68 protein-coding genes and 1 pseudogene are annotated in these 57,316 nt (G+C 32.0%); 36 read left to right on the top strand and 33 right to left on the bottom strand.

The genetic code is table 11. From position 1 onward, the window contains the following. Positions 1-403: 403 nt before the first annotated feature. On the top strand, positions 404-1,606 hold the full coding sequence (locus K5790_RS08560; RefSeq protein WP_297594183.1) for an AAA family ATPase: 1,203 nt from the start codon (positions 404-406) through the stop codon (positions 1,604-1,606). On the opposite strand, the gene K5790_RS08555 is transcribed toward K5790_RS08560, so the two are convergent. Further along, positions 1,583-3,028 (bottom strand): DNA-directed DNA polymerase II small subunit, encoded by a 1,446-nt coding sequence (locus K5790_RS08555; protein ID WP_297594182.1) that lies wholly within the window; start codon positions 3,026-3,028, stop codon positions 1,583-1,585. The genes K5790_RS08560 and K5790_RS08555 overlap by 24 nt on opposite strands. Positions 3,029-3,106: 78 nt before the next feature. Here K5790_RS08555 and K5790_RS08550 point away from each other — a divergent pair, with 78 nt between their 5' ends. Together K5790_RS08550 and K5790_RS08545 are read left to right on the top strand one after the other, a co-directional pair. Beyond that, positions 3,107-3,643 (top strand): stage II sporulation protein M, encoded by a 537-nt coding sequence (locus K5790_RS08550; protein ID WP_297594180.1) that lies wholly within the window; start codon positions 3,107-3,109, stop codon positions 3,641-3,643. An 83-nt stretch (positions 3,644-3,726) separates the two neighbouring features. After that, the gene (locus K5790_RS08545) at positions 3,727-4,653 is read left to right on the top strand and encodes a hypothetical protein (RefSeq protein ID WP_297594178.1); all 927 of its coding nucleotides are present in this window, start codon (positions 3,727-3,729) and stop codon (positions 4,651-4,653) included. On the opposite strand, the gene cbiE is transcribed toward K5790_RS08545, so the two are convergent. Next, positions 4,650-5,366 (bottom strand): precorrin-6y C5,15-methyltransferase (decarboxylating) subunit CbiE, encoded by a 717-nt coding sequence (gene cbiE / locus K5790_RS08540; protein WP_297594176.1) that lies wholly within the window; start codon positions 5,364-5,366, stop codon positions 4,650-4,652. The two genes, K5790_RS08545 and cbiE, sit on opposite strands and share 4 nt — an antisense overlap. A gap of 2 nt (positions 5,367-5,368) precedes the next feature. Then, entirely contained in the window at positions 5,369-5,860 is a 492-nt protein-coding gene (locus tag K5790_RS08535) for a hypothetical protein (protein WP_297594174.1), read from the bottom strand. A 93-nt stretch (positions 5,861-5,953) separates the two neighbouring features. On the opposite strand from K5790_RS08535, the gene K5790_RS08530 reads away from it, so the two are divergent. Beyond that, positions 5,954-7,441: a peptidylprolyl isomerase gene (locus tag K5790_RS08530; RefSeq protein WP_297594537.1), complete on the top strand. Its 1,488-nt coding sequence runs from the start codon at positions 5,954-5,956 to the stop codon at positions 7,439-7,441. 17 nt (positions 7,442-7,458) lie between these two features. On the opposite strand, the gene K5790_RS08525 is transcribed toward K5790_RS08530, so the two are convergent. Continuing rightward, the gene (locus K5790_RS08525; protein ID WP_297594172.1) at positions 7,459-8,817 is read right to left on the bottom strand and encodes an NAD(P)/FAD-dependent oxidoreductase; all 1,359 of its coding nucleotides are present in this window, start codon (positions 8,815-8,817) and stop codon (positions 7,459-7,461) included. 69 nt (positions 8,818-8,886) lie between these two features. Next, entirely contained in the window at positions 8,887-9,537 is a 651-nt protein-coding gene (locus tag K5790_RS08520) for an ACT domain-containing protein (RefSeq protein ID WP_297594171.1), read from the bottom strand. A 119-nt stretch (positions 9,538-9,656) separates the two neighbouring features. On the opposite strand from K5790_RS08520, the gene hsp20 reads away from it, so the two are divergent. From hsp20 to K5790_RS08500, 4 genes are all read left to right on the top strand, one after another. Beyond that, positions 9,657-10,157: an archaeal heat shock protein Hsp20 gene (gene hsp20 / locus K5790_RS08515; protein ID WP_297594170.1), complete on the top strand. Its 501-nt coding sequence runs from the start codon at positions 9,657-9,659 to the stop codon at positions 10,155-10,157. 27 nt (positions 10,158-10,184) lie between these two features. After that, positions 10,185-12,320 (top strand): CDC48 family AAA ATPase, encoded by a 2,136-nt coding sequence (locus K5790_RS08510; RefSeq protein ID WP_297594169.1) that lies wholly within the window; start codon positions 10,185-10,187, stop codon positions 12,318-12,320. A gap of 35 nt (positions 12,321-12,355) precedes the next feature. Then, a complete protein-coding gene (locus tag K5790_RS08505; protein ID WP_297594168.1) occupies positions 12,356-12,574 on the top strand; it encodes a hypothetical protein in 219 nt (72 codons plus the stop codon). Between the two features lie 73 nt (positions 12,575-12,647). Continuing rightward, positions 12,648-13,085, top strand: a complete 438-nt coding sequence (locus tag K5790_RS08500; RefSeq protein WP_297594166.1) for a hypothetical protein — start codon at positions 12,648-12,650, stop codon at positions 13,083-13,085. A 17-nt stretch (positions 13,086-13,102) separates the two neighbouring features. Here the strand turns inward: K5790_RS08500 and K5790_RS08495 are convergent, their stop codons facing one another. Together K5790_RS08495 and K5790_RS08490 are read right to left on the bottom strand one after the other, a co-directional pair. After that, the gene (locus K5790_RS08495) at positions 13,103-14,023 is read right to left on the bottom strand and encodes a transcription initiation factor TFIIIB (RefSeq protein ID WP_297594164.1); all 921 of its coding nucleotides are present in this window, start codon (positions 14,021-14,023) and stop codon (positions 13,103-13,105) included. A 177-nt stretch (positions 14,024-14,200) separates the two neighbouring features. Further along, the gene (locus K5790_RS08490; protein WP_297594163.1) at positions 14,201-14,392 is read right to left on the bottom strand and encodes a DUF1059 domain-containing protein; all 192 of its coding nucleotides are present in this window, start codon (positions 14,390-14,392) and stop codon (positions 14,201-14,203) included. A gap of 127 nt (positions 14,393-14,519) precedes the next feature. Between K5790_RS08490 and K5790_RS08485 the strand changes: the two genes are divergently transcribed. Both K5790_RS08485 and K5790_RS08480 read left to right on the top strand, forming a co-directional pair. After that, the gene (locus K5790_RS08485) at positions 14,520-14,900 is read left to right on the top strand and encodes a CrcB family protein (protein ID WP_297594161.1); all 381 of its coding nucleotides are present in this window, start codon (positions 14,520-14,522) and stop codon (positions 14,898-14,900) included. Between the two features lie 6 nt (positions 14,901-14,906). Then, on the top strand, positions 14,907-15,137 hold the full coding sequence (locus tag K5790_RS08480; protein ID WP_297594159.1) for a hypothetical protein: 231 nt from the start codon (positions 14,907-14,909) through the stop codon (positions 15,135-15,137). Positions 15,138-15,139: 2 nt separating this feature from the next. Here the strand turns inward: K5790_RS08480 and K5790_RS08475 are convergent, their stop codons facing one another. Further along, positions 15,140-15,412: a hypothetical protein gene (locus K5790_RS08475; protein ID WP_297594157.1), complete on the bottom strand. Its 273-nt coding sequence runs from the start codon at positions 15,410-15,412 to the stop codon at positions 15,140-15,142. A gap of 115 nt (positions 15,413-15,527) precedes the next feature. Here K5790_RS08475 and K5790_RS08470 point away from each other — a divergent pair, with 115 nt between their 5' ends. Continuing rightward, positions 15,528-16,004: an Hsp20/alpha crystallin family protein gene (locus tag K5790_RS08470; protein ID WP_297594155.1), complete on the top strand. Its 477-nt coding sequence runs from the start codon at positions 15,528-15,530 to the stop codon at positions 16,002-16,004. Here the strand turns inward: K5790_RS08470 and K5790_RS08465 are convergent. Next, entirely contained in the window at positions 15,994-16,221 is a 228-nt protein-coding gene (locus K5790_RS08465) for a hypothetical protein (protein WP_297594153.1), read from the bottom strand. The genes K5790_RS08470 and K5790_RS08465 overlap by 11 nt on opposite strands. A 106-nt stretch (positions 16,222-16,327) precedes the next feature. On the opposite strand from K5790_RS08465, the gene K5790_RS08460 reads away from it, so the two are divergent. Continuing rightward, positions 16,328-16,627: a hypothetical protein gene (locus K5790_RS08460; RefSeq protein WP_297594151.1), complete on the top strand. Its 300-nt coding sequence runs from the start codon at positions 16,328-16,330 to the stop codon at positions 16,625-16,627. Here the strand turns inward: K5790_RS08460 and K5790_RS08455 are convergent. Continuing rightward, the gene (locus K5790_RS08455; RefSeq protein WP_297594149.1) at positions 16,624-17,571 is read right to left on the bottom strand and encodes a hypothetical protein; all 948 of its coding nucleotides are present in this window, start codon (positions 17,569-17,571) and stop codon (positions 16,624-16,626) included. The two genes, K5790_RS08460 and K5790_RS08455, sit on opposite strands and share 4 nt — an antisense overlap. Before the next feature lie 127 nt (positions 17,572-17,698). Between K5790_RS08455 and K5790_RS08450 the strand changes: the two genes are divergently transcribed. Then, on the top strand, positions 17,699-18,604 hold the full coding sequence (locus tag K5790_RS08450) for a TFIIB-type zinc ribbon-containing protein (protein ID WP_297594147.1): 906 nt from the start codon (positions 17,699-17,701) through the stop codon (positions 18,602-18,604). Positions 18,605-18,699: 95 nt separating this feature from the next. On the opposite strand, the gene K5790_RS08445 is transcribed toward K5790_RS08450, so the two are convergent. Beyond that, entirely contained in the window at positions 18,700-18,843 is a 144-nt protein-coding gene (locus K5790_RS08445; protein WP_297594145.1) for a hypothetical protein, read from the bottom strand. A gap of 58 nt (positions 18,844-18,901) precedes the next feature. Further along, positions 18,902-20,281, bottom strand: coding sequence for a cation:proton antiporter (locus K5790_RS08440; RefSeq protein WP_297594144.1), 1,380 nt, complete (start codon positions 20,279-20,281; stop codon positions 18,902-18,904). 118 nt (positions 20,282-20,399) lie between these two features. Between K5790_RS08440 and K5790_RS08435 the strand changes: the two genes are divergently transcribed. After that, positions 20,400-20,942 carry a hemerythrin domain-containing protein gene (locus tag K5790_RS08435; protein WP_297594143.1) on the top strand — a complete coding sequence of 181 codons (543 nt, stop codon included), beginning with the start codon at positions 20,400-20,402 and terminating at the stop codon, positions 20,940-20,942. A gap of 36 nt (positions 20,943-20,978) precedes the next feature. Beyond that, positions 20,979-21,494, top strand: coding sequence for an adenylyl-sulfate kinase (cysC, locus tag K5790_RS08430; protein WP_297594142.1), 516 nt, complete (start codon positions 20,979-20,981; stop codon positions 21,492-21,494). On the opposite strand, the gene K5790_RS08425 is transcribed toward cysC, so the two are convergent. The 4 genes from K5790_RS08425 to K5790_RS08410 form a co-directional block, all read right to left on the bottom strand. Further along, on the bottom strand, positions 21,489-22,301 hold the full coding sequence (locus K5790_RS08425; protein ID WP_297594141.1) for a 3'(2'),5'-bisphosphate nucleotidase CysQ: 813 nt from the start codon (positions 22,299-22,301) through the stop codon (positions 21,489-21,491). The genes cysC and K5790_RS08425 overlap by 6 nt on opposite strands. A 10-nt stretch (positions 22,302-22,311) precedes the next feature. Next, positions 22,312-22,518 (bottom strand): hypothetical protein, encoded by a 207-nt coding sequence (locus tag K5790_RS08420; protein WP_297594139.1) that lies wholly within the window; start codon positions 22,516-22,518, stop codon positions 22,312-22,314. A gap of 40 nt (positions 22,519-22,558) precedes the next feature. Continuing rightward, on the bottom strand, positions 22,559-23,302 hold the full coding sequence (locus tag K5790_RS08415) for an SDR family NAD(P)-dependent oxidoreductase (protein ID WP_297594137.1): 744 nt from the start codon (positions 23,300-23,302) through the stop codon (positions 22,559-22,561). Between the two features lie 264 nt (positions 23,303-23,566). Further along, the gene (locus tag K5790_RS08410) at positions 23,567-23,998 is read right to left on the bottom strand and encodes a hypothetical protein (RefSeq protein ID WP_297594135.1); all 432 of its coding nucleotides are present in this window, start codon (positions 23,996-23,998) and stop codon (positions 23,567-23,569) included. A 245-nt stretch (positions 23,999-24,243) separates the two neighbouring features. Here K5790_RS08410 and K5790_RS08405 point away from each other — a divergent pair, with 245 nt between their 5' ends. After that, entirely contained in the window at positions 24,244-24,897 is a 654-nt protein-coding gene (locus K5790_RS08405) for a Snf7 family protein (RefSeq protein WP_297594134.1), read from the top strand. 6 nt (positions 24,898-24,903) lie between these two features. Here the strand turns inward: K5790_RS08405 and K5790_RS08400 are convergent, their stop codons facing one another. Then, positions 24,904-25,368, bottom strand: a complete 465-nt coding sequence (locus K5790_RS08400; protein ID WP_297594132.1) for a transcriptional regulator — start codon at positions 25,366-25,368, stop codon at positions 24,904-24,906. A 730-nt stretch (positions 25,369-26,098) separates the two neighbouring features. On the opposite strand from K5790_RS08400, the gene K5790_RS08395 reads away from it, so the two are divergent. The 7 genes from K5790_RS08395 (at position 26,099) to K5790_RS08365 (ending at position 30,385) form a co-directional block, all read left to right on the top strand. After that, positions 26,099-26,386, top strand: a complete 288-nt coding sequence (locus tag K5790_RS08395; RefSeq protein WP_297594131.1) for a winged helix-turn-helix domain-containing protein — start codon at positions 26,099-26,101, stop codon at positions 26,384-26,386. A 4-nt stretch (positions 26,387-26,390) separates the two neighbouring features. Next, positions 26,391-27,434, top strand: coding sequence for a MarR family transcriptional regulator (locus K5790_RS08390; RefSeq protein ID WP_297594129.1), 1,044 nt, complete (start codon positions 26,391-26,393; stop codon positions 27,432-27,434). After that, a complete protein-coding gene (locus K5790_RS08385) occupies positions 27,431-28,465 on the top strand; it encodes a hypothetical protein (RefSeq protein ID WP_297594127.1) in 1,035 nt (344 codons plus the stop codon). Before K5790_RS08390 ends, K5790_RS08385 begins: the two co-directional genes overlap by 4 nt. A gap of 44 nt (positions 28,466-28,509) precedes the next feature. Further along, the gene (locus K5790_RS08380; protein WP_297594126.1) at positions 28,510-28,704 is read left to right on the top strand and encodes a hypothetical protein; all 195 of its coding nucleotides are present in this window, start codon (positions 28,510-28,512) and stop codon (positions 28,702-28,704) included. Positions 28,705-28,749: 45 nt separating this feature from the next. Next, positions 28,750-29,463: a 7-carboxy-7-deazaguanine synthase QueE gene (locus tag K5790_RS08375; RefSeq protein WP_297594124.1), complete on the top strand. Its 714-nt coding sequence runs from the start codon at positions 28,750-28,752 to the stop codon at positions 29,461-29,463. Positions 29,464-29,526: 63 nt separating this feature from the next. Further along, complete coding sequence (gene folE / locus K5790_RS08370; RefSeq protein WP_297594122.1) at positions 29,527-30,084, top strand: GTP cyclohydrolase I FolE; 558 nt, start codon at positions 29,527-29,529, stop codon at positions 30,082-30,084. Between the two features lie 43 nt (positions 30,085-30,127). After that, positions 30,128-30,385, top strand: a complete 258-nt coding sequence (locus K5790_RS08365; RefSeq protein ID WP_297594120.1) for a hypothetical protein — start codon at positions 30,128-30,130, stop codon at positions 30,383-30,385. Here the strand turns inward: K5790_RS08365 and K5790_RS08360 are convergent. From K5790_RS08360 to K5790_RS08350, 3 genes are read right to left on the bottom strand one after another with little or no spacing between them, the layout of a single operon-like run. After that, positions 30,382-31,056, bottom strand: coding sequence for a 7-cyano-7-deazaguanine synthase (locus K5790_RS08360; RefSeq protein WP_297594118.1), 675 nt, complete (start codon positions 31,054-31,056; stop codon positions 30,382-30,384). The genes K5790_RS08365 and K5790_RS08360 overlap by 4 nt on opposite strands. Before the next feature lie 14 nt (positions 31,057-31,070). Then, the gene (locus tag K5790_RS08355; RefSeq protein ID WP_297594116.1) at positions 31,071-31,994 is read right to left on the bottom strand and encodes a homoserine kinase; all 924 of its coding nucleotides are present in this window, start codon (positions 31,992-31,994) and stop codon (positions 31,071-31,073) included. Next, a complete protein-coding gene (locus K5790_RS08350) occupies positions 31,995-32,753 on the bottom strand; it encodes an ATP/GTP-binding protein (RefSeq protein WP_297594114.1) in 759 nt (252 codons plus the stop codon). Positions 32,754-32,889: 136 nt separating this feature from the next. Between K5790_RS08350 and K5790_RS08345 the strand changes: the two genes are divergently transcribed. From K5790_RS08345 to K5790_RS08335, 3 genes are all read left to right on the top strand, one after another. Further along, positions 32,890-33,030 carry a hypothetical protein gene (locus K5790_RS08345; protein ID WP_297594113.1) on the top strand — a complete coding sequence of 47 codons (141 nt, stop codon included), beginning with the start codon at positions 32,890-32,892 and terminating at the stop codon, positions 33,028-33,030. A gap of 114 nt (positions 33,031-33,144) precedes the next feature. Further along, positions 33,145-34,158 (top strand): lysylphosphatidylglycerol synthase transmembrane domain-containing protein, encoded by a 1,014-nt coding sequence (locus K5790_RS08340; RefSeq protein ID WP_297594112.1) that lies wholly within the window; start codon positions 33,145-33,147, stop codon positions 34,156-34,158. Positions 34,159-34,195: 37 nt separating this feature from the next. Beyond that, a complete protein-coding gene (locus K5790_RS08335; protein WP_297594111.1) occupies positions 34,196-34,990 on the top strand; it encodes an SDR family oxidoreductase in 795 nt (264 codons plus the stop codon). 7 nt (positions 34,991-34,997) lie between these two features. Here K5790_RS08335 and K5790_RS08330 read toward each other — a convergent pair whose 3' ends face one another. From K5790_RS08330 to K5790_RS08315, 4 genes are all read right to left on the bottom strand, one after another. Continuing rightward, entirely contained in the window at positions 34,998-35,396 is a 399-nt protein-coding gene (locus K5790_RS08330; protein WP_297594110.1) for a hypothetical protein, read from the bottom strand. Positions 35,397-35,407: 11 nt separating this feature from the next. Further along, complete coding sequence (locus K5790_RS08325) at positions 35,408-35,716, bottom strand: hypothetical protein (RefSeq protein WP_297594109.1); 309 nt, start codon at positions 35,714-35,716, stop codon at positions 35,408-35,410. Between the two features lie 153 nt (positions 35,717-35,869). After that, positions 35,870-37,105 (bottom strand): glycosyltransferase, encoded by a 1,236-nt coding sequence (locus K5790_RS08320; protein ID WP_297594108.1) that lies wholly within the window; start codon positions 37,103-37,105, stop codon positions 35,870-35,872. Positions 37,106-37,135: 30 nt separating this feature from the next. Further along, entirely contained in the window at positions 37,136-38,251 is a 1,116-nt protein-coding gene (locus tag K5790_RS08315) for a thiamine biosynthesis protein (RefSeq protein WP_297594107.1), read from the bottom strand. An 83-nt stretch (positions 38,252-38,334) separates the two neighbouring features. On the opposite strand from K5790_RS08315, the gene K5790_RS08310 reads away from it, so the two are divergent. The 4 genes from K5790_RS08310 (at position 38,335) to K5790_RS08295 (ending at position 44,149) form a co-directional block, all read left to right on the top strand. Then, positions 38,335-39,048, top strand: coding sequence for a phosphoadenylyl-sulfate reductase (locus K5790_RS08310; protein ID WP_297594535.1), 714 nt, complete (start codon positions 38,335-38,337; stop codon positions 39,046-39,048). A gap of 13 nt (positions 39,049-39,061) precedes the next feature. Beyond that, on the top strand, positions 39,062-40,201 hold the full coding sequence (gene sat / locus K5790_RS08305) for a sulfate adenylyltransferase (RefSeq protein WP_297594105.1): 1,140 nt from the start codon (positions 39,062-39,064) through the stop codon (positions 40,199-40,201). Positions 40,202-40,231: 30 nt separating this feature from the next. Further along, entirely contained in the window at positions 40,232-40,903 is a 672-nt protein-coding gene (locus K5790_RS08300) for a hypothetical protein (protein ID WP_297594104.1), read from the top strand. A 144-nt stretch (positions 40,904-41,047) separates the two neighbouring features. Then, a complete protein-coding gene (locus K5790_RS08295; RefSeq protein WP_297594102.1) occupies positions 41,048-44,149 on the top strand; it encodes an Ig-like domain-containing protein in 3,102 nt (1,033 codons plus the stop codon). A gap of 9 nt (positions 44,150-44,158) precedes the next feature. Here K5790_RS08295 and K5790_RS08290 read toward each other — a convergent pair whose 3' ends face one another. Together K5790_RS08290 and K5790_RS08285 are read right to left on the bottom strand one after the other, a co-directional pair. After that, entirely contained in the window at positions 44,159-44,554 is a 396-nt protein-coding gene (locus tag K5790_RS08290) for a DUF126 domain-containing protein (RefSeq protein ID WP_297594101.1), read from the bottom strand. After that, positions 44,551-45,705, bottom strand: coding sequence for an aconitase X catalytic domain-containing protein (locus tag K5790_RS08285; RefSeq protein ID WP_297594099.1), 1,155 nt, complete (start codon positions 45,703-45,705; stop codon positions 44,551-44,553). The genes K5790_RS08290 and K5790_RS08285 overlap by 4 nt, the downstream gene beginning before the upstream one ends. 48 nt (positions 45,706-45,753) lie before the next feature. Here K5790_RS08285 and nth point away from each other — a divergent pair, with 48 nt between their 5' ends. Next, complete coding sequence (gene nth, locus K5790_RS08280; RefSeq protein ID WP_297594533.1) at positions 45,754-46,404, top strand: endonuclease III; 651 nt, start codon at positions 45,754-45,756, stop codon at positions 46,402-46,404. A 52-nt stretch (positions 46,405-46,456) separates the two neighbouring features. Here nth and K5790_RS08275 read toward each other — a convergent pair whose 3' ends face one another. Next, positions 46,457-47,152 (bottom strand): hypothetical protein, encoded by a 696-nt coding sequence (locus K5790_RS08275; protein WP_297594097.1) that lies wholly within the window; start codon positions 47,150-47,152, stop codon positions 46,457-46,459. Positions 47,153-47,227: 75 nt separating this feature from the next. Further along, entirely contained in the window at positions 47,228-47,449 is a 222-nt protein-coding gene (locus K5790_RS08270; RefSeq protein WP_297594096.1) for a hypothetical protein, read from the bottom strand. 121 nt (positions 47,450-47,570) lie between these two features. On the opposite strand from K5790_RS08270, the gene K5790_RS08265 reads away from it, so the two are divergent. Together K5790_RS08265 and K5790_RS08260 are read left to right on the top strand one after the other, a co-directional pair. Then, positions 47,571-48,314, top strand: coding sequence for a hypothetical protein (locus K5790_RS08265; protein ID WP_297594095.1), 744 nt, complete (start codon positions 47,571-47,573; stop codon positions 48,312-48,314). A gap of 130 nt (positions 48,315-48,444) precedes the next feature. Continuing rightward, positions 48,445-49,599 (top strand): glycosyltransferase family 2 protein, encoded by a 1,155-nt coding sequence (locus K5790_RS08260; protein ID WP_297594094.1) that lies wholly within the window; start codon positions 48,445-48,447, stop codon positions 49,597-49,599. A gap of 47 nt (positions 49,600-49,646) precedes the next feature. On the opposite strand, the gene K5790_RS08255 is transcribed toward K5790_RS08260, so the two are convergent. Beyond that, positions 49,647-50,297: a Snf7 family protein gene (locus K5790_RS08255; RefSeq protein ID WP_297594093.1), complete on the bottom strand. Its 651-nt coding sequence runs from the start codon at positions 50,295-50,297 to the stop codon at positions 49,647-49,649. 104 nt (positions 50,298-50,401) lie between these two features. On the opposite strand from K5790_RS08255, the gene K5790_RS08250 reads away from it, so the two are divergent. Beyond that, positions 50,402-51,166, top strand: coding sequence for a glutamate racemase (locus K5790_RS08250; RefSeq protein ID WP_297594091.1), 765 nt, complete (start codon positions 50,402-50,404; stop codon positions 51,164-51,166). Here K5790_RS08250 and cobM read toward each other — a convergent pair. From cobM to K5790_RS08230, 4 genes are read right to left on the bottom strand one after another with little or no spacing between them, the layout of a single operon-like run. After that, entirely contained in the window at positions 51,159-51,923 is a 765-nt protein-coding gene (gene cobM / locus K5790_RS08245) for a precorrin-4 C(11)-methyltransferase (RefSeq protein ID WP_297594090.1), read from the bottom strand. The genes K5790_RS08250 and cobM overlap by 8 nt on opposite strands. Further along, positions 51,916-52,638: a precorrin-2 C(20)-methyltransferase gene (gene cobI, locus K5790_RS08240; protein ID WP_297594088.1), complete on the bottom strand. Its 723-nt coding sequence runs from the start codon at positions 52,636-52,638 to the stop codon at positions 51,916-51,918. The genes cobM and cobI overlap by 8 nt, the downstream gene beginning before the upstream one ends. A 36-nt stretch (positions 52,639-52,674) precedes the next feature. After that, the gene (gene cbiT, locus K5790_RS08235) at positions 52,675-53,265 is read right to left on the bottom strand and encodes a precorrin-6Y C5,15-methyltransferase (decarboxylating) subunit CbiT (RefSeq protein ID WP_297594086.1); all 591 of its coding nucleotides are present in this window, start codon (positions 53,263-53,265) and stop codon (positions 52,675-52,677) included. A gap of 24 nt (positions 53,266-53,289) precedes the next feature. Beyond that, positions 53,290-53,769: a hypothetical protein gene (locus tag K5790_RS08230; RefSeq protein ID WP_297594084.1), complete on the bottom strand. Its 480-nt coding sequence runs from the start codon at positions 53,767-53,769 to the stop codon at positions 53,290-53,292. Between the two features lie 103 nt (positions 53,770-53,872). On the opposite strand from K5790_RS08230, the gene rqcH reads away from it, so the two are divergent. Continuing rightward, a complete protein-coding gene (rqcH, locus tag K5790_RS08225) occupies positions 53,873-55,801 on the top strand; it encodes a ribosome rescue protein RqcH (RefSeq protein ID WP_297594083.1) in 1,929 nt (642 codons plus the stop codon). Between the two features lie 385 nt (positions 55,802-56,186). After that, positions 56,187-57,316, top strand: a pseudogene (locus K5790_RS08220) (hypothetical protein); the annotation flags it as partial.

Below are 57,316 nucleotides of genomic sequence, written 5' to 3'. Positions count from 1 at the left end.
CCACGCCTGGGCCAATTTTTGTTATTAACAAAAGGTGGTAAAAACTCACATAATATTAAGAATATTTCATGCCTGGAGTGGAAATAAGGGGGTTGGGATTAAGATATTAACAATGTTAACGTCTTTCTTAACGCCTGGAATGGAAATAAAGGGGTCAAAAAGGGTTTTTTTAGGGATTTCTTAACTAATACTTAACAAAACTGTTAACTAAACATCTTTTCAGGCTAAACCCACACACCAATATTTCCACTCTATCTTTTTTAATTTATTTTTTTTAAAAGGAAATCTAAAACTAACTAAAAATAATTAATTACAAACTAAACTAGAGTAACTATTCTATTCTATACTCTCTTTATTTAGATATGAATATGATTAGTTTGAGAGGAAACAAGGGTGTGTGAGTATGTCTGATCCAATTGATAGATTACTTGATGCTGCTGAATCTGGAAAATCAATTATTAAAAACAGGGACATTCTTCATTTTACCTATATTCCAAACACTATCCAACACAGAAACACAGAACAAGAACAGGTTACACAATCCCTACTACCCATTCTAAAACAATCAAGACCATCAAATCTTCTTGTTTATGGTAAGCCAGGAACTGGAAAAACTTTAGTTGTCAAAAAAGTATTATCAAAAATCCAAGAACGTGTAAAAAAATCAAATTTCCCAATAAAATTAGTATATTCAAATTCTAAAGAGGAAACAACCCTCTATGGGTTATTGGTAAGTCTTGGAAGGCAACTAGATTTGGATGAAAAAGAACTTCCATCAACTGGACTCGCTATTAGTGAGGTGTTCAAAAGGCTCCTAAACAAAATCGATGAGAAAAGACTTAACGCAATCTTTGTCATAGATGAGATTGATTATCTGGCACAACTAGTCTCAAAAACAGGCAAAGATATTCTATATCAACTCACAAGGGCCAATGAACGATTAAAGACAGGCTCACTTACTCTTGTTGGAATTTCAAACGACCTTACGTTTAAAGAAAAATTAGATCCTAGGGTAATTAGCAGCCTTGGGGAAGAAGAGGTAGTATTTACAAACTATAATGTTGAACAAATCAAAAAAATTCTTGAAGAAAGGATTTCAGAAGCCTTTATTGAAAATTCAGTAGAGGATCCAGCACTGAATCTCTGTGCTGCTCTTGCTGGAGGAGAACATGGAGATGCCAGAAGAGCAATTGACCTAATTCGAGTCGCAGGAGAAATTGCTGAACGCGAACCATCAGAAAAAGTAACAATTGACCATGTCAGAGAAGCCTCACTAAAAATTGAAGAAAATAAAGAAGAAACATCACTCAAATCATATCCCCTTCATGAAAAACTCGTAATTTTGGCAATAATGAAGGCCAACGGTTCTTCTACTGGTGAAATCTACTCATTATACAAAAGTCTCTGTAAAACAGTTGGCCGTGATGAACTAACCCAGAGGAGAATTACACAAATGCTTAGTGAAATAGAACTTTCTGGAATAATTAATGGAAGATTAGTCCACCAAGGTATTCATGGTAGGACAAAAAAATACAAACTTACTATATCATCTGAAACTATTAAAAAAACATTCAAAGACGATCTAACTTTGCAGGATATTGTCTAGATTAGAATTATAATTTTCATGAAATACTTGAAAGGTTTTCAAATTTACTAAAATTGCAATACCTGGATTTGGGGTCATTCCAACACTTGCCTGAAAAGGAGTTTGTTTTTGCCAAGAACCAGAATTCACCAATAATACCCCCTTATACATATCCAATTCAGCCCGGTGCACATGACCTACATGGAAGATATCAGGAACGTCTTCAATTACTAAAAGATCTTCCATTTCAGGAGCTATTGGAGTTTGACTACCATAAATTGGACTTAGATGTCGTGCTTTTAGTAGATGTTTCATCACATTAGTTGGTTTATCGTAACTAAGACCAGGTGTAGTTTTTACAATATCATCTATACTTTGACCATGAAACATCATTACTTTGACACCATTTAATGAAACCACTGCAGGATTTCCAACCATAATCACATTTTCTCTTTCCCATAAACCTGAGTTGTATTTTTTAGGGATTGCAGGTTGTGGAAGAGCTCTTCTTCCAGGATCATGATTTCCAGGCATAATTATGATTTTTACATTTTTTGGAATCTTATCAATCAAATTTTCTACTTTAAACAATTGCTCTTCTATGGTTTGGCAGGTAAGCTCTTTGTTCTGATTAGGGTATATTCCAACTCCATCTACTACATCTCCACCAATTAACACAAAACGAATCTTTCGTGCTACCGGATCTGGACTTGATATCCATGAAACAAACTGAGAAAATTCTTCTTCCATGAAATACTTACTTCCAATATGTAGATCCGACAAAAATACAGCATACGCCTCTGTTTCTGATTTAGTCTTTGCCATATCAGGAATATCTGGAAGAATCAAGTCCTTAATGATGAATCCTGAATTTTTACCCAAACTTACTCTAGCCATTACAAATTGGTCTGTTAACAAAGTTCCAGCTGTTTTTTGTAATTCTTCATCAAATACTATCCCTTCAAATGAGCCTGATGGATCTTCTAGAATTAATTTTGTAATGTTTCTCTCTGAACTTCTTAGGGTTACAAGACCACACACATACATATCATCATCAGACTTTGCAGTTTTTACTGAAGCCATTGATTTGAGCATCCTTGATTCAGGCCTATCAGAGACTATTCTTTTTAGCTTGTTAAATCGACTAGAAAATAAGGCATTATACCCCTTTACTCCCTCACCTGTAGTAATTTTTCCACTTGGTTCAGATATTATCTCAACATTATTTTGAATTGTCGAATCTTCTTTAATTCCTAGATATGTTTCTAAATCATTCTGGTTTATTTGAAATAACTTCTGCCTAGTTTTTTCCTTAACAATTTCCTTAATTATTTTCTCTAATTTTTTAACATCAACATTTTCTAAAATTTTAAAGGCATCTGGATGAATTTGAAACCCTTTGTTTAAAGCATAGTTTAATGCAAAAGTAAGCTCTTTTTTCATATCCAAAAATATTATAGCATTTAATTAAATCTGCGCTTAACTACCAACCCTCAAATAATGTTCAATTAGAAATAAAATGTGGATAAAAAAAGGATAATCACATTTTTTATTTTTCTAGGAATTTTTACCGGCGCTTACCAAATTGGTTCACTTTCTACAATAAATCAGGAAGAAGCAGAAGCATTCATGAAAGAATTTGAAGATCTAGTTCTAGATATTGATGCATTTGGAATATTTACACATAATATAACAATTGCATTACCCATGTTTATTCCAGGGTTTGGTGTTGTCTGGGGAATATTTTCAGCATGGTCTACTGGATATGCTTTTGCTTCAATTGCTACTACTGCACCAATCTTGGCAAACATTCCACCTCTTTCCATTCTATTCTTATCCCCATTTGGATTGATGGAATTAACAGCATATTCTATGGGAATATCACGAAGTTTTATTTTGATTAGAGCAATTTCCAAAAAACTCCCATTAACACAATTTATCAAACCAACTATTATAGAAATTGCAATTGTGATTGCATTACTTTTAGCTGGTGGTTATTTGGAATTTTATATGATAGAAATGGCCCAAGATGAAGGACTGTTGTTGCCTAAACTCTAATCTTTAGTTTCCAGCGTATTTGCCTAAACAGTCTAAAAAAATTTAGTAGTAAATTATAAACCAAATTAAAGTACACTAATGTAGTGTATACAGCAATTACAATTTTAGCAGTTTTAGTTATTTCTTCAGGATATTTTATTAATGAATCATTTGCTGAAGTTTTACCAAATAACGCATTTCTTCTAGAAGGTTCTGGTTTTGCAGTTACTGAGAATTTTATCAAAATTTCAGAAATTGATCTTGGAATATCTTCTCAACTCAAAAGTGGAAGTTCAATTAATTTTGTAACAGAAGATGGTTTTATTACATTGGATGATGATGAATTACTGATTTCCGAATTAGAAGGCAAATTTCTACGTGAAGGACGATACATTAGATTAAATGGGAATGTTGAAAGCCAAAATGGAGTTGATACTACAATCAGTTTCTTTGGAAGATTAGTTGAGGAAAGCAAAGAAGGAATAATTTATGGATTTTCAGGTAGAATTACTACACCTACCGAATCTTACAAAATTATTTACACTGCAAAACTATCTTCTTTAATTAAAATAAAATCTACACCTACATCATCTGAAGAAACTTCAGATCTAACTATTCATATTCTTAAAGGAGCAGCATCAAAAGGCACTTCTAATACTTACATTGGAATAGGTTCAGCTCAAACATCATCCTCACAAAATATTTCTTCACCTCTTAGACTAGGATACTTTTCTCATGACAGAATTTCAGTTGAACCTGGTTCCACAATAAAAATAATTAATGATGATTCAGTTTCTCATAAAATAATTAGTGGAACTGAAAATTATAATGATCGTCACAATCCATTTACTCCAGATGGAAGAATTTCTACAGATACGATTGAACCTGGAAAATCAGTCAATATTACCTTTAATGATGCAGGTTTCTATAGACTGTATGATCCTGACTATAATTGGATGAAAATAGTTGCTTATGTATTCCCAAATACTGATAGTATAATTCTAGGCAAAGGAAATAACTTGGGAAACTAATTTTCCCACTGCCATCTGTAATTCATATATGAATCAAGACTAGTTTGATTAAAGACCATTACAGACAAATCTGAAAATTCTTTGTCTTCTAAATCTTTTACAGTTCCCACAAAACTTGTTTCATTTTCAGTAGTAATTGCTTCAAAAACATGAACCTTGATTTTTTCTGTTTCAAATTGATGATTGCGTAGGTATTTTGCTATTTCAGATGGCATGAAATGTTTGTCTGGTTGTTTTGGCCATGGTCTTGGTACTAAAACTACACTAAATCCATCAATTAGTGCTTTTTGTAATTCTAATTTTTTATCTTCAATTGGCGTAGTCACGTGCATTGTAATAACTTTAGATTTATCCAAAGGAACCCGTGCCTTTGAAGCTGCAACTTGTATAGAACTAATCCCTGGAATAATCTCTACCTCACCAAAAATTTCTATTAATCTGTCTACAACTTCTGATTCTGAAAAATTTACATCTCCTGTAAATGGAATTACTAATTTTCTATCTCCTAATTTTGGTAAAATTTTTTGATATGACTCTTCTTGATCATTCATTGTAACCTCATAAACTTCCTTACTAGTAATTAGATGTTCAATTGTCTTTAGAGTATACTTGTATCCAATTACAATATCACAATTCTCAATGATCTCTTTTACTATTTCAGTAACATATTTTGGTGAACCTGGACCAACACCTACTGCATAAATTTTTCCCAATTTTACTTTGTAAATCTCTGTCTGTCTTTAATATATTGCACAAAGGGTTTCCAATCCACTTTCATGTATTTTGTAGGCTCCTTTGCAGGATATTTTACCCAATCTTGGGCAATTGAAAATTGAAATTTCTCCTGTTTTCCATCTTTCTCATATTCTAAAAGAAGACTAGTTCCCCAATCTTTTTCCTGAAAATCTATACTGGAAATTTCATCAAATGCTAAAACTGTATTTCGTTTATCTTCTACATCATTTCTTAATTCGTCCTCATCATATCCATCATGTCTAATCATCGTGTTCTTTGATTTGATGAAATTAACGACTTGTCTTTGAGTTATTGCTTTCCACCAATTCATCTTGGCTTCAGTTTTATGGATAAACATCAAATGTTTATCTGTTAAAACCAACATCCCTTCCTTTCCCCCAATTGAAAAGAATTTTTTTGATTCTCTCCATACTGAAACCAAATGTGCCTGAATTTTTTCATCAGGGTCCATATCGGTGATTTACTAGGCTTTGTTAAAAACTAATACAATTGGCTTTTATGTAAGCAGATTTGAAAAAAAATATTGAAGATTATATTATTAGTAATGATATTTTCAATATTTTTTACTAGTTTAGGATCTCAAGCATTTGCACAAAGTGACGATAAAGTAGCAGTTTTAGAAACAAATCTTGGAACAATTGTAATAGAGTTCTTTCCAGAAGATGCACCAAAACATGTTGAAAATTTTATCAGCTTAACAGAATCTGGATTTTATGATGGAACACTTTTTCATAGAATTATTCCAAACTTTATGATTCAAGGTGGAGATCCAAATACAATCAATGGAGATCCAAATACTTGGGGAATTGGTGGCCCTACTGAAAATGTTAATGCAGAATTTAATTCTATTAAACACAATAGAGGGATTGTTTCAATGGCAAGATCTGCTGATCCAAACAGTGCAGGTTCACAGTTTTTCATAGTTCATCAAAATTCTAACTTTCTAGATGGACAGTATACTGTTTTTGGTAGGATTATTACTCAAGAAAGTTTTGAAACTCTGGACAAAATTGCATCAGTTGAAACTAATGACAGAGATGCACCAATAGATATTGAAAAAGTAAGAATTACAAAAACCTCAATTATGAATCGCTCTAATATCCCAAACGTTTTAGAATTATCTGAACCTGAACGTACTAATTCTGAACCCACTCCATCTACTGGAAGCCAAAAATTTGAAAGCACTCAACATGAAATCTCATTTAGCATTCCTGAGGGATGGTTATTACAAGAACCTGATAAAACACAAGAAAATTCTCCTGATGTAGTTGCTGTTGGACCAAAGACTGGAGAAATTAACCCTGTAATCTCACTAACTGTTCAAGATACTAATCAAAGAACACTAGATGAATTAATTGCTGAAAAACAAAAAACTATCAAACCCGTTATTGATTCAGGCAAATTGAATATTATCTCACAGGAAAAAATTACCATTGATGGAAAGGAAGCTTATTCAATTGATGCTATAGGGATCTTTTCATCAGGTGATCAATCCTTTAATGTTAAATTTAAAGAAATAATGGTTTATGGAAATGAAAAATTTTACACATTAGCATATAGTAATGGAGTAAATGAGTTTGACTCACAACTTCCTAGATTTGATGAAACTATAGATTCATTTGAAATACTATCTGATGAATCTACTAATCTTAAATCTTCACAGGAAGGAGGTGGGTGTTTAATTGCTACTGCAACATTTGGTTCTGAATTAGCCCCTCAAGTTCAACAATTAAGGGAACTTCGAGATAATACTATTTTATCAACGGAATCAGGAACCGCATTTATGAGCGGATTTAATCAACTGTACTACTCATTTTCACCTACAATAGCAGATCTGGAAAGAGAAATTCCTGTTTTTAAAGAAATTGTTAAACTCTCAATTACGCCAATGCTATCAACACTATCAATTCTAAATTATGCAGATATTAATTCTGAACATGAAATGATTTCATTTGGAATTGGAATCATTCTAATGAATGTTGGAATGTATTTTGTAGCTCCTGCAATCATTATTTATAAAATTAGAAAATAATCTTTAAATTGAATTTTTTACCAAACGTCATCTACTTCATCTAATTCTTTGTATTCCTTCTCAGTTTCACGTTTCATCAGTTTTAATCTAGATATGTCTCTATCAAAAAACAAATCAATCGTCCAATCAAGAAAAACTCTTATTTTTTTATCCAAAGTTGAAATTTTCGAAAGATAGACATTTCTCCAGATTAACCAAGCCCAAAAACCAGAGATATTCATACCTAAAAATGTGGCAATACCAGATCTCTTTCCAATAATTGCCATCTGACCTTTAGAATGATATTCAAATTTCTCCTTCTCAGAATTTGTTATCAGTGCTTTCAAATTTTTAGCTGCAATCTTTGCTTGGGCTTCTGCAATTTGTGCAGTTGGAGGAAATGGTCGTTTTGTTTCAGGATCTAAAAATAATGCACAATCACCTATTGCAAAAACTCCTGAAAATTCTGGAACCTCAAGATAATCATTTATGATTATTTTTCCTTTGTCTGTTTTGAACATTGATCTTTTAATTGTATTAACTGGAGTAACACCTGCAGTCCAAATCAAAGTTTTAGTTCTTAGTACATCTATTTTTGAATCATCAGTAGCATCATTTGGGGTTTCATCTAATGATTTTATTGTGACTTCATTGCCATCAAAACTAGTTACTGCGGTTTTTAGTCTAATGTCGATTCCTCTCTCTATCATCTTTTCTTTAGCAAAATCTGCTAACTTTTGATTAAATCCTGGTAAGATTAATGGCAATGCCTCTAAAACAATGACTTTAAGATCTTCTTTGAGAATTGTAGGATAATGTTTTCTTGCATCCAAAAGTAGATCCATTAACTCACCAGCAGTTTCAATTCCTGCAAACCCACCACCTACTACAACAAAATTCAAAAAACTTTTTCTTAGGATTGGATTTGTCTCATTTTCGGCCTGCTCAAGCATATCTATTACTCGGTTTCTAAGCATTACTGCATCATTGAGAGTCTTCATTGTATAGGCATTTTTTTCAACATCTGCCATTCCAAAGAAATTTGTTTCACTTCCAAGTGCAACTATTAAAAAATCATAGTGAATTGAAATGCCTCTTTTATCTCCAGTTCCCCAAAGATTAACTAATTTTCCATATGGATCAATGTTTTTTATTCGACCTTCATAAAATTTTGTCTTTTGACAAATTGTTCTAATAGGTAAAACTATGTGCCTCGTTTCTATCATTCCAGATGCCACTTGAGGAAGCATAGGTGTAAATAACAAAAAATTGTCTTCACTAACCATTACTAATTCTAATTCTGAATTATTTCCAAAATAGGATTCTAACTGCCTTGCACATTCAACACCTGCAAAACCTCCTCCTAAAATTACAATTTTTTTCTTATTTCTAGCCAATGACGCCCTTCCCACAAACAGGGAGAATATATGCTATAAGAATAACATTCAAAAAATTCACTGGAACAATTAGGCTCTCATAATCTCAGAATGTAATACATCATAAGCCCTTGATGAATCCTTTTCATTTAGAATTATTATTATACTATCTTGACTGAAAAAGGCATTTACCAATTCAATGCCATTTGCATGTAATACCTCTGCTACATAAGAAACTACATCAGATTGATTTTGAGTAGGTGGTATTGAAATTCTAATTTTTGCTAGACCTGTACTAAACAAATTCTCATTATCTGAAAGACTACTAAAAATCTCCCTTACACCTTCCATATCTTCAGTTAGAAATCTAAAGGAATCAGACATTCTAAAAAATTCATAATTATTTGTAATCTTGGAGAATTTATCTAAAATCGCTATAGGATCAATTTGATTTGAATCCTTTATTGAAAATTTAACATCCATTATTCCATCTGTTAGTGCTAATCTAGCATTCTTTAGAATTGATTCTTCCTTAATCTCCTCTTTTGATTCAAATGAGTCAGCATATCGTTTGATTGCAACTACTACAGTATTGAGATTTACGGGATTTCCCAGAATTCTTTCAATCTCTGGTTGTATTTTTACTGCAAGAGCAGTATAATTTATCAAATCCATCTTCATACAATCATAAATCGAGCGATTTCTAGTAATGATCTCCCTGACTACCTCAGGAACTGACATGCTTGATATTCGCATTAAGATTATTATAATATGTCAGTTATAATAGGATTGTGTAAGATATTGACAATTTAACAATAAACTTTATATTATGTCATATACATTACATAACATAGGTGAATATGACAATGTTCTTTGATAGCGAATTTGATAGAATCTTCAAGAGAATGTCAAACTCTTTTTTTGACATAGATGACATTTTTGAAGAATTTGGAAAAACTGGTAATGCAACTGGACCAATCTATTATGGTTATACAATGACTGTAGGACCTGATGGAAAACCTGTTGTAAGGGAATATGGTAATGCCAAACCCGGTCTACTTCCATCATCTGATGAAAGACAACCATTAGTTGATACTATTGTAGATGAAAAAGAGAAAGTTGTAAAACTAATAGCTGAGATGCCAGGAGTAGAAAAAACTGACGTAAAAATTGTTGTAGAGAACAAAATTGTAGATCTCTCTGCAGTTCACGATGACAAAAAATACCATGTAAAAGTTCCTCTGAAATACAAAGTTGATGAAAACTCTGCAAAGGCTACTTACAAGAATGGAATTTTACAACTTGTCTTCAAGTTAATTGAAGAGGAAAAACCTAAAGGCAAAACGGTGGAGGTTGAATAAACCCCCATTAATTTTTGAGGTAAAAATATGAGTGAAATTATTTTAAAAATAGCAGAAATTCCACAACAGCATGTAGGAAGAGGCAGAGCAATAGTTGATCCAAAAATTATTGAGGATCAAAACTGGAGTACTGGCCAAATTTTAGAATTAACATTTAACAAAAAAACACATGTTAAACTATGGCCCGGAAATCCTGAAGAATATGGCTCTGGAATCATCAAAATAGATGGAATAACAAGACAAAATATTGGTGCAGGGATTGATGATAAAATTTCCTTAAAATCAGTAGAAGCTGCTCAAGCTGAACAAATTGTTTTGTCTCCAACTGAAAAAATTGCAACAGAAGGATTGCAAGATTATATGATCTATAATTATCTTAATCATGTATTTACTACAGGAGATTCAGTATCTCTGAAAACTCAGATGGGAGGAAGAGTTCAATTTGTTGTTACAAGTACCAAACCATCAAAACCAGTAATTGTTACAGAAAAAACAGAATTCAAACTTGGAGCAATGACAAAGGCAATTGATGCATCTGTTCCAAGAATTACTTATGATGAACTTGGTGGTCTAAAAAATGAAGTTCAGAAAATTCGAGAGATGGTTGAGCTTCCAATGAGACACCCTGAATTATTTGAGAAAATTGGTGTAGAAGCTCCAAAAGGAGTCCTCCTTTATGGTCCTCCAGGTACAGGAAAGACACTTCTTGCCAAAGCGGTAGCTGGTGAAACAAATGCTCACTTTATCTCATTGAGTGGCCCTGAAATTATGGGTAAATATTATGGAGAAAGTGAAGAAAGAATTCGAGAAATATTTAATCAAGCTGAAGAAAACGCACCAAGCATAATATTCATTGATGAGATTGACTCCATTGCTCCAAAAAGAGATGAAGTATCAGGAGAAGTAGAGAAAAGAATTGTATCTCAATTATTAACATTAATGGATGGGATGAAATCAAGGGGAAAGGTAGTAGTAATTGCAGCTACAAATAGACCCGATTCAATTGATCCTGCATTAAGAAGACCAGGAAGATTTGACAGAGAGATTGAGATTGGAATACCTGATGAGGAAGGAAGGTTTGACATTCTTTCAATTCATACACGTGGAATGCCAATTGACGAGAAAGTAGATCTTAAGAAAATCTCCAAGACTACTCATGGTTTTGTTGGGGCCGATTTAGAAGTATTGTCAAAAGAGGCTGCAATGAGATCTCTTCGCAGAATTTTACCCGAGATTGATCTTAATGAAGATAAAATTTCTTCAGAAATTCTTCAAAAAATCCAGATTACCAGCGATGATTTCAAAGAAGCACTAAAAGAAGTACGACCCAGTGCATTAAGAGAAGTCCAAGTACAAATCCCAAACGTTAGTTGGGATGATGTTGGTGGTCTTGAAGAACTTAAAGAAGAATTACGTGAAGCGGTAGAATGGCCAATGAAATACAAAGAAGCATATGAATATGTTAATGTAGAAACACCAAAAGGAATCTTACTTCATGGTCCACCTGGAACTGGTAAAACCCTAATTGCAAAAGCTCTTGCAAAGATGACTGAATCAAACTTTATCAGTATTAAAGGTCCTGAACTTCTTTCAAAGTGGGTTGGTGAATCTGAAAAAGGAGTTAGAGAAATATTTAGAAAAGCACGACAGGCAGCACCATGTATTATTTTCTTAGATGAACTTGATGCCCTAGTCCCTAGAAGAGGTAGTAGTGATTCAGGTTCTCATGTAACTGAAAATGTGGTGTCTCAAATTCTAACTGAAATTGATGGATTAGAAGAACTAAACAATGTATTGATAATTGGTGCTACAAACCGATTAGATATTGTTGATGAAGCATTGCTAAGACCAGGAAGATTTGATAGAATCATTGAGGTTCCAAATCCTGACGAAAGAGGAAGGAAACACATCTTTGAAATTCACACCAAAAAGAAGCCATTGGATAGCAATGTTGAGATTGAAAAATTGGTAGAATTAACTGATGGTTTTAGTGGAGCAGAAATTGCCTCAGTTACAAACAGAGCAGCAACTGAAGCACTAAAGAGATATGTAAATTCAAAGACTGGAAACATCAAATCCATTAAGATTACCCAACAAGATCTTATAGATTCAATTGAAAAGGTTAAACCTAGAAAAAAAGAATCTCCGCCCATCACTTCATAAAATAGTCTAAATACTAAGGAAATTTAGGTTAATTTATGAAACTCTATCTTGATTTTGAACCATGCAAGGAGTGTAATACTATGATGGCAGAACTAAGTAGTCCAGAGATGCTTTTTGCTGATGAAAAGAAAAGAGCAGATGAGTCTGCAAAATTTCTTAGACATCTAACATACAATCACAACGAAGTCGTTCAAGCTGTAATGGAAGATCTTCCAAAACAAAAACGAGACCAAGAGCCTGACTTTTACAAGTAAAACCTCTTTTATTCTTAGAAGTTAGTAATCATATTCATATACAAAATTGTTCTACTATTTTTGATACAATTAAATGAAAAACTATCAACTTTTTGGATTATTTGTTATGCTTTTCTTAATTACTAATTTAGAATTCTCATATGCATTTGAAACAGAACAAGAACCAGAACCACCAAAAATACCCGAACCTTCCCCTGGACCTGATCCTATCAAAAAACAAGAACCAGAACCAGTTCCAGATCCATTCCCTGGAGAATCTGAATCTGAAAAAATACAAAGATTAACTGAAGAGAATAACAAATTAAAAAAACAAAATACAAATCTCCAAGATCAAATCACTACTCTTCAAAATGAAAAATCAAGACTAAATGAAGAAATTTTGGAACTCAATGATATGATTGATAATCTCAAAGAGATTACTATGGAACAAATCAAAGTAATATTGGATTTACTAAATCAACTAAAGAATGTCATTTTTGATAAAAATTATTCTCCTGCAATAGAATTGTAGGCTTTTTTGGAAATTTTCTAGTCTAGAAGCTTTAATGTTTTTTTAATCATTACAGCTCTGTTTCTAATTGTAACATCACTTACTCCAGATTCTACTGCAAATTTCTTTTGGCTAATATTCTTACCATTTAAGATACATGCAATATACAATGATGCAGCTGCTTGGGCAACTGGATGTTTTCCAGCAGTGATTTGCTCTTTTTCACATCTAATTAAAATATCATATGCATCTCTCTTGATTTTTTCATCCAAATTCATGTTGTTTGAAATTTTTGAGATAAATGATGTTGTATCATATTGATTAAGGCTTAATCCCAGTTTTTTGATAATTGTTCTCAGATCTCTTGATAGTACTCCTCTTTCAATATTACCCGCACTAGCAATATCATCTAATGTTCTTGGAATGTTATTTTCTCTACATGCTGCATATAATGAAGCTGATACCAATGATGCCATAGTTCTCCCTCTGGTTAGTTTTGCACTAACTGTTTTTCTGTAAATATATGCTGCATTTTCTACTACGCTATCAGGAACCCCCAACTTTGTCTTCATCGCATGAAGTAAAGTAAAGGCCTTGCTAAGAGTAGCCGTTTTTCTTGATTTACTTCTTTGATCCCATGTACGTAATCTATTGAATTCATATTTTGTTTTACTAGTTAATGCCTTTCCTGAGGAATCTTTGTTATCTCCAATTACTGTTGATAATCCTTTATCAAACATTGTAAGTGATGTAGCAGGACCAGTTCTTGTTAGTTTCATAAAGTCTTCTTGACTGTAACCATTGTTTTCATATGAAGAGTCAGGCATGTTTTGCACTAGGATAAGACCGCAACCCCCACAAACAATTTCTCCTCTTTCAGAATCTGTTATTGCAGGGTAGGTTTTGCAAGCGTCTAGTTTACACTTGACATCATAATCATTTGAATAATGTTCTACCACAGTTAGCTCTTAATGGTGATTATAAAATAAAAATAATTTGGTTCAGGTAATTTTGGATTCAAAACTTGACTTTAGATACTAAAACTTCCTCGAATTCTTTTACAAACAAAATTCTTATCACAAATACAATATACTTTGTATTAAATGTTAAAAATTAAAAATTTCTTTTAAAGAATTTTACTTCTTTATTGATTCTAAAGAATGACCACGATTAGTAATCATTTGAGTAACTGCTTCAACAGTATAATCAATTCCGTGTTCTTCTTCAAAATGATCTCTTAATTTCTCTATTAGGCCTAGAGTTTTTTCTTCATCTAAAATGTATTCGCACTCAAAACCATAATCTTCACATCTTAATTTGAGGGTCATTTAGTCTGAAAAAAATGCTGAGGCTATAAAAACCATGGACCTGTAATTCTATTTTAAAAAATAGGCATAAAATCTATCAATTTGTCCCAAATAGAACTAATAATGTTTGATAATCTAAATTGGATAGATGAAAGGATTGGAATTTGTTTTTTTAGCTGCCGGTTCTGTACTTGGTGCTTTTCTGAGATACAAAGTAATTGAATCCCCCCTGCTTTTCAATACATTACCACTAAATGTATTGATAGTCAATGTACTTGGAGCCTTTATTCTAGGAGTATTCATCATATTGTCTGCACAATGGAGTCTTGATAGTAGGTACTCTCTTTTTGCTGCAATAGGATTTTGTGGATCCCTTACAACAATGTCTTCTTTTGCACTTGATTCTACAAATCTTCTTGAGACTAATCACTATGGAGCGCTTGTAATCAATATTGTTGCAAATATTGGATTATCAATTGCTGCATTAATAGGAGGAAAATCCTTAATGAGTGCTATCATTAATAATTAATTAGAAATGGTTTATTCATATCAAGTAGTAAAGTTTCAATCAATTTCTTTTGTACAAGGAACACACTGGTCACAATCAGTGAGTGATAAAGGCGTACTCTACAAATCACTAAAAGATCCATTCTCAAAATTAATTATCCAATCTTCAAATGGCTCAAAAAAATTATTTCACATTCCAAAAGACAGAACTGTAATAGTACTTAATGATACTGTTCACTTTCTTGGCGAATTAGCTTAAGGTTATGTGAAAAATTGATCTACTTGATCTCTATACTTTAATGCAATTTTTCCAAACTCTGAAAATTCCTCTGCAGTTGGATATTTCATTCTCATTGTATATTGATTGATGAAAATAGATAATGCACTACCCATAATTAGATTGTAAACACCATCAGCTACATTTTTTGAGTATGGAAATGCTACTTTGATAAATGGAAGATATGTCTCAGTTTGAGAAATCATCAATTTGATATGTTTTTCAACAAATTCTTGTATTTCTTCTGGAATTGCCATATCATTACTTGTAGTATTTTCTTATAAATAAAACATTGTTCCTAGGCATGAATTATTATTTTCAAATTTGATTTTCATCATTTGATTTTATTAAAAATAATCTCCAAATCAAATTATGGCAACAAAAAAATCTTCTAAATTAAAATCTGTCAGCACACCATCTCTTTACTCAGGATGGTTTGATATTGATAGATCAATTGAAAATCTTAGAAAAGAAATGGAAAAAGCATTTTCAAGTTTTCCAGCATCTTTGCCAAAAATTAATCACACATCTTGTGATGTAATAGATGAAGGAAATCAATTTAGGGTAAAACTTGATGTTCCAGGAATCAAGAAAAACGAAATAAAATTAGATGTCACTGAAAATTCTTTACATATTTCAGGCCAACACAAAGAAGAATCAGAAGAGAAAAAGAAAAACTATCTAAGAAAAGAGAGAAATCAGATATCTTATCATAGAACCCTACCTCTTTCAGAAAAAATAACCACATTAAAAGTAAAGGCAAAGCTTACTGATGGAGTTTTAGAAATAATATTGCCAAAATCAAAACCAACAAAAATTCAACAAAAGAAATCTATCTCTATACAATAATCTCTCTTTTCTGTTCTATTTGAGATAGGTACTTTTCTTTTCCTTTTCTACTTCTAGGAAGACATCTTAACTGTCGTTTGCAACAAGGACAAGCAATTCCAGGATATTCTACAAAAATCTCACAATAATTACATCGTTTTTGGCCAGCTGCATATCTTCCCATCTCAGATGGCTTGAGGGCTTTGAATTTCTTACATTTCCCAATACAATAAGTCATCAAACTATACAGATTCTATCCAAAGATAAAATCTTTGATTGCACTGCACTCACTTTTAGTGCATAAAAATAAAATTAAATTTATATCGCAAATCTATGAGATTCTTGTGCTTGAGTTAGACAGAAAAGTTTTTGGAAAAATTACTACCAAAGAAATCATTGGTGCACAACCACCTGCAATTCCAGACACTATGAATATTTTTGAGAAAGAACTTGAGATTTTATTATTGAATTTAGAATCTCAACCAAAGGAAAATCTTGAAAAACTCTTAGAGAATCAAAATTCTGCTAAACAACATGTAAACAGTAGACCTGGAGCAATGGCTTTGGCTCAAAATAAAATTCAGATATTCAATGAGTTTAATGAAAAATACCTAGATGCAATAAAATCACGACTAGAATCTTAGAGTTTTTTCTTTTTTGAACGTTTTTTACTTGATTTTTGATTCTTTCTAATTAATAGAGAAATGATTGTCCCTGCAGGAATTCCAATTATAGTTCCTAAACTAACATATGGTGCAATAAAAAAATCACCTATCCAAATTCCACCATCAGTTGTTAATTCCATAAATGTTCTAGGTCTTAGAATTACTGAAACAGTTTGAGAGTCCTGTTTTTCTTCTCCAACATCGTCTGTATAGATTACAATAATTTCAAATGGTAATTTGTATTCAGTATTTACTTCCTCAGTTGGCGTAATGATTCGTGACGTAATTCCAACTGGAGTGTTTTTTTGAATTTTTGAGAATGTATGTAATGTCTCTCCTCTAAATTCTATGTCTTTAGGTGGGATTATCTTTATGTTAACATTTGTAATATCAATATCTTCAGATACTAATTCAACTTCAATAGGAAATTCTGCATTTGCAAAAATTGATTCAGGCATTTTTGTATAAATTCTTACATTAGCATCTTCTTTTACCGTAATTGGAATTGCTATGTCATGAAAAATAGAATCTTGCGGTGTTTCATTATTTGCAACAAGTATATGAGAATATTTTAAATTAAGAAAATGAATTCCAGGCTTTGAATCACTAGGAATTTTCAAATCAATAATTCCACCATAAGATCCTCCCTGTGCAAGTTTCTCAATGATTATTCTATCTGATTTTCCAACATCGAGTGTATTACCATCATTTGAAAACACAAATAAAATATCTCGTTTTTCTTCCCATCCGTTATTTTTAACTAGAATTGATATGACTCCCTCTCTTCCGATTACCATTTCATCAGGGTAGGAAATTTCAATATCCATTCCTCCCTCATAATTTTGTGTAATTTTACCTGCATATGCATTTGGCAGTAATATTGCCAATCCAATCAACATCAAAATTAACCAAAAAAACCTCATACTTTTCATCATAATTACAAAATTCTGCCTATTCTGTCTTATTATCAGGCATAAATTGAGCCTAAAACGAAAGAAAAAAAGTTGATGATTCATAAATACCAAACTACTGAGTACCCTAGAATCGTATATGGTTAGCAAAACAAAAGAGATGTGCCCTAGATGTGCACAAGGTAAGCTTGTCACTGATAATGAATCAGGTGAGATGTTCTGCTCTAAGTGTGGATTTGTAATTACTGAAAAACTACAAGAGTCAGGACCTGAATGGAGATCCTTTACACAAGACGAACATGGAGATAGAGCAAGAGCAGGTGCTCCAACATCACTTACTATGCATGATATGGGTCTTGCAACTATAATTAATCCAGTAAACAAGGATGCATCTGGTAGACCACTTACTGCATCAATGAAGAGTACTATTGAGCGATTAAGAACTTGGGATAGTAGAAGCCAAGTCCATGAGCCAGTTGATAGAAACTTTAGACAAGCATTTAGTGAATTAAACAGATTAAAAGACAAACTAGCAATCTCTGATTCAGTAATTGAAAAGGCAGCTTACATTTACAGAAAAGCCCTTGAGAAGGGATTGGTTAGAGGCCGCTCAATTTCTGCATTGATGGCATCTGCACTTTATGCTGCATGTCGTGACACTGAGACTCCAAGAAATCTAAAAGATGTAGAACAAGCAGCCAACATTAAACGAAAAGATATTGCAAGATGTTACAGATTACTAGTCAAAGAACTAGACTTGAAGATGCCAGTAACTGATTCTATTCAATGTGTTGCAAGAATTGCAAGCAGAATAGGAATACTGGAGAAAACAAAAAGATATGCAGTAAAGGTTCTAAAAATGGCTCAAGAAAATGAGGTTTCAGCTGGAAAAGATCCAATGGGATTAGCAGCTGCCGCATTATATTTGTCATGTGTGAAAAACGGTGAGGATAAAACTCAGCGAGATATTGCTGAAGCTGCAAATGTTACTGAAGTTACAATCAGAAATAGATACAAAGGTCTCAAAGAATCCCTAGAACTATAATTAAGTCATTTTTTGAAAAAGAATCAGAAATTATCTTAGGACAGGCACAAAATTATCTAAAATTGCCTAGTTCTGTATGTTGAAAAAAATCAAACTTATGCACATGCATAAGTAGATATTTTATCATTTAATTCAAAACTAGTTTCATCTAATGTCCAACTCAATCCCTGAATATCCTCCCAGGTAAGATGTTGAAAAGATGAGTTTTCTTTTTTTGAGATTGATTGAATTTCTTCCATACAATCAATAAAGATAAATTTGCATATAAGGCCCGCGTAGAAATTATAAGTCGTTCATCTACTTGGAATCTTCTGGAGGTTTTTTGATAAATCCTCCCTCAAATGATTCTGGTGGCGGAATCTTTTTTGATTTTGCTAAACCAATTGTGGTAATAACGACTGATGATAATATAATAAAGAATACCATCTGAGGATAGGCCTCTGCATTTTGCAGACCTAATGTAATTGGATAAGTTGCAAGTACTGCCGCAGCCAACCCTCTTGGAATCATGGTGTTTGTAACTGCTTTATCCAATTTGGAGAATCTTTTAGTCAAAGTTACCTTGCAAACAATTGTTCTACCATAGTAGATAGCTACTGTAATTAAAATTCCAAATACTAGATATTCTATCTGACCAAAGCTTGCCATTAATCCAACAAATACAAAGAAAAATGATCTGACCAAAAATGTAAGCTGGTTGTGAGTAGGATCATCTAAATCAATTTTTGGAAGTTTGAATTTTAGAATGGGTGATAGATGTTTCTTGTTTCCTAGCATTAATCCAAATACCAATGCTGTCAATGCACCTGATTCTCCAAATGAATTTGCCAAAAAGAATAGAACAAACAACACTCCAAGTGTAAGCATGTATGCGTGTTGGGCATTTCCAAGCTTTGTTGATACATACATCCAAGGAATTCCTACTCCAAATCCTAAAACCAATCCCACAACTATTGCCCTGCCTAACGTCTCTTGTAATGTCTGCAAATCAAAATGTCCAGCTAAGACAGCTTCAAACAAAATAAATGCAATAATTGTGGCTAGAATATCTGTTAGTGCTGATTCAAAACTAAGAATTGATTTTGCCTCTTCTGAGATTTTTATATTCCTCACTAATCCAAAAACAATTGCAGAACTACTTCCACCTACAATTGATCCTAACAATATACTCTCTAACCATAGCCATCCTAATGCAAAATGTGCCGCAAGTGTAATCATCGCTACAGATAAAATAAAACCAAGAATTGCTAGTGTTACTGAGAAATGAGCTGTTTTGACTACATGTTTAATATCTAAATTTAACCCACCATCAAACATGATGATAATCAAAGCTAGTGCAGCAAAGTATGGAACTACCTGAATTACTGCTTCTGGTTGAATTAATCCAAATACTGGCCCAATAATTACTCCAAGAATCATTAAAAATGCTACATCTGGAATTCCAGTTTTTTTAAAGAAAGCTTCTCCTGCAACTCCCAGAAAAATTACTACACCTGCAGCCAATAAAATTACATGAGCTGAAGCAATTGGTCCATCATGAATAGATAGTGCACTAATTGAACTCTGCAACTCTACAAATTTATCTAAAATCATAGTATGATCAAAATCTGATATGGGTAAGATTCCGTCAATTTGTCCCCTAATCAAACCAAGCACTGAAAAAATTATTGGATTCATCTTTAACTGAATCTTGATATTTGAAGTTGTAAATTAAATCAGATTTGTTTAATTATTTTACTCTCATTAGTAGATTTTTAGATACACATTAAATCAAGTCTACAAATACATCTTTTAGTTGAGTGCAACTGATACTTTACGAGAAGATCATAAACAGATTAAACGATTAGATCAAGTTATCATTAAATGCTATACTGAACTATATGCAGGAAAAGATATTCCTCTTGATGACATTGATAAAATCACATTAGTTATAGAAGAATTCTTAGATTCTATTCATTATTCTAGAGAAGAAGATTCATATTTTCCTTGTGTTGCTAGCTATGATCATCTAAAACAAGAGATTCGAGGATTGTTAATTGAACACGAATTCTCTAGAAGAATTGCACTACAAATAAAGCGATATCTCAAATTATGGAAAGAAGGACAGGATTCAAGGGAGGCTGTTGCAAGATATCTGAAAACATACTCTGTTTATCTTATGGATCACATGTCAAAAGAGGAAAACTTTTTTGATAAAGCTGAATCTGAAATAATTTCTAAAGAAGAAGAATTTGAAATGTATGAGCAATTCAAGTCAGTTATGACCATATCAAAAAAAATGGAAGATATGATTAAAGAGATTGAAGATTTGGAAAATAAATCTTGGTGTAAAAATTAGCGTAAGCTCTTTATGGGTTATCTGAATATTTTTTTTATGAAGCCTTTTGTGTTATGGATGACTGGTCTTCCTTGTTCAGGAAAGACTACAATTGTCAAAGATCTTCAAAAAGACATTCCAAATTTGGCCATGCTTGATGGTGATGAACTACGAGAATGGTTCTCCCCAAAAGATTTCTCAAAAGCAGGACGTGATGAACATAACAAAAAAGTTGCTCATTTAGCAAAACTATTACTAAAACACGGAGTCCCAAGTGCAGTATCTCTAGTATCTCCATATGTTGAAAATAGAGAAAATGCTCGAGAAATAATCAATGCTGGTGATCAATTTGCAGAATGTTATGTGAAATGTTCACTTGAAAAATGTGAAGAACGGGATGTTAAAGGAATGTATGCCAAGGCTAGAAAAGGAGAAATCAAAGGATTTACAGGAATCGATGATCCTTACGAGTCTCCAGAAAAAGCAGATCTAGTAATTGATACAGAACATGAACCATTATCAGAAAGTGCAAACAAAGTAAAAGAATTCCTCAAAAGTAGAAATCTTCTATAATTTTTTAAATTCTTCAATTATTTTATTATGCAATAATCCATTTGTAACTATAATTCCATTTAGGTGATGAACTTCTTTGTTATTGTAGGTAAGATCATTTCCTAAGATATCTGTCATTTTTCCACCTGCCTCATTAATAATACAATAGGAGGCAGCTGAATCCCACTCTTTCATTTTATCTGTTGTAGTAATATAGACATCAGCTTCTCCCGAACTAATTTTTCCTACTTTTAGAGAACTGCCAACACTTGTAAAATAATTAATGCCTAATTCTTTGATAAACAATTTTTCTTTGTCCGATAAATGATGCCTGGATCCTACTGCTTTACACTTTGTGAGATCTGCAACTTTAGAAACTTGTATCTTTTGCCATTCTCTATTTGAATATCTAAATGCCCCTTTTCCTTTTTGTGCAATAAACAAAGTCTTTTCAGTTGGCCAGTTAATTACTCCGAGAATTGGTTTTTTATTTTTCACCAAAGCAATCATGACAGTAAATTCTCCTGTCCTGTCAATAAAATCAGAAGTTCCATCAAGAGGATCAACTATCCAAATCATTTCCTTTCCTAATCTGGATTGGTTATCATCATCTTCTTCTGATAATATTTCATATTGTGTCTGTGATAGAATTTTTTTTATAATCTCATTGCTTTTGATATCTGCTTTAGTTATTGGCGAATTATCGCTCTTTATTTTAGAATCAAATTCTTCTTTGTAAATCTCTAAAATTGCATCTCCTGCCCTAGTTGCAGCTTCAATTGCAATATCTAATTCAGAAAACTTATCTGAAATTGGTAGATTTTTCAATTAAACTAACCTAAGTTGTCAATTCTGGTTTTAAGGTCCATACAATTCCTAGAACAATAAATGGAATAGACATTACTCCAATAATTCCCAGTATGGTATTAAATTGCGATTCTGAAACTTCTGGATTATTTACTATCCAAGGTAAGGGCAAAGTTATGATTATCCAAATAATTCCTAAAAGTATAATTAATTTTGCTTTAGTTTTTCTATCCTTCATCATAATATATTCCTCTGAGTTGTATTAAATCCATATGAAATCATTTTATTGATTCTCCACCGTCTACAGTTAAAATTGCACCTGTAGTCCATGATGCTTCATCTGATACAAAATAAAGTGCAGCTGCAGCAATTTCTTCAGGCTTGCCAATTCGCCCTATTGGATGTTCATTATCCATGAATTCTTTATCTTTTTGAGTCTTCAAAAATGGAGTTGTCATATCAGTATCTACAACACCTGGACAAATACAATTTACTCGAATCTTGTCTTTAGCATATTCCAAAGCCCAACATTTAGTTAGTAAGATTAATGCTGCTTTTGATGCAGAATAAGCATCTGCATTAAAACCCTGATATGCTTTTAATCCAGCATCTGATGATATGTTAACAATAGATCCGTTTGTTTTCTGCAAATGAGGAATTGCCTCTTTTGTAAATCTAAACTGTCCGGTTAGATTCACATCCAAAACTTCATTCCAATCATCTTCATCTATCTCGTGAACTGGTTTTATCATTGGAAAAATCCCTGCATTATTTACAAGAATATCTAATCTTCCAAATTTTTCTAAAATCTTTTCAATGACATTTTTCACGTCGTTTTTATTTTTGATATCGGCAGGAATTCCTACTGCATTAGAAATTTCTAAAGCAGATTTTTTTATCCTATCAGAGTCTTTTGATGTAATAATCACAGTAGCTCCATTTTCTGAGAATTTTTTTGCAATTGCAAATCCTATCCCACGACTCCCTCCAGTAACAAGTGCAACTTTTCCTGATAAACTCAATATTATTTTCAATGATTTTAGTAATTTAAGCTCAATTAAATAATAAATAGGCAGAAAATTTTTCATAAAATATAATAAAATTATAAATTTTTTTATATAAAATTTTAAATAGTTAAACTTCCTATAGTAATTAATGCCGAAGGATATAATTCCTATCGACTAAAATCGCGTGACCCCGCAGAACGAAAAAGGTAATCTGACGTTTTAACGTCAGAAAAGAGAGGAAATCTCTCAGTGTTCTGCAGTTAGGGGGTTACGCCTTTCCTATATTTGTAAAATATCCACCGATACCGATCCTTTCACATTTCCATTTGGATTAATTGTGATTGTGATCTCGCTATCTTCATAAATCAAAATATCCTTCAACCCTTCATATTCCCACGTAAAATACTCTGAAATTCCAGTTTGATGTGCTGTTCCTTTAAGCCTAAAATCTTCATGAAAATTCAAATTTTTACCCACTAATGTAATTGATAATATCTCTGGGCTGCTTCCATTAGGAACAAATCTGAAAACATATTCTCCTCTTGAGGCTGTAAATGAATCAGTAAAAATTCCATTTTTGTAGATTCCTAAATCTGCCATTGTTGAATGAAAGACAATATTGTTTTTCTTCTCAGATGGCTGTGCTGAAAAAATTACTAGAAAAACAATGATCACAACTGGAATAACAATGAGAAATTTCTTTGTGACCATAATTATCTTAATCCTATAAAAAAAATACTTAAATAGATATTCCTAGTCGTTAAATTTACTAAAATGACAAAATGTCCACTTTGCGGAGAATCATTAATTCAAGACTCAATTCTGGATACGCATATTAGAAAAATCCACCCACAAAGAAAGTTAATTCCTAACATCTAATTCTTGTTAGTCAAATTTAATGTCCGGTTAACCAATCTTCACACCTGATATTAAGTACAATTTCTTAAAACAAACTTATGCCCAATATATCTAACAAGTGGTCAAAACCACCTCAACCAAGTATTTCTGAAAAAATTAATGATACAATTAAACCAAAAGGGGCTTTAAAACCAAGAGTACAAGAAGGAATTAAAAAATTACAATTACAAATTAAAAAATTAGATTCTATGCTTGAGAACCTAAAGCAAAGAGATACAAAATTATTTCAAAGAATTGTTGAGGCAACCCAAAATCATGATACCCAAACTAGTAGAGTACTTGGAAATGAATTAGCAGAAGTAAGAAAAGTTACAAAAATTCTAAGTGGTGCAAGAATTGCATTAGAACAAATTGAATTACGATTAACCACATGCAGTGATCTTGGAGATACTGTTGTTGCTATCATGCCAACTATGGGTCTAATGAAAAATCTCAAATCGTCATTAGGTAAAATTATGCCAGGAGCAGAACAAGAGATCAATCAAATGGCAGAGATGCTTGGTGGATTTATGACAGAAAGTTTCTCTGGTGATGCAGCATTTGGACTAGATGAAACTACAAATCTAGAATCTGAGAAAATTCTCAAAGAGGCAGCTGCTGTTGCAGAAAGTTCAACAGGTCAGATGTTTCCATCAGTACCATCTGATACAAATACCTCTACACTTTCGTCTAATTCATCAAAATTTTACTAAAATTCTTTAACTTTCAAGAGTTTCTTTTGACTCTTTGATCTGTCTAACTCTATTTCCTTCATTATCAATAACTCTATCAATACCTGATAATTTCTCTCTTAAGTTATTGATAATATTTCCAACCTCATCAGCCTCGCTCTCTACTTTTTGTCTCTTATTTGCTAATTCTCTAATCCCTCTATTTTCTTCTTCAATGTATTCGCTAACTTTTTGAAGTTTTTCTTTAAGATTTTTAATGTCAACTGATTCTTCTTCAATATCTTTTTCTAGATTAGTTCTCTTTTCTTTCAGATTTCGTATCATCAAACCTACATAATCAATTGCTTCCTCTAATTTAGCACGTTTATCAATTAATTCTCCAATACCAATTTCACTAGTGGATTCTTCTCTAGACACAGTTTCTTTAGATGATTCCTCAACTCTTTCTTCAACCATCTCTTCACCCTCTTCTTTTTTGAATTTATCAAACATTTTATGATTTTCTTTTAAAATTGGGAATAAAAAGTTATTATGAATCTCAAAGCTGACCTTGTGAATGATTTTTTGTCTATTAAAGAAAATATGACATCTTTTTACAAATATTCAAACTAAATTAGAAATTATTGGATTTTCTCAATTATAGAATTTTTTAAAATGACAAATTTACCTATAACCTAGATTATTCCAAAAATTCTTCCGGTATGGGATGAATTTGAGATTATAATACTAATTATTCTAGAAAAATGATCTGTAAATTTGAAACAATATTTCAATTTCCTATTTTTCTCCTAATTAGCCACTTTTTTGAGATTTCTTTTGATTTCTAACTTTTGATTTTCAAATGCTAATAATTGATTTCTTTTGATTTCTAACTGGGTTTTTAAACCTAAAATGATTGAAACTCATTTTTTGAAGAAATTTTTAAAAAATTGAAGTAAAAAATTTGGAATACCTCGTTCTTTATATACTAAAATTAATGTAAATTGTGCTATTTCTATTAAGTTGAATTAATTTTTTCCAAAAAATAACTATTAATCCTTTTTTTAAAAAAATTAGAATTTTTTAGATGTTTTTTTAGGAATGATTTTTCTTGAAATTTGTCTCCCGCATTAAAAATGGCAAAAATCTTGCCATTTTTTTACATGAAATGGCTGTTCCGCTTTGTGTTCCGCTTTGAAGTTTCAAAATGTCCCTCATAAACTAAGTAGTTCTATACTAAGACATGTCAAAACAACAATACAGGTCCGAAATGGGCATAATGGGTGATATCTTAGACGTTACCGCCGATGGTGGTCGTAATGGAGTCATTGTATCTGCAATCTCTCGCAAAGCCAACCTATCTCACTATGCAGTACTAGACAAATGTGAGAAACTGGTAGAAGCAGGCTTAGTCGAATCCGTCAAAAATGATAGGAATAGAGTCTTTTTGATTACTGAAAAAGGACTTCAATTTTTCCAGGAATTTAAGCGGTTCCAGGGATTAGTGGAGAGCATGAATCTAAGGTACTGATCTTATGAATCCAGAAATCGTGACTATTCACAGGAAAGAGTCTCTTCGAGAGGATGGAATGCTTTTTGTAAGGACTGAGGGTATCCTCGAAACAATGGTTAGAGCACCTTTGTTAATCACTGGCTTAATTGTTGTAGCCTTAACGATACCACTTCAGACCTCATTCAGTACTACTCGAATGCTTGATCTAACTCTATACTCAGATGGTTCTGCTCATATCTCTGCTCAGATAGATGTGGATCCTTTGCAACCCGATTTTGAGGTTAATCTATTTGGCTCATCAATTGATAACTTTGTAGCAGTTGGAGAAAATGGATTTTTGCTATCTAGTGAAATAAATTCAGATACTGCTACCATTGATACATTTGGTTCATCATTAATTACAATTGATTATGATATTCATGATTTAATTTCAAAAGAAGGAAGAGTTTGGACCTTTTCTCTTGACTCTCCTACAGATTATTCATTACTTATGCCTCCTAACACCATTATTGTTGGATTAAATGCATTACCAACTAACATGATAATTAAAAATGATCAAACTAAACTTGAACTAGGAAGTGGATTATCTGAGATAAATTACATATTTGGAACAACAACCCCTCCAACAACAACCCCTCCAACAACAACCCCTCCAACAACAACTCCTGATCTACCTTTACTTGAAAATAATGCCTTTGCTATGATTGGAATTCCTATCGCTGCAGCTGCAGCAGTAATAATAATGATCAAAAGAAAACAATCAAAATCTTCATCTGTACTACAATCTGAAATTCCAGAATCTAAAACAAAAATTGATCCAGCGGAGATTGAAACAATTTTCAATCTAAGACCTGACATGCGTGAAGATGACAAAGAAATTGTAAAATTTATTTCAGAAAATGGCGGTCAGGTATTAGAAAGTGAACTCAGAAAGAAATTTCTTCAACCTAGAACAACCATGTGGAGAGCAGTAAAAAGATTAGAAAGACAAGGTGTAATTGAAATTTCTAAAAAAGATCTACAAAATTTGGTAAAACTAAAAAAAGAAATGGAGGCTGAAGAATGAAATCTATAACAACCTTTAGTCTATTGATTTTAGTTGCAAGTATGGTATTTGGTGGAATGACAAACAGTATCTATGCTCAAGATGATCCTGCAATTCTCTTAAAACTAGCTAAACGTGCCCAAAACCAAATTGAAAACCAAATCTCTTCTGATTCCCCAGATAAAATTAAGAAATTATTTAATGAAGGCATTCATGAAGTTAATGCATTAGAAAAAGCAATAAGAAATGATGATGTTGATTCAGCTAAAGATCATTTTCTTTTAGCAATGAAGATCTTTACTGAAATCTCTAGATATTCTCCTCCATCTGACGTTGCTACTGAAACAACTGCTTCTGATATTGCCCCTAAAACAACATCAGAATCTAAACACCAAAATGTTAAAGATCCATCAAATGATATTCAGAGATTACAAGTATATGTTAACAGTCTAAAAACAATTGCCAAAAAATACAATACATCTATTGATTTTACTCAACTTGATGAACTATTTTCAATTTCTAGACAACAAATCAGTAATCATGAATTTGTTCAAGCATTAGAAACACTTCAAGAAATTAAGGAGACTATTATCGAAATTAATAAACAAATTCGAGAAGAAGCAACAAAAAAAGAATCTCAACGTGCTAAAGAATATGCTCAGCAATACCTAGAGCAACTAGATAGATTGATTGAAAATGCAAAAAAACAAGATCTATCTGATGAAATAATTCAAAAACTCGAGAATGCCAAAGAAAATCTCTCATCAGCAGATAATCCAAGTGAAATTGTGGAACAAATTAGGAAAATCATCTCAATTAAAGACCAGTTTGAATTAACAAAAAATGATCGCCTTGAATCAAGAGTTTTGCAAGTCGAAAAAACTCTATTGAGATTATCTCAAATTGATCAAGTTGATCAAGATGCTATAGTCAATGCTAAAAACACACTAAACAGTATTAAACGAAGTTTATCTGACGGAGAGATCGATGTAGCAAATGATCTTCTAAGAAATCTAGCAAAGCAGTTAGAAGAAATTAAAAATTCACTATAAAATAATATCATAAACTTCATATACATTTTCTAAACAGCATGAGCATGGCTTCTAAAACAATTACAGTGGGCGTTGGAATTCCAATGATAGTTGTTGGAGCTTTAATGGCATGGTTATGGGCACCAATTGAAGGAATTTTCCAGAATCAAGTAGAATTAATTGGAAGTACTATTGGAATTTTGGGTGTAGTGTTTTTCATTTCAGGTTTATTTTATTCAAAAGAACCTGTATTACATTAAAAGAAATCCCATTGAATAAATAATGAAAAAAAATACTATTGTTACTTGAAAGTAAGATTATTTGAGATATTTACATCTGTAGAAGGAGAAGGAATACTTTATGGCACAAAAACACTTTTTGTAAGACTTGCTGGATGTCCATTTACATGTTATTACTGTGATACTAAAGAATCACTTCCAATGAATTCTGGAAAAGAATATTCAATTGAGGATGCAAATCAACTAATTGATAATAATCTAAAAAATCAAACATACAAAGTGAATTTCACAGGAGGTGACCCATTAATTCAACATGAAGCTGTTGCACAACTTGCAAAACACATTCAAATGAAAAAAATTCCGACATACCTTGAATCTTCATGTTTTGATATTGATAGATTTAATCATGTTTTGCCCTTTATTGATATTGTAAAAATAGAATTTAAGACAAAAGATTCTGAATTTGTTGATTCCCAACATTATGATAAATTAATAGATCATACGATGAAATGTCTAATCTCATCAGTCAAAGAAAATAAAACAACTTATATCAAAATTGTTGTAAGCTCAAAAACCTCTCTTGATGATTTTAGAGAACTTGTAAATCAAATTTTTAAAAACATTTCAAAAGATGATATTGATGGTTTTATCATTCAACCTACATATGGCATTTCAGAACCATCTTTGGAACTTTTACTAGAATTGTATGATATAGTGTATCCTCATTATATTGATGTTAAAGTTGTTCCTCAATTACACAAATTTATTGGTGCTCCATAAAATTACCACCTGCCTAAAAAACAGCTTAGGTTCAAATACTAGAAAAATTCCATGTCATTATCCATGGATGAAGAACGTGTAAAAAAACTCGTAAGAGAATTAATTATTGAAGTTGGAGAAGATCCTACTCGTGAAGGATTACGAGAAACTCCAGAAAGAATTGCAGATATGTATAAAGAAATTTTTGGCGGTTATGATTCTGATTCTGAATTATCTGTACAATTCTCAGAAGATTCAGGTGTGGTTATAGCAAGAGATATTCAATTTTATTCAATGTGTGAACACCATATGTTGCCATTTTTTGGGAAAATCCACATTGCATATTCTCCAAATGGCAGAGTTTTTGGAATTTCTAAACTAGTTAGATTGGTTGAAAAATATTCAAAGAGATTACAAATTCAAGAACGGTTGACAAAAAATATTGCTGATGAGCTATTTTCTCAAGGAGTTAAAGGAGTTGTTGTATTAGCAGATGCAGAACATCTATGTATGAAAATGCGAGGTGTTAGAAATGATGCTGTTCTTTCTTCTTCAGCATTTAGAGGTATTTATGAAAATAAAGAAGAAAATGAGAGTATAATGAATCTAATACGAAAACGTGCCTCAAATTCATCTTTTTAACCATACTGAAAAATTAAATAATGAATCTTTTTTGATCAGAGTTATGGGAGCACATCCTAATGTCCATATTCCAAAAGAATCTTGGCCTAGTTGGACATGGTATGCAATTGAATTTGGAATTGTTCTTGCAGTTTCAATGTTATCATCAAGGGAAATTACAAATTCATTTGAAGGATTATCTCCTGAATTACAAAACTATGTGTTTATGGGAATTGTTGGAATAGTATTCTTAGTTTGGTATATTGGAATTAGAGGTTTTATTCTAAAAAAGAAAATTCTTCGTAATAGCTATTCTAATTAATTCAAATATTTTGTTTTATCATTAATACCAGCTTTTTCAAATGCAATTTTTCTATTATTGCATGATTCACAATTTCCACAATGATATTTTTTATTTGAATAGCAACTCCATGTTTTAAAGATAGAGTCACCCAACACCTTGATCCCTGATTTTAATAAATCACTTTTTGAAAACCCTTTACGATATGGAGACCAAATTTCTATTTTTTGTCGTATTTGTGAATTTATTCCATCTATTTCCCCTTGGTTAAAAGCTGATTCTAGTTTTTTTGCAAAAATTGGTCTACAATCTGGATAATGACTGTCACCCGTATGTGCTCCGTATGCAACCAATTGAGCATCCAGTGAGTAAGCCCATGCTGAAGCAATTGACAAAAACACCGCATTTCTAATTGGTACCACAATTGAATATTCAAATTCACTAGGAATCTTTCTTTTTGTACTTGTTAATACATTAGAATCACCATACAAATTTTTCATAAAACCAATGTCAATTATTTTATGATCTCTTAATTTCAATTTTTTTGCAAATTCTTTCGCTGCTTTAATTTCCATACTTGCCTTTTGACCATAAGAAAATGTAATCCCATACAAATCATATTTTGATTTTAGAATTGAAACTGCACAGACAGAATCAACTCCGCCACTAAAAACTATGACTGCTTTTTTCATAAATTATCACATTACTATTTTCTCTTATCTGCTGAACCTTTACTTGGTTTACAGATTATGGTTTTGCATTTTGTATTTGCACTTGCAAATCCTTTAGACATTTCTAAACAAATTTTTTTCAAATTTGATGAGCTTTTTGCAAATGCTATGACTGAAGGCCCTGCACCACTAATTGTTACACCTAAAGCACCAGCTTTTATGGCATTTTGCTTAACTTTGGAAAATCCGGGTATCATATGTTGCCTTGCAGGCTCTACAATTACATCTTTAATTGAATTCCCAATAATATCTGAATCCTTTTTCATAAACCCTGCAACTATTGCTGCAGCATTAGATAGATTCAAGATACTATCTGTTAATTTGATCTTTTTAGGAATTACACCTCTTGATACTTTTGTTTTCTTTTTTGGAACGACTAATTCTGGAACTGCAATACACATTCTAAGATTTGTTGGAGGTTCTATTCTAATTACATCAAGTGGAGTGGTTTTTACAATTACAAATCCACCTAATACTGAAGCTGCTACGTTGTCATAATGTACTGATCCAGCACTTGCTTTTTCACCATAACCAGCAAATTCCACTAATGAGTTACCATCAAGATTTAATCTAAATAATTTATCAAATGCAACTGCTGTTGCAGCTGCTGAAGCTGCACTACTTCCCATTCCAAATCCAGCAGGAACTCCTTTTTTTATTTTGATTTCAATACCATCTTTAATTTTGAATTTATCTTTCATATTTTTTACAACTAATCCTGCTGTATTATTTTCAGGATTTGTAGGAACGTTATCATCTGTAACTATTGTAATTCCTTTTTTTATTTTTGTTAATGTAATTTCATCATAAAATGCATCAATTGCCAATCCAAACACATCAAATCCTGGGCCCAGATTTGCAGTTGATGATGGTGCTTTAACGGTGATTTTTGATACCAACTAATCTTCTACCTCCTCACCCAAGTTAAGAATTCTGCTCAAAGCACCTTCAAGATTAACTAATCCATCACCTGTAACATTGGATATTGGAATTAGTCCTTGAGCAAATCCCCCTAGGTTAAGCCCACGTAAAATATTGGTGGTTAATGAATAGGTATCTCCATCTGTATCTTTAGCAAGTGCATTCTCTAATGTACTCAAACTTGTTGACCATTTGAGAATGTCATTTAATCGTTCTCCAATAAGATCAGTCTTTGTTACAACATTAATTGTTGGTAAATTTAATCGAAGTCTAATTGAAGTAGCAAGAAGTGCAATTGATACAAAATTTACTGGAGTAGTAATTAGAGCTCCATCAAACAAAAAAATACTAGTTTTTTCATCTGTAGAAATATTTTCTACAATAAAACGACCACTAGATCTATATGCAAATAATTCAATTTGTCCTGGCGTATCGACAATTAAATAATCTGGGTTAATTCTATTCACTTCATTTTGAATATCATCAATTTTTGATGCGATTATATCATTTGCCATTATCAAAGCACCGTTAGGACCAAGTTCATATTGTTGCATAATTGATAACATATCCACATAATCTCTAGCATCAACATCACATGTGTATGGTAAACTTTCAACTCCAGGATCTAAATTTAGAACAGCAGAAAATGCTCCATTTTTTGTGTAATAATCGTATAGCTTTGACGTTAGTGATGATTTTCCTGAACCTGCAGTACCTGAAATAAAAATTGTTTTCAATCCGTCTAATTTTCTTAAATTGCTTATATTTCAAACTACTTGCTAATCTTAAACACTCTAAGAAAATGCCAAAATGGACATGAGAATAATCAAAAAATTCCACTTTGACTTTATTCTACTAATTTAGATTCAATTTGTGATTCAAAGTACATTAGAAAAGGAAGATTATCTCAAAGATCTAGTTGTAAAACTTCTTCAAGAAAAAAATCTATCTGAATTTGACAAGCTAGAATTGCTATTCTCTGAGATAAAACTAGAACTACAAACCCAAGAATAAGAAATCATCAAAAATCTTATTTTTTTAAAAAACTATGCCTAATTCTAGGCGTAAAATTTCTTGTGACTGAACATCTATCAACTTTCATATTTGATTCCCCAAAAAACTCATCAAATGAACTGGAGACTAGTAATTGTACCTGTTACATTAATTCCCATCTTCGTAATTGCTATTCAATTTGATATTCAATTAGAAGATGTACTGGCAATTGGCTTTTTTCCATTTTTAGGTGCAGTTATTGCAATGATGATAAAACTGGGTCTTCAGGGAATAAAATTTGCATATATTGCAAGAAAATATCTTGGAAGTTTTGATTCTTTTTGGAAATTAACTGGTGTTCGAGTTGGTAGTGAATTTATCAAATTTACCACTCCGATGTTTGTAGGAGCAGAATTTATTGTACTTTATTATTTGCACAAAAAGGGAATAAAGGCTTCAAAATCTGCATGGATTGCTATTATGGATATTGTAACTGAAGTATTTGCTGCAGGTCTCTTGTCTATCATAGCAGGAATTATCGCATTAATGAATGGAGCATATTTAGTTGCAGCCATTATCTTAGCTACAAGTATTGTTGTAACATCTTTGTGGTTGGTAATGTTTTTCCTATCTTCTGTACATATGTTCCAAGTTCCAAAAGTTTTAGCAAATCTTGTAATAAAATTAGGAAAAGCAAAAGGGAGTAAATATATTGATAAAACAAACATTTGGATGGAAGAAGTTTGCACTATGAGCAAAGAAAACTTAAAAACTTCTGAATCCAAAAAAATCTTTACAATATCATTCTTTTTTTCACTGGTATCGTGGTCATTTTATGGAATATCATTTATGATCATTGCAATGGGTACAGGATATGTGATTAATGCATTTGATTCTATTATGGCAGTTATGGGTGCAAATGCTATTGGAAACTTGCCCATTACAGTTGGTGGTTCTGGATTGGCTGAATTTGGTATTGTAGCATATCTTAATAATCTGAATCCATTTGATTTTGATATTCCAAAGGGAGTTGTTGCTTGGGATGCCGTTATTGGTTGGAGAATTGCTACTTACTACGTTCCTATTGTAGTTACATGGCTGCTTTTAGTAAAATTAGCCTTGAGTAGAATATCAAAGCCACAAACTTGATAGAAACCACTTTATCATTAAACGATTTTTTTAATTTGTGGATTTCAAAAACAAAAATGTTCTAATCACTGGTGCATCTTCTGGTATTGGTAAAGAAACTGCAATAGAGTTTGCAAAACTTGGAGCAAATGTTATTTTAGTTGCTAGAAGAAAAGATAAACTCGAAGAAATAGAAACACAATTAAAAAAATTCCATATAACTACAATGGTTTTACAATGCGATGTATCAAAAAAAGATCAGGTAAGTGAAATATCAAAAATAGTTTTAGAAAAATTTGATTCTATAGATGTTCTAGTAAATAATGCTGGTTTTGCAATTTATGGTTCTGTATCTGAACTATCCATTGAAGAGATTGAATCTCAAATGGAAACCAATTATTTGGGCATGGTTTACTTTATCAAAAACTTTCTTCCATCAATGTTAGCAAAAAAATCTGGTCATATTGTTAATGTGGCATCTGTTGCTGCAAGTTTTGGGTTACCTGGAATTGCATCTTACTGTGCATCTAAGTTTGCAATGCTTGGATTCTCAGAGGGGCTTAAACATGAACTAAAAGGAACTGGAATTGGAATTACAGTAGTTAGTCCAATAATGGTTCGAACAAACTTCTTTGATCATCCTTCTTTTGAACAAATGCCTCAATATTCCTCAACTTCATTAAGTTCTAAAACAGTTGCAAAAGCAATTCTCAAGGCATCAACTTCTTCTAGATTAGAAATTATTGTTCCATCTGTTGTTAGAGGTGCAGTATGGCTAAAACACACTTTTCCATATTTTATTAATCCAATAATTGGAAAATCATTTAAAAAACAACTAGATTCAAAGAAATAGGTTTCAATTATTCTTCCAAATCATCATCTGTAGTCTCACTTGAGCCCACATCTAACATTTCTAATGATTTTAATTCAAATTGATAAATTGCATTCATTTCAATTTCTTTTTCTTTTTCAAGATACTCTGATACTTTTTTACTTAATGGTGCTTTGTGTTGATCAAATGTAAATTCATAGACAACACCTTTTTCAAGATCTTTCATTTTGATCTTTTTTGATAAATCCATGGTAACAATATGTCGTCCATCTTCTACAGGATCATACAACTGTGTGTCTATTTTGTTATCAGCATCATACAATTCAAGAATATAGCCTGTTTTTTTCATCTCTGTTGGTTTTTGAAATTTTGCGTTTTGGATCTCATCAGTAACCCAATCAGGAATGTCGTCTTTCTTTTTTACCATATTAACTCACTCTAGTTTTCTTGTTTTTCTTTCTTACTTTTTGACCACCATTCAAGATAATCATCGTGCTTATCATCTCTAGTTCTCTCTTTTTGATTTAATTTGTATCGAATATCTGATACTTGTTCCCGTGTAGCATATAATCCGCATCTCTTACAAATGAAATGCTTTGTAGCAGCATCCATTTTCATAGGAATCTCAATTTCATCATAGAGCTTGAATAAATCATCTCTGCCCCTCTCTTCTTCTGGAGTATCTGCTTCATATTTTGCTTGAATCTTCTTTTTCTCTCTTGCTGTACATTCAGGACAATTAGGCACTGTTGATTTGGCTTAATTTTTTCCATAAAAGCGTTCCCACATTCTTAGCAGATCGATATTAATCTGACACGCGGATTTTTTCATCATCCCTTTCGGTCCGTTCGCCCATCGAAATCCCGCGTGCCAGATGAACAAAATTCAAAAAATAATCTATTATCTCTTTTCTTCTAAGGTTTGAGCAGCAATCTTTGCTGAATTTTCTGCTCCATTAGGAACAAAGTTTTTCGAAAATTCTACTAAATTCTCTTTAAAAATTTCATAATTTTCTTTAATATTGAAAATTGCCTCAGTTACTTGTTTTGTATTTGTAACTAAAACTCCAAGTTTCCTCTCATGAGCCCATTTGATGTTGTTAGTGTGCTCATCATATATTGGATATCCAATGATTGGTTTTGATTTTCCACCCATTATTTCTCCCATTACAGTATGGGAACCATTTACTACTGCATATTTGCACAAATTTAGAATAGAATCCTTTTCATGCTCTGAGAGAAAACCAACATCAATTTGTATCCAATCAATTTTTTTATCAATTGCATCAATAATTGAATATTTTTTACCATCTTTACCTAAAACAGAATCTATGCTAGAATCATTTCTTGCATGAGAAATTATTCTCTTTTCTTCTTTCATTTCTTCTTGATGAAACACTTGTTCATATCTCTGACCCGTTCCATCATTAGTTGATTTGTTTCCTGTTCTCATCCAATAACCAAAATCATTGTCTTCTACTAATTTTTCTAAACTAGATTTTTTTTCTCTTCTGGAGAGTTTATTTTTTGTAAAATGTCCAACATATGTTATTTTTTCTTTTACATCTTCAGTAAAATTGAGATTGTATTCACATAAAGTAAATGGTGGCGGTGAATCTGCTACAAGTATTTTTGATGCTTTAGCAATTTGTTTTGCAACAAAAATCAATGATGGATACAAATATGATCTTGAATTATACAATTTCGGTTTGAATTGATTGGTGATAAACAGACTTGGAATATTTCTATTTTTTGCAAGAATATTTGAACCCATATCTCCATCATTAATTACAAGATCAAATTTTTCTTTGTTGTATAGCTTTCTTTCTTCTTTCAAATAATTTATAATCTGTCTAATTAATGGTGGATTTTTTGCAATAGGTAAGAGCAAATTCATTAAAGACATTGTTACACTTGGACCAAACTTTCCATCAATTGGAGTAGGCATTAAGATCTCATGAATCTTTTCTCGTTGATCTGGAAATTTATCTAATAATTTTTCATAAACATGATCTTTACTTGAAAAATGAATTTCAAACTTTTCTTTAATATGATCTTCTAAAACCTCATTTAGTCTCATCATACGAGAATAATGACCACTTCCCCATGGATAGATGAATTCTCCTATTTTGAGCACAATATCAAACCAATTATGCCGTTTAAATTCTCAATGATTTGTATCTAGTGAATCTAAGATATCATGAACATTGTTTGGTCCAAGTAAAATGATTACAGTTCTCTTTGTTTTAAGTGCAAAATTAACTTCTTTTTTTGAAATGATGGGAATTTCATTTGATTTATTTGAAAACAATTTCTCTAGTTTTTTGATATTTCTCTCCAAACCAATCTCTTTTGCTTCTAAAAATAAATTGTAATCAACTCCAGCAAGTGGCAAAATTGGAATTTTATTTTTTGAAAATACTTTTCTTAATGAATTATCAATAAAATTAGAATTGAATGCTAGTGGTGATAATGCAAGAGATACTCTATCAATAGAGTAATGAAGCATTATCTCCAAAACTGAATTAACAAATAATAGATAATTTTTGGTTCCATTTGGTTTAATTTTAAGATTATAGAAATCTAATTGGATTTTATCATGAGCAAGCCTTGGAACAATTTGATTTATTATTTTTGCAAGATTTAGTAATTCTGATTCTTGGGAATAAACTACAATTATCTTAACTTGATTTCCTTGTTTTATTGTTTCAAAACATGATACTGCAGATATCTCATCATAGATTGCACAAATTGTTTTTTTATTTTTTGATTCGTATGGAATTCCACCATTTCCTTTATCTAAAAAAATACTAATGTATGCATAATTTTTTGTTAAAAAAGTATATAATAATTTATCATAATTCTCTTCTGTTCCTGGATGGGCACCAAGATTTGATTTTTTTTCAATAATATTTGATGTAGCTGCAATCTCTACATCTTTTGGAAGAAACCCTTTTGACATTCCTTCTACTTTAACTAAAAACTTTTCTCCTTTTAGTAGAAGATTTCCACCAACTTCTGTTATCTCACTTACAACATCTTGAAAATTATTTCTAACTTGTTTTGAAATTGTTATTTTATCAATGCCAAAAAGTAAATTTATTGCCGATGATGCAAAAACTGGATCATTTGCATCAACTAAAATAACATCTCCATCTCTCTTAACAGACTTGAATTGTTGATCTTTAATTTTTAGAATATTTTTGATATTGGATATAAGCTGAGAAATTTTATTTTTTGAAAATATTGTTGGAAAAACTACAACAAATGATTTTTCATCCATATTTTCTATTTTCAATTATACTTGTTTATAATTTAGGACAAAATTTGGGTAATCAATATAAAACAAATATTTCAAATGAATTTGTGGCAAGATTTACACAAGAACAAGTAGATGATCTTAATTCTAGGATTAAGACAACTGAGGATGCCTTACAGTGGGCATCTGATAACTTACATCCTAAAGTTGCCAAAGCATCAAGTTTTGGTGCTGAAGATGCAGTTATCATGGATATTATGTTAAAGATTAACCCAAAATTTAGATTCTTTACTTTAGATACTGGGAGATTACCACAGGAAACCTATGACATTATTGATGTTGTTAGAAAAAAATACAATATTTCAGTTGAAATATTATTTCCTGATGCAAATGAAGTCAAAGAAATGGTAAATCAAAAAGGGGTGAATCTATTTTATGACAGTGTAGAAAATAGAAAACTCTGTTGTGAAATTAGAAAAGTTCATCCAATGAATAAGATGCTTGCAACACTAGATGGCTGGATTACTGGCTTGAGACGCGATCAAACCAAAATTCGTCAAAATATTAGAATATTTCAACTAGATCAGGGCCACGGAGGTATTCTTAAAATTAATCCAATAATTGATTGGACATGGGAACAAATTCAAGAATATATTAAAAAAAATAATCTTCCATACAATAGTCTTTTAGACAAAGGATACACTAGCATTGGATGTGAGCCATGTACCAGACCAATAAAGCCTGGTGAAGATCTTAGAGCAGGTAGATGGTGGTGGGAACAAGGAGAACACAAAGAATGTGGCCTTCATATAGACCCTTAGTTGAGGATCTTACATGTCAGATGATATGATCAAACCGCACGGTGGAATACTAGTTAATAGAATTACTAAAGTTGATCCAACAGGATTATTCTCAATTACAATTTCAGAAGACTTGGCAAATGATGTTGAAAACATTGCTGATGGAATTTTTAGCCCTCTTGAAGGATTCTTGGGGCAAAAAGACTTTGAGAGTGTAATAACTAAAGGAAGACTAGCAAATAATTTAGCTTGGACCATTCCAATCATACTTGATGTAGATGAGCAAACAGCAACCAAAATGAAAGAAGCTGGTGATGTGTTATTAAAAAACCCAGAGGGAACTGGTGTTGCAGTATTGCATGTAGACGAAATTTACTCCTTTGATAAAGAAAAGACTTCACAAGGAGTCTATGGAACTACTGATCCATCTCATCCCGGCGTTGCAAAGACAATGTCTATGAAAGAATACTTGGTAGGCGGAAAGATTGACTATATTCAAAGACCAAATGAGAATGAAATTAGAAAATACCGATTAACTCCAACACAAACTAGAGAAGCATTCTCAAAAGCAGGATGGAAGACAATCTGTGCATTTCAAACCAGAAATCCTCCTCACGTAGCACACGAGATGCTTCAAAAGACATCAATTACTACGCGTGATGGCGTATTTGTAAATCCAATTATTGGAAAGAAAAAATCCGGTGACTTTGTTGATGAAGTAATTGTAAAATGTTATGAAACCATGATAAAATTGTACTATAAAGAAAATAGATGTTTACTTGGGACACTACACACAGAAATGAAGTATGCTGGACCAAAAGAGGCAATACACCACGCAATAATGAGACAAAATTATGGTTGTACTCACATAATTATTGGTCGTGATCATGCAGGTGTTGGAAAGTTCTATGATCCATTTGCAGCTCAGAAGATTTTTGATGAATATCCTGAACTAGATATTACACCAGTATTTTTTCCAGCATTTTTCTATTGTAGGAAGTGTCTGACATATACTACTCCAAAAGTTTGCCCACATGATGATGATGCAAAAGAACAGATTAGTGGAACAAAACTACGAGAGATGATTCAAAATGGTGAAGCACCTTCTGAATTTATTCTAAGACCTGAAGTAGCAAAAGTTATCTTGGATCATCCAAAGCCTTTTGTTGATTAGATATTTATTCAATCAAAATTACTCTAGCTTATGATGTATCTAATAGCATTAATTTTATTTGCAGGATTTTTAATTATACCAGCATTTGCTCAAGAAGAATTGAAAAATCCTTCACTAATTATTGATACATTAGAGATTCCTGCTAAAGACTTTAACGTAGTTTTACGAGATGCTCCGATAATTCCTCTAAATGATGTTCATTCAGTTAGCTGGCAAGTAACTATTGATAATAATCTTCTATATTCTCATCCAGATGGAAATGCGGTTCTTAGATTCTATGATCAAGAGTCAGATGATGAATTCATTGAAGTTGGAATGGGTTCGCAACCTGATCTCAAATTTTGGGTTGCAGTTCAGACTCCAAAAGAAGGATACATTGTAGTTCATCGAGATTTGGATAGAGGTTGGTATCCTCAAGCGAAATCTATTGTATCTTATACGGATAGAGCAGGCCTAACTGTGAATAATGGGGCAAGAATTGTAGTAACTAATTTGGATATTGGAACCTTTGCAATTGATTCGTATTCAGTTTATGGACTGGAAGGATCTACTGATATGCCATCAGTTAATTCTGGAACAATGATTGTGGAATTTTTATCCGGTGATCCTTCAAAGAACGTCTTTGCATTGTTTCCATTTTACATTGCAGCAGGCATTGGAGTAATAGTTGGCGTTTTGTTTATCACCAAAAAAAGATCATAACAAAAATTTTAGGCACAAATTAACTGTCATAATTAATAATGACAAAATTTGTCAAATTCCACGCTTGGGAAGTTCACCTTCGATATTAATATCAATTGTTCTTTATAATAATTAATGAAATTTCAGAGGATAGGAATATCTCTAATGGTAATATTATTTGCCATTGTAGTTGTTATCCCGTCATCTCAATTTGCTTTTGCAGTTCCAAATCCGTTATCTGAAACTTATCATGTAACATCTGATGAAAGTATCACTAATCTTACAATTGAAAGTGGAGGCGAATTGATCATTGATAGTGGAGCTACACTATCTATTACTGGTATACTTACAATTCAAAATGGTGGAAAATTAATTGTTGAAAATAATGGAACAATAATTTTTAATGGTACCACTATTAATAATGGTATAATAAATTATGGAGTGATAGAACAATATGGATTAATTGATTACGTTAATCATTTAGCTGCATTAAAAGTTAATCAGGGAAGCTGGATAATATTTTGTGGAACAATTGGTAATGGCCCACCTCCACAAGGAAACCCAATTTCCTTTCAATGTAATGATGTGATAATTTTACCAGTTACTGAAATCACTGGAGTATATGATATTAAAAAAGAATTAGGAGATCCAAATGGAAAAACTATTGTAATTGAGAAAAATCTTTTGATATCTGGAACTTTGATTAATCCTTATTTTATTCAAAACTTTGCTCAAATTACTCTCAAGAATGGTGGCTCAATTAATCTTCCAAGTGGAATATTGGAAACTATATGTGAAAACTCTCCAATAAGAGGAATTTCTGGTGTTGGCAATATTATTCCAAGTAAAAATTATAAAAAAATCCAATGTGATCCACCTAAAGCAAACCCTGATTCTGTAATGACACTTGAAGACACTTCTGTTGTTGTAAATGTACTAGTAAATGACATGCCAGGAAACAACCCTAGTATTCCTCGTAATGATCCAACATTATCTGTAAAATCGTTTCAGGCACCAAAAAATGGAACTCTAATCAAAAACATTGATAATACTTTTAGTTATTCCCCAAAACTAAACTATTTTGGAATTGATTCTTTCAAATATACTATTTCAGACGGTAATGGTGTTACTAGTACTGCAACTGTAACCATCACCATCACTCCAGTCAGTGATGATCCACCTGTAGCAAAAAATGATTCTGTAACAACACCTGAAGACAATTCTGTTACTATAGATGTACTAGCAAATGATAATGATCCTGATGGTGACCCTATAACCATTATATCTACTACTAATGGCATTCATGGAGTAACTTCAACTAATGGTCTTACTGTAACCTATTCCCCAAACCCAAACTATTTTGGAACTGATTCATTTACCTATACTATTTCAGATAATAAGAGTGGAACTAGTACTGCAACTGTAACCATCACCATCACTCCAGTCAATGATGCACCTGTAGCAAAAAATGACTCTGATACCGTATCTGAAGGTGGTTCCACTGTTACTGATTTAGCCAATAATGACTCTGATGTTGATGATGAATTAGATCTTACATCCATTAACATCATTACTCAACCAGCAAATGGAATTCTTACTGTAAATAATGACGGAACCGTAGGCTATGCTCATGATGGCTCAGAGACTGTAACTGACTCATACACCTACACAATTAATGATCTTGCTGGTGCAACAAGTAACACTGCAACTGTAACCATCACCATCACTCCAGTCAATGATGCACCTGTAGCAAAAAATGACTCTGATACCGTATCTGAAGATTCTATTGATAATGCAATTGATGTACTAGCAAATGATGTTGATCCTGATGGAGATATTCTTTCAATTGTTTCTGTTCAATCTTTTGATAATGGAGGCTTAGGAATAATTAATGATAATGGAACTCCAACTATCACAGATGATGACTTTGTTTCTTATACTCCAAATGTAGGATTTTCTGGAACTGAGACATTTACTTATACCATATCTGATGGAATCTTATCTGATACTGCAACTGTAGCTATAACTATAGTACCTGCTAATAGTCCACCTATCGCAGTAGATGACTCTGTCACTACACCTGAAGACACTTCTGTTACTATAGATGTACTAGCAAATGATATTGATCCTGATGGTGATCCTCTAAGCATAACAGATGTAACTGATGGTGATCATGGAACTACTACTGATGGTAGCACTGTAACTTATTCACCAAATCTCAATTACAATGGACCTGACTTTTTTACTTATACCATATCTGATGGAATTTTCTCAGACACTGCAACTGTAACCATCACCATCACTCCAGTCAATGATGCACCTGTAGCAAAAAATGACTCTGATACCGTATCTGAAGGTGGTTCCACTGTTACTGATTTAGCCAATAATGACTCTGATGTTGATGATGAATTAGATCTTACATCCATTAACATCATTACTCAACCAGCAAATGGAATTCTTACTGTAAATAATGACGGAACCGTAGGCTATGCTCATGATGGCTCAGAGACTGTAACTGACTCATACACCTACACAATTAATGATCTTGCTGGTGCAACAAGTAACACTGCAACTGTAACCATCACCATCACTCCAGTCAATGATGCACCTGTAGCAAAAAATGACTCTGATACCGTATCTGAAGGTGGTTCCACTGTTACTGATTTAGCCAATAATGACTCTGATGTTGATGATGAATTAGATCTTACATCCATTAACATCATTACTCAACCAGCAAATGGAATTCTTACTGTAAATAATGACGGAACCGTAGGCTATGCTCATGATGGCTCAGAGACTGTAACTGACTCATACACCTACACAATTAATGATCTTGCTGGTGCAACAAGTAACACTGCAACTGTAACCATCACCATCACTCCAGTCAATGATGCACCTGTATGTACAAATGCCTCTTCTTCAATCTCTACAATTTGGCCACCAAATCACAAGATGGTAACATTTGATTATTCAATGGATACTACAGATGCTGAAAATGATACAATTACTTTATCCATATTTAGTATATTCCAAGATGAACCAACAAATGGTATAAGTAATGATGACAAATCTCCAGATGCTGATCTGCAAAATAATAAGATAAGGGCTGAAAGTTCTGGTAATGGTGATGGCAGAGTTTATGTTATAACCATATTAGCATCAGATGGTCATGGTGGTTCTTGTACTGGTTCATTTACTATAGATGTTCCACATAATATCAAAAGTGCATCTGTAAATAGTGGAGCCATCTACGATTCTACAAAATAATAGTTTTCTTTATTTTTTTATTTCAAAAGTAATTGGTGAATCTGCTTTAGTGTTGATAACTACACTCATACCTGTTTTAAGGGAATTAAATTCATCATCTGAGACAATTAAAAGAGGAATATCAGCTAATGCACATCCTGTTGCAACAGTAAGGTCTGCCTTGAGACAAATCATTGCAAGCGGTGCAGAATTATTTGATTTTATTGAATAGATTGTATATGCTCCAACACTACTTCCAACACCACTAGAAAATACTAGAATAGAGTCTTTAATTGATTTATTGTATAAATCATGATTTTGATCAGTAATTACTCCAGATTTTTTTTCTACAGTACCCAAGAAATTAATTGAATTCTCTGATTTTAATACGGTTCCCTGTACATTTCCATGGACTAGAATTTTCATCGTGTTTCGTCTTCAACTATCTCAGACAATGATTTTAGATTAACATCAACGCCATTAGAGTTTTTTAAATAAAATGCCCCCTTGATGCTATTGGTAGTTACCGCATCAACATCTTCATTGCTAATCAGCGGAGTTAAACATGTACAACAATCAGATAGAATCTCACATCCAGCACGTTCTAAATCATTAGTATACCCAATTTTTTTTGCTTGCTCTTTTACAGTTCTAGGCGTAAAGACTAGGCATCTTTTTTTAAACGATCTGCCTTTGAGTTTTCCTACTAAATCTGAAATCTCTTCTAATCCTAACTGCGGACTGCCAAGTGTGATGACATCTCCTTTTTCTGCAGTATTTAGTTCATCATGAACATTCTGCATCTCTTTTTTATCAAAATCTACTTTTTCACAATCTGAATCACCTTCTCCAAACAAGAATTTTGCACAAGTACCTGAAGTACCCATTCCTCCACACATGGCTTTACACTGACGTCTATCCATCTGACCAAGACCTGAAATGTTCACAGAAGAGTCCCCAACTTTTCCTGCAAAAAATCCTAGCATTCCATATGTAAGCTCATTTGGATTTTTTACTTTCATTCTAATTGTTATGTTTGGGGAATCTTCTTTTCTCAATGATGAGTATGGGCTCTTTCCTGTAAGCGCACTTGCTAATGCACTAAAAGCACTTTCCTTGTTTGTTTTTAGATTATCATATGAATTTGCATGAATTGCTGCATTGCTTTCTGCAAATGCTACCTGTGTGTCTTTTTTTGGAATATCAAAGATTTCATATGGTATACAAGAAAATGAAGGAGTAACACCCATCATCTGATAAGACTTTTTAATTGATAGCTGTTTTGAAATAAAATTTTGATCTAAATTGTAATCTGAAACATTATCAATATCAAATCCCATAGGGTTTAGAGTAGTCTTTACTTTAACTCTAGCATCTTTGCTAATACTTGAGAGAAATTCTTCTCCAGCATCGCCTATTGTATTATAATTGACACCAGACAAGTGGGCCCATTCTATTGGAATTAAACGCTCAGCATCAGTTGCCTCTCCTGTGGCTACTAAAATTCTGTATGCCATCTGCATTATCTCTCCTTGTTCGCCTTTTAGAGCAGATTCTTCTTCTTTAGTTAATTCCAATGTTACATAATGAATATTACAGATATAATACTTGTACGTAAAAATATCATGAATATGGAAAAAATTCTTAGTGGTATGATGAAGACTATGATGTCAGTAAAGCCACCAAGAATGACTGCACTACGAGAACTTCATGAGGCAGAAACAGGCGGTCCATTTAGTATTCTCATTGGAACTATTTTATCAGCTAGAACTAAAGATGAAAGTACAACTAAGGTTGTCAAAGCATTATTCTCAAAATACAAGAATGCAAAGGAATTATCAAAAGCTAAACTAAAAGATATAGAGAAAATCATAAAACCAATTGGGTTTTATCATGTAAAATCCAAGAGAATAATCCAAGTGGCACAAATTATTGACTCACAATACAAGGGAATAGTGCCTGATGATCTAGATGCCTTGGTAAAATTGCCTGGTGTTGGACGAAAAACAGCAAACTGTGTACTTGTTTATGCTTATGAAAAGCCAGCCATTCCAGTTGATATCCATGTTCATAGAATTTCAAATCGATTGGGATTGGTAGAAACTAAAACACCAGAAGATACAGAACAAGCGCTAATGAAAAAAATTCCAAAAAAATTTTGGATTGATATTAATGATACTTTTGTAATGTATGGACAAAATATCTGCAAACCAATAAATCCTATGTGTGATGTTTGTAAAATTAAGAGAAATTGTAAGTTTTACAAGTCTAAATAATTTAGATTTTAAAATAATAAAATAAAATAAATTGATCTTTAAAAAAATTCAATCAATTTATTGTAATGGTCCATTGGACTGCAAGAGTATCGCCAGCAGATGTTACAACTGATGGTGACAGATCTTTGATTGCAAACATTTCCCAATCAGTACCAGATGCCCCTAATGTACCACATGAGCCGTTAGCAGCTACTGTACCTACTTGATCGTTGAAGACACCTGACTGTGTAACTGTAGTTGCATTGGTGGAATCAAACTTGAAAGTGTCTGTTAGTGTATCAAGTACTACCTCAGTACCAGAACCACTATTGTCAGTTTGTGATACATCTACTAGTTTTCTAGCTTGTTCGCCATCAACTGTACTTGAAGCGCATCCAGAACCACCATCAGTATCTAATTCACTGTCAGTTGTTGCAGCATCTGGGGTTGTTGCATTTCCTATAGCAACGTATTGAAATGCTGTACCAGTACTTGTACAAGTTGCACTGTCAGTTGTTCCGAAGACATATTCTCCAACACAATCTGTACCGGTTTCAACTACAAAATTGTCACCTTGAACATATTGCTTTACTCTCTGATCGGCATCATACAAAGTATATTCTACATGTCCCATGGTTGTCATTCCCTCTGATGCTTGTGGAATTGAAGCTAATACCAATGGAGATGCAGAAACACCCGATAGACCGTATGTTGTCATAGCAATTGCAAAAATACCTGCAAATACTGCTATGGTCTTTGTTCTATTCATTGTAGTGTTTTAGAATTACTAGATTATAGGTAATGTGGCAAAATATGACTAACAAATGGATCCATTTTGGTACTTTTATGGAGTTGAAAGTCCAATATTTTCCTCAAATTTAACTGATAATTCTCTTCCTGATGTTCCAGATTCTTCTTGAATATCTTTCCCAGTTGGTTTTGGCTCACTTGAATTAAGTTCATCAGATAAAGATTCATTCTGCACACTATCTTGTGATAATGAATATGATACAACAACTAACAGAACTATAACAAAACCAATTACAATTCCTAAAATTTTATTCATATTGATAATTCTCATTTTATATCTATAAACTTTCTAAATTAAGAATGATTTTTAATACTTGATTAACTTTATTTCATAAATGTATAGAATTACAATATTTTTCATATTGTTATTTTTAACTATGTCAATAGAAAATTCTTTTGCTGAATCCAACCAACCAATTTTAATCACCCAATCTATTGATATGGATAGAATAATCTTTGATGGAAAATGGACATTTATTACAGAATGGAAACCTACTAGTTTAACAAAAATATCTCTAGATCATAAACAAATAATTCTAAGAACTGCTCATTTTGAAAATTTTATCTATGTATTAGTTGATTCTATTGATGATTATACACTAGATAAGGGAATTGATAAAGCAACAATATGCTTTGATGGAAATAACGAGAAAAATAATATTGCAGATAATAATGATTTTTGTTTTTCATCAACACTTGGAAACAGTAATGGAATATCTTTTCAAGGTGGCTCTGTTAATGCATTAACAGGGCACTTTCAAAAAATTTCAAATCCTGATGGGTTTATTGCAATCAGTGATGTATCAGATGAGAATGATCGTTATACAAAAATACCACATCCCAGCTATGAATTTAAAATTCCTTTAGATCTATTAGGCCGTTCTGACAATTATGGGTTTTATTTGTCAGTTTATGATGGAAGTTCAAATACTTTCTATTCTTTTCCTGAAGAGATAACACGTGAAAATTTATTTAAAATTCCTCCTCCCTCTCAATGGGGAGATATTTTATCTCCTGACAAGTCTCTTCCAGAATTATCTTTACCTATACTGATTTTTACAGTGATGTTCATTTCAGTTATTATAATTCAAATTAAGATACCACTATTCAATTTTAGGTAAAAAATTCCAATTTTTCCTCTATTCAGTAAATTATTGATTTTTAGAATTATTCTTGTTAAAAAAAATAGTCAGGCATGAATTTTATTATAAATTAATATTCATTTGTTTTAGGAAACACATCAAGATAGATATGACTCAAAATAATCCACAGGTATCAATCATACTTCCTACATATAACGAATCTCAAAATATTGTAAATATCCTTAAACTAATTCGGGAAAACATTCCAAAAGGAATATACGCTCAAACTATTGTTGTTGATGATAATTCTCCAGACGGAACTGGTAAAATTGTTGAAGATTATGTATCTAGTATTAAAAAAATTGCAGAAAATACAATTGATATAATTCATAGGAAGACAAAAAATGGTCTCTCCTCAGCTATACTAAATGGAATCCAAAACGCAAAAGGTGAAACCATTGTTGTGATGGACTCTGATTTTTCTCATCCTCCACAAATTATCCCAAAAATGATTGAAGCTTTTAAAAAATATCAGTGTGATCTTGTTGTTGCATCACGATACATTACTGGTGGAAATATTCAAGGTTGGACGATAAAAAGAAAATTAATGAGTAAAATTGCAACTACTATTGCAAAAAAGGGATTAGGAGTCAAAACTAACGATCCGATGTCGGGATTCTTTGCATTTAAAAAAAATATCATTAAGGAATTGAATTTTGATGCACTTGGTTACAAATTTCTTTTAGAAGTCCTAGTAAAAACAAAAGGTGTTAACGTAAAAGAGATTCCATATACTTTTGAGAATAGAAAATTTGGATCAAGCAAATTAGATACTAACATAATTATTGATTATTTTAAATCTGTATTCAAGCTTTACAAATATGGGAAAATTAGTGAAAAACAAGAAGGAAGAACGTCCATAAGATTTCTATCAAAAGCAGGAAGATTTTTCACAGTTGGAGCGTCTGGACTTGTGATAAATTATCTGGTATCATTACTGTTTGCAGATGGAATTTCTAATTTATGGTATATTCATGCTACAATTATTGGAATTATTGCATCTATGACTACTAATTTTATTTTAAATAAAGTTTGGACATTTAGTGATTTAAATTTTACAATTACACATACTATCAAACAATATGGAAAATTTGTAAGTTTTAGTTCAATTGGCGGGCTGTTACAAATTGGAATGGTATTCTACTTGGTTGACATACAGACATTAACATATCCTATATCTCTCATTGTGGCAGTAGGATTAGCAGCATTTGGAAACTTTATTCTAAATAAGAAACTAACGTTCAAAGAAAAACTTTGGAATTAATTCTTAAAAATTAAAACAAAAAGAATGAACTGTTCGTCTTAATCTATCTACTCAAAGGAGGAAGTAGAGGATTGTGACGAAAGTCCAGTTGAAGATGGTACAGATGGGAATTTGTCTCCTATCTGTTGCTCAGCTACCGCAGATGCTTCCTGTAGAATCTTTTCTGTTTCTTCACTTGATGTTGCAGATTCCATACTAAATGAATCTCCAGCAAGTGAATCCATCATGAGTCCATTAAGAGTCTGGGTCATACTATTCAATTCTGAATCAGCTTCTGGCATGAATCTTCCTAGCGATGACTTCAATCCCTTCATTGTAGACATTGCTGGTCCAATTGCTACCATAGCATCACCAAGATCATGAATCGTAGTCAGTCTTAGTTGGACTTGTTCTAATGACATTCTTGCATTGCCGAGCATCTTTGTAACTTTACGAATTTCAGCTAATTCGTTAGACAAAACTCTACTTGTGCTAGTATCATGTTGCTGCATTGCAGTCACGACTCTCTGAAAGAGTTGCGCATCTCTTTCGTGCAGCTTACCTAACATAGAGTCCATTTTGGATATTTGGACTTGTAGTTTGTTTACTGCAGTTTGAATTCGTGGTTTCAACGCACCTTGAGGCTTTACTGCTTCACGGAGTTTGCCAGTTACGCTTTGGGTCTCTTGATGAGCCCAAGTCTTATCGAAGTTTGGCATGGCTGATAATTTAGAAATTTGGTCTTAATGACCGGTGTATATTTAGATCAACTTTAGACTAAATTTAGCTAACTAACTATATGTCCCCTTTGTGCCTATAATTTGTGGCTAAGATTGCAGTCTTTGATTCAGGATTAGGCTCATTATCGATAATTAAAGAAATTCAAAGTGTATGTAAATCTGAAATAATTTATTTTGCTGACAATCAAAACTATCCTTATGGAAAAAAATCAAAGTCTCAACTAAATGCTATTATTAATAGATCAATTAAATTACTGGAAAAAAAATTTTCACCGGATTTTATAGTTGTAGCATCTAATACTCCAAGCCTAATCCTTAACTTTACAAATAAAAAACTAATTGATGTAAAACCTCCTTTAAAATTAGCTGTAAAATTTTCAAAAACAAAACAAATTGGAATTTTAGCTACTCAATCAGCGATAAAAAGCAAAGAATTATCTTATTACATTAAACAACAAAAATTTTCAAAATCTACTAAAATCATCAAGATAAATGCATCTGAACTAGTTGATCTGGTAGAATCTGGAAAATTTGTAACTAATAAGAAATTGTGCATCAAACTAATTAAAAAAATACTTGATGAAAAGATAATCAAAAACTCTATTGATGTGATTACCCTATCTAGTACTCATTTACCCTTTATTCAACATTTCTTAGAAAAAAAATATCCTTCAATACAATTCTTAGATCCAGGTAGAATCATTGCAAATAATATTTATTCAAAAATTAAAAATCAACAAAATAAAAAAAATACACTAAAAATATTTACTTCAGGTAACACTAACGAATTCCAAACTAAATTAAAAAACATTGGAATAAAAAATAAAGTAAATTTTCTATCTATTTGACTTTGGCTTTTCTATATCCATGACTAAATTTCTTATCATATAGTTTTGAATATTCATAAGTCTTGGGATCTATTACATCACTAATAATTACAATTGCAGTTCTTGTGATCTTTTCATCTTTTACTTTTTTTACAATATCTTCTAAAGTTCCCTTGATGATTTTTTGATCATTCCAACTTGCTCTAAATACTATTGCTACAGGTGTAGATTTTTTGTATCCACCAGCAATTGCATCTTTTACTAAATTAGATATTAGATGGATACTAAGATAGAAGATTAATGTTGCTTTGTGTTTTGCAAGTTCTGAAATCTTTTCACGTTTTGGAACTTTAGTTCTAGATTCTGCGCGAGTAATAATTATGGTCTGGGTTACTCCAGGTAATGTCAGTTGAGTTCCTAAAGCTGCAGCTGAAGCTAAAAATGCGGTTACGCCTGGAACAACAATTGATTTTACCCCCTTCTCTTCAAGATTATCAATCTGTTCTTTAATCGCACCGTAAATTGATGGATCACCATCATGCAATCTAACCACTAATTTATCTTTGATTGCATTTTTGTATAGTAACTCAAAAATTTCTTCTCGTATTAATTTTGCAGCATCAAAGAGTTTCCCTTTTTTACAAAGGTCCAAGATTGGTTTTGGAATTAATGAACCAGAATAAACTATTACATCTGCTTTTTGAATTAATTTCTTTGCTTTAATTGTAATTAATTCCGGATCCCCAGGTCCACAGCCAACAAAATAAACGTTAGACACGTTTTACCACCAGTATTGAAAAATATTTTGTAGTTAAAGTATCATCATTAACTTCACCTAATGTTAATTTTCTTACAATCTCATTTTCTGTTCCCAGATCTTGCCCTATTGCAAAAATTGAATTATCTGGGAATCCTGATTCCTTTAGAACATTAATTACTTGATCAAAATATCTCCCATCTTTAAGAAAAACCATTGTTTCAGAATGTTTTGCAATCTCTTTTACACTGGATAAATCATAACATGATGGAATGATTGCAACTTTTTCAGCTCCCTCTGCAATACTAACTCCAACTTTTGATGCAAATGTAAACATAGAAACTATGCCTGGTATTACACTAATGTTCATCTCTGGATAATTTTCTTTTAGATCTTTATGCATATAGATCCAAGTACTGTAAAGATAGGGATCTCCTACTGTAAGATACACTACATTTTTGCCTGACAAAACTTTTTCTGCCATAATCTTAGCATTTTTTTTCCATGTTTGTTCTAGAACATCCTTATCTTTTGTCATTGGAAAAATTAGTTTTACAATATCTTGATTTTTTGATTTATCAATTAATGAGGATACAACTGATAATGCAATACTAGGACGGTCTTCGTTTGAAGCAGGACACATAATGATATCTGCTTTTTGTATTGCTTTTACTGCCTTGACTGTAAGAAGATCAGGATCACCTGGGCCAACACCAATTCCAATTAAACCTGACATACAATGTATGGAATAGATCCCAATTAAAAATCTAGACTAGACTCTAGATGCAGAAATAATTGTTACAGGATTTCTTGCAAGCATCATTGTTCCAGTGGTTGTTTTCCTACTCTTTGATATTGTTACTTGAGTAATATCAATTGACTCAAATTCTAATTTTTCAAGAATTTGTAATACTGAATAGAGAGTTTCAATTAATATGATCCCTATAACTATTCTACCTCCTACTTTCAATTTATTTTTAGATATCTCTACTATTTCTTTAGTATCACCGCCAGTTCCTCCAATAAATATGACATCAGCATCTTCCAATTCTGATATTTTTTCTTTAGCATTTCCATGAATCAATGTAATATTTGAAATTCCAAACTTTTTCATATTTTTTTTACTTAACTCTATTGCGTTTTCATCATAATCTATAGCTATTACATTTCCAGTTGAACCAATTTGTAGTGCTGCTTCGATGGATATAGATCCACTGCCACACCCAATATCAAACACAGTCTGACCTAGTTTTAATCTAGCTTTACTAATCTGGATTGTTCTTACTTCTTCTTTTGTTATAGGAACTTTCTCTGTTCTATCAAAATATTCATCAGGAATCCCTGGAGTTTTATAATCCCACATTAAATCTCATTTGTTAATTTCATGTTAGAGATTAACTCCAGTTGTAACACTTCCTGAATGAACTATGGTATAAGTCACAATCCATGTAAACAAATACAAAAATACGTAGCTGCCAATACCTTGTGTAACAATTTTCTTTCTATCTGAAGCAGGTAATTGCATTTTCATTCCTTTTGCAACAATTATTGTTCCAAAAAATAGAATAATCATAAATGCTATTGAAGCCCATCTTCTTTCTTCTCCTTCTATTTCTTCAAATATGAAAGTTGCAGCAGTACCTGCAATTATGGCAAGAGCTACTCGCATCCAAAATAATTTATTTAATTTTCTATCTTTCTCACTTTTTTCGGCAATACTTACTGGTGGATCAGTTGCTGGATTTTCTGGAACTGGTTCAGAATTTTCTATTTGAGGAACATCACCTGTATCTTCATTGACTGTCTCCTTTTTGGAATCATCAGGTGATTTCGTTGGTTCAGATTTTTTCTTTTTGAATTTTGCCAAATGATTTTCTAGCGTGTCTCAAGCAAACCATGTTTAATATCTTTGGTCAGAAATCAAGCATATCATAGCAAGGATATAATTTTAGATACAAATTATGTTTCTTATGACATTAGCAGGAATAGAATTAAGATATTTAGTTGATCAAATTTCTACCAAGGTCCAAGACTATTATGTAAGTAATATCTATGGAATTACCAAAGATAGTATTCTATTCAAGCTGCACCATACAGAAAAAAATGACCTCTTCATGATGATTTCGACTTCTGGAGTTTGGTTAACAAACGTGAAAATAGACCAGATAGAACCAAATAGACTTCTAAAAAGACTTCGAAATGATCTTCTTAGATTAAAATTAAAAAAAATTGAACAGATTGGTTCAGAAAGAATTGCATATTTTACATTTGAAGGATTTGGAAAAGAGTTTGTTTTAGTAGGGGAATTCTTTGGTGATGGAAATATTTTACTTTGTAACAGCGACATGAAAATTCTTGCACTACAACATTCTATAGATGTTAGACATAGAAAACTAAGTGTTGGATTAGATTACATTCAACCACCAGTAAATGGATTAGATATTTTTAATATTGATAAATCAGATTTAATTGATCTACAAAAATCCGTTTTACCCTCTGCAAAATGGATAGGAAGAACATTAGGATTGCCAAAAAAATATGTTGAGGCTATCTTTAACATTGCAAAAATTGATTCAAAAAAATTAGGTAATCTATTAACAACTGAAGAAATCAATAAGATATTTGAAACCACAACAAAAATTGTATCCGATGTAATTAATGGTAAACATGAACCTGTAATTATTAGAAATGAATCAACAGAAGTTCTTCCCTTAAAATTTGAAAAACTAGAAGGTGAAATTACTACTGTAAATAGCTTCATTGAGGGATTAGATATTGTTTTTTCAGAAAACATTGTAAATGTAGGAAAATCTATTCAATCATCTGGTTCGGATAAAAAAATCCATGAATTAGAAACTCAAATTTCAGAACAAGAAAAAGCTATTGAAGTTGTAAAAGAACGTTCAAAAAATATTACAGCTGTAGCAAATTCTCTTTTTGAAATGATATCGCAAGGAATTATGTCTATAGAAGATGTTGCTGCAAAAAACATTTTAGCAAATAACAATGCTAAATTGGTTAATGAAAAAGGAAATTCTTTAATTATTATTCAAGATGAAAAAATTTTAATTAATCCAAAATCCCCTTTACAGTCTATTGCATCTGTTTTATTTAATGAAGCAAAAAAACAGTCTGCAGCTATACATTCAATTCGACAAATTAAAGAAAAAACGATAGCAAAGCTAGAAAAATTTCAAAGTAAAACTGAATCAGAAAAGGATTTATTTTTAGTTTCAGAAATCAGAAAGAAAAATTGGTATGAACGATATAGATGGTTCTTTACCAGTGATGGATTTTTAGCAATTGGTGGAAGAGATGCTGCATCAAACTCTGCTGTTGTAAGAAAACATTTAGTAAAAAATGATAAAATATTTCATGCAGATATCTTTGGTTCACCATTTTTTATTTTAAAAGATGCACTAAATGTATCTGATCGAAGTATGAATGAAGTTGCTGATGCAACAGTTTGTTTTAGTAGAGCATGGAAAGAAGGAATGTATGGAGTAAGTGCTTACTGGGTTAATCCAGAACAAGTAAAAAAATCTGCACCAAGTGGAGAGTTCTTGCCAAAAGGATCCTTTACTATTGATGGGCAAAGAAATTTTATAAAATCAGAAACACTTCGACTAGCTGTTGGAATTATTCCACAAGATGACGGTTATGCATTAACATGCGGTCCATCAATTCCAATAATTAAAAATTCTATTTGTTATGCAATTATTGAACCACATGGTTTAGAAATGGTTGACGTAGCTAAAAAAATTCGTATTGAATTTTTAAAATTAGAAGAAGACATTACAAAAAAAATTAGTCTTGATGATTTTGTCCGTGTACTTCCATCTGGCAAAAGTCAAATTAAAGAAATTAATTTTGGTGAAGCCACTACAAAATTTTCATAGATAAAAAACAATTCTTATTTAAAATAAATTATTAATCTATTTAGAAAATACATTTATGATTTTTTCTAGAAAATCTTTGATTGTTATTTTGTAACTATTTTTTTAGTAAAAATCAATGAAAAATTACAGATCCAAAACGGATCAATGATTTAGGGTATATTCCATCATGGCATTATTTTTAATGAAACATTTCCAGCCTCCTTATTGTTTTTTCTACACCCACTTTCATTGGTGTAGAAGAAGATGAGGTGGGTACCTTAGACTATCCTTTGGATAGCATTAATTGGTTTTTCAATCCCCTAGACAAAAGTCTACACCAAATTCTTGCAAATCAATTTCTACACCAAGATATTTTTGCAACATTTTGTGTTGGGGGAGTTTTTAATTGAGAAATATTTTATCCATTTTCATTATCTTATTTTTAATCACATCTATTATTCCATTTAGCTTTGCTGATGTTCAAACTGATGCTTTAACACAATCCGAATTAATTCCAATTTCTTCTCTTCCACCAAAAGAAACAAAAAATGTTTCTATTTCTTTACATGAGTCAATTGAAATTAAAACAAATCAACCAATGAAAAAAGATTCTATGCATTCTAATTTAGTAAATACATCCACATCTGATTCTTTTGAAAAGAAGATTTATCTTTCAGAAAAATTAAAGATAGATACAGGATTATTTGAGAGTACTATATTTTTTAATTCAATTAATCCACAACCACAAACAATATTAGATAGATTTTTCACAAATGATAAAACTAAAGAAAGAAAAAAAGATTCTAAGTCAAACATTCTATCTGCTGATAAACTTATTAATAATTTTGGAAATGATGTTTCTGAATTTCTTGTAACTAATTCCTTTATTCAGATTAATCCATTTTTAATCTTGGATAATATCTATAAACCAAATATTGATACTGACTTTTCATTATTACCAGAAAATTTAATTGATTTTACATCAAATCTTTTTACTTCACATTATGATTTACCAAATCTATCTATTCCAGAAACAAATCAGCAATACTTCTTAATAATTTTCGTACCATTAATTTTATTTTTGTTTCTTCATTCTGAAGGTTTTGAATTTAATATATCAAAACTTCACCAACCATTATCTTTTGTTTTAATTCTTATTATTTTATCAACAGTTGTAATTACTCCTTATTCTATCTCATCATCCTATTGGCCAATGGCTTATGCTGAACAATCAGTATTTGATTATAACACATCTACTCCAGTAGATTCAACCTCATCTTCTTCTACACCAGCTGAAGATACAGAATCTACTGGAGTTTCCCCTTCCACTAACCCATCCTCCTCAGAAAACACCTCATCTTCTTCTACACCAGCTGAAGATACAGAAAATTCTGAGGCTACAACTTCTGATAACACATCTACTCCAGTAGATTCAACCTCATCTTCTTCTACACCAGCTGAAGATACAGAATCTACTGGAGTTTCCCCTTCCACTAACCCATCCTCCTCAGAAAACACCTCATCTTCTTCTACACC

This window comes from Nitrosopumilus sp., from assembly GCF_025698945.1.
GTDB lineage: Archaea > Thermoproteota > Nitrososphaeria > Nitrososphaerales > Nitrosopumilaceae > Nitrosopumilus.
This window is presented reverse-complemented; position numbering and strand designations above follow the sequence as displayed.

Excerpts from the sequence above, each read along its gene's own strand:
- K5790_RS08560 (WP_297594183.1), top strand. The coding sequence starts at position 404 with ATGTCTGATCCAATTGATAGATTACTTGATGCTGCTGAATCTGGAAAA.
- K5790_RS08555 (WP_297594182.1), bottom strand. The coding sequence starts at position 3,028 with ATGAAAAAAGAGCTTACTTTTGCATTAAACTATGCTTTAAACAAAGGG.
- K5790_RS08535 (WP_297594174.1), bottom strand. The coding sequence starts at position 5,860 with ATGGACCCTGATGAAAAAATTCAGGCACATTTGGTTTCAGTATGGAGA.
- K5790_RS08530 (WP_297594537.1), top strand. The coding sequence starts at position 5,954 with ATGATATTTTCAATATTTTTTACTAGTTTAGGATCTCAAGCATTTGCA.
- K5790_RS08520 (WP_297594171.1), bottom strand. The coding sequence starts at position 9,537 with ATGTCAGTTCCTGAGGTAGTCAGGGAGATCATTACTAGAAATCGCTCG.
- hsp20 (WP_297594170.1), top strand. The coding sequence starts at position 9,657 with ATGACAATGTTCTTTGATAGCGAATTTGATAGAATCTTCAAGAGAATG.
- K5790_RS08510 (WP_297594169.1), top strand. The coding sequence starts at position 10,185 with ATGAGTGAAATTATTTTAAAAATAGCAGAAATTCCACAACAGCATGTA.
- K5790_RS08505 (WP_297594168.1), top strand. The coding sequence starts at position 12,356 with ATGAAACTCTATCTTGATTTTGAACCATGCAAGGAGTGTAATACTATG.
- K5790_RS08500 (WP_297594166.1), top strand. The coding sequence starts at position 12,648 with ATGAAAAACTATCAACTTTTTGGATTATTTGTTATGCTTTTCTTAATT.
- K5790_RS08490 (WP_297594163.1), bottom strand. The coding sequence starts at position 14,392 with ATGACCCTCAAATTAAGATGTGAAGATTATGGTTTTGAGTGCGAATAC.
- K5790_RS08485 (WP_297594161.1), top strand. The coding sequence starts at position 14,520 with ATGAAAGGATTGGAATTTGTTTTTTTAGCTGCCGGTTCTGTACTTGGT.
- K5790_RS08480 (WP_297594159.1), top strand. The coding sequence starts at position 14,907 with ATGGTTTATTCATATCAAGTAGTAAAGTTTCAATCAATTTCTTTTGTA.
- K5790_RS08475 (WP_297594157.1), bottom strand. The coding sequence starts at position 15,412 with ATGGCAATTCCAGAAGAAATACAAGAATTTGTTGAAAAACATATCAAA.
- K5790_RS08470 (WP_297594155.1), top strand. The coding sequence starts at position 15,528 with ATGGCAACAAAAAAATCTTCTAAATTAAAATCTGTCAGCACACCATCT.
- K5790_RS08465 (WP_297594153.1), bottom strand. The coding sequence starts at position 16,221 with ATGACTTATTGTATTGGGAAATGTAAGAAATTCAAAGCCCTCAAGCCA.
- K5790_RS08455 (WP_297594149.1), bottom strand. The coding sequence starts at position 17,571 with ATGAGGTTTTTTTGGTTAATTTTGATGTTGATTGGATTGGCAATATTA.
- K5790_RS08450 (WP_297594147.1), top strand. The coding sequence starts at position 17,699 with ATGGTTAGCAAAACAAAAGAGATGTGCCCTAGATGTGCACAAGGTAAG.
- K5790_RS08445 (WP_297594145.1), bottom strand. The coding sequence starts at position 18,843 with ATGGAAGAAATTCAATCAATCTCAAAAAAAGAAAACTCATCTTTTCAA.
- K5790_RS08440 (WP_297594144.1), bottom strand. The coding sequence starts at position 20,281 with ATGAATCCAATAATTTTTTCAGTGCTTGGTTTGATTAGGGGACAAATT.
- cysC (WP_297594142.1), top strand. The coding sequence starts at position 20,979 with ATGAAGCCTTTTGTGTTATGGATGACTGGTCTTCCTTGTTCAGGAAAG.
- K5790_RS08420 (WP_297594139.1), bottom strand. The coding sequence starts at position 22,518 with ATGAAGGATAGAAAAACTAAAGCAAAATTAATTATACTTTTAGGAATT.
- K5790_RS08410 (WP_297594135.1), bottom strand. The coding sequence starts at position 23,998 with ATGGTCACAAAGAAATTTCTCATTGTTATTCCAGTTGTGATCATTGTT.
- K5790_RS08405 (WP_297594134.1), top strand. The coding sequence starts at position 24,244 with ATGCCCAATATATCTAACAAGTGGTCAAAACCACCTCAACCAAGTATT.
- K5790_RS08400 (WP_297594132.1), bottom strand. The coding sequence starts at position 25,368 with ATGTTTGATAAATTCAAAAAAGAAGAGGGTGAAGAGATGGTTGAAGAA.
- K5790_RS08395 (WP_297594131.1), top strand. The coding sequence starts at position 26,099 with ATGTCAAAACAACAATACAGGTCCGAAATGGGCATAATGGGTGATATC.
- K5790_RS08390 (WP_297594129.1), top strand. The coding sequence starts at position 26,391 with ATGAATCCAGAAATCGTGACTATTCACAGGAAAGAGTCTCTTCGAGAG.
- K5790_RS08385 (WP_297594127.1), top strand. The coding sequence starts at position 27,431 with ATGAAATCTATAACAACCTTTAGTCTATTGATTTTAGTTGCAAGTATG.
- K5790_RS08380 (WP_297594126.1), top strand. The coding sequence starts at position 28,510 with ATGGCTTCTAAAACAATTACAGTGGGCGTTGGAATTCCAATGATAGTT.
- folE (WP_297594122.1), top strand. The coding sequence starts at position 29,527 with ATGGATGAAGAACGTGTAAAAAAACTCGTAAGAGAATTAATTATTGAA.
- K5790_RS08365 (WP_297594120.1), top strand. The coding sequence starts at position 30,128 with ATGGGAGCACATCCTAATGTCCATATTCCAAAAGAATCTTGGCCTAGT.
- K5790_RS08360 (WP_297594118.1), bottom strand. The coding sequence starts at position 31,056 with ATGAAAAAAGCAGTCATAGTTTTTAGTGGCGGAGTTGATTCTGTCTGT.
- K5790_RS08340 (WP_297594112.1), top strand. The coding sequence starts at position 33,145 with ATGAACTGGAGACTAGTAATTGTACCTGTTACATTAATTCCCATCTTC.
- K5790_RS08330 (WP_297594110.1), bottom strand. The coding sequence starts at position 35,396 with ATGGTAAAAAAGAAAGACGACATTCCTGATTGGGTTACTGATGAGATC.
- K5790_RS08315 (WP_297594107.1), bottom strand. The coding sequence starts at position 38,251 with ATGGATGAAAAATCATTTGTTGTAGTTTTTCCAACAATATTTTCAAAA.
- sat (WP_297594105.1), top strand. The coding sequence starts at position 39,062 with ATGTCAGATGATATGATCAAACCGCACGGTGGAATACTAGTTAATAGA.
- K5790_RS08300 (WP_297594104.1), top strand. The coding sequence starts at position 40,232 with ATGATGTATCTAATAGCATTAATTTTATTTGCAGGATTTTTAATTATA.
- K5790_RS08295 (WP_297594102.1), top strand. The coding sequence starts at position 41,048 with ATGGTAATATTATTTGCCATTGTAGTTGTTATCCCGTCATCTCAATTT.
- K5790_RS08290 (WP_297594101.1), bottom strand. The coding sequence starts at position 44,554 with ATGAAAATTCTAGTCCATGGAAATGTACAGGGAACCGTATTAAAATCA.
- nth (WP_297594533.1), top strand. The coding sequence starts at position 45,754 with ATGAATATGGAAAAAATTCTTAGTGGTATGATGAAGACTATGATGTCA.
- K5790_RS08275 (WP_297594097.1), bottom strand. The coding sequence starts at position 47,152 with ATGAATAGAACAAAGACCATAGCAGTATTTGCAGGTATTTTTGCAATT.
- K5790_RS08270 (WP_297594096.1), bottom strand. The coding sequence starts at position 47,449 with ATGAATAAAATTTTAGGAATTGTAATTGGTTTTGTTATAGTTCTGTTA.
- K5790_RS08265 (WP_297594095.1), top strand. The coding sequence starts at position 47,571 with ATGTCAATAGAAAATTCTTTTGCTGAATCCAACCAACCAATTTTAATC.
- K5790_RS08260 (WP_297594094.1), top strand. The coding sequence starts at position 48,445 with ATGACTCAAAATAATCCACAGGTATCAATCATACTTCCTACATATAAC.
- K5790_RS08255 (WP_297594093.1), bottom strand. The coding sequence starts at position 50,297 with ATGCCAAACTTCGATAAGACTTGGGCTCATCAAGAGACCCAAAGCGTA.
- cobI (WP_297594088.1), bottom strand. The coding sequence starts at position 52,638 with ATGTCAGGTTTAATTGGAATTGGTGTTGGCCCAGGTGATCCTGATCTT.
- cbiT (WP_297594086.1), bottom strand. The coding sequence starts at position 53,265 with ATGTGGGATTATAAAACTCCAGGGATTCCTGATGAATATTTTGATAGA.
- rqcH (WP_297594083.1), top strand. The coding sequence starts at position 53,873 with ATGACATTAGCAGGAATAGAATTAAGATATTTAGTTGATCAAATTTCT.